The organism is Rhizobium sp. WYCCWR 11146 (genome assembly GCF_013591995.1).
GTDB classification, from domain to species: domain Bacteria; phylum Pseudomonadota; class Alphaproteobacteria; order Rhizobiales; family Rhizobiaceae; genus Rhizobium; species Rhizobium indicum.
Genome location: NZ_JACCEY010000043.1, coordinates 204,009 through 261,077 on the forward strand (window position 1 = coordinate 204,009; position 57,069 = coordinate 261,077).

At 60.3% G+C, this 57,069-nt stretch carries 54 protein-coding genes (1 of these 54 cut by a window edge); 28 read left to right on the plus strand and 26 right to left on the minus strand.

The features are described 5' to 3' along the window. Positions 1-800: cellulose biosynthesis protein BcsN (gene bcsN, locus HX899_RS34090; RefSeq protein WP_246697243.1), on the minus strand; the 800-nt coding region annotated here is incomplete at its 3' end. A 325-nt stretch (positions 801-1,125) separates the two neighbouring features. Between bcsN and HX899_RS34095 the strand changes: the two genes are divergently transcribed. Beyond that, entirely contained in the window at positions 1,126-1,440 is a 315-nt protein-coding gene (locus tag HX899_RS34095) for a DUF1236 domain-containing protein (RefSeq protein ID WP_138328298.1), read from the plus strand. A gap of 36 nt (positions 1,441-1,476) precedes the next feature. Here the strand turns inward: HX899_RS34095 and HX899_RS34100 are convergent, their stop codons facing one another. Next, on the minus strand, positions 1,477-3,123 hold the full coding sequence (locus HX899_RS34100) for a response regulator (protein WP_138328299.1): 1,647 nt from the start codon (positions 3,121-3,123) through the stop codon (positions 1,477-1,479). A gap of 377 nt (positions 3,124-3,500) precedes the next feature. On the opposite strand from HX899_RS34100, the gene HX899_RS34105 reads away from it, so the two are divergent. After that, entirely contained in the window at positions 3,501-3,848 is a 348-nt protein-coding gene (locus HX899_RS34105; protein ID WP_138328300.1) for a response regulator, read from the plus strand. Between the two features lie 9 nt (positions 3,849-3,857). Here the strand turns inward: HX899_RS34105 and HX899_RS34110 are convergent, their stop codons facing one another. The 6 genes from HX899_RS34110 to HX899_RS34135 form a co-directional block, all read right to left on the minus strand. Next, positions 3,858-4,397 (minus strand): MerR family transcriptional regulator, encoded by a 540-nt coding sequence (locus tag HX899_RS34110; protein WP_020049428.1) that lies wholly within the window; start codon positions 4,395-4,397, stop codon positions 3,858-3,860. A gap of 151 nt (positions 4,398-4,548) precedes the next feature. After that, positions 4,549-4,887 (minus strand): integration host factor subunit alpha, encoded by a 339-nt coding sequence (locus HX899_RS34115; RefSeq protein WP_003547228.1) that lies wholly within the window; start codon positions 4,885-4,887, stop codon positions 4,549-4,551. Positions 4,888-4,992: 105 nt separating this feature from the next. Beyond that, the gene (locus tag HX899_RS34120) at positions 4,993-5,964 is read right to left on the minus strand and encodes a beta-ketoacyl-ACP synthase III (protein ID WP_138328966.1); all 972 of its coding nucleotides are present in this window, start codon (positions 5,962-5,964) and stop codon (positions 4,993-4,995) included. Positions 5,965-5,984: 20 nt separating this feature from the next. Further along, positions 5,985-7,031 carry a phosphate acyltransferase PlsX gene (plsX, locus tag HX899_RS34125; protein WP_011651316.1) on the minus strand — a complete coding sequence of 349 codons (1,047 nt, stop codon included), beginning with the start codon at positions 7,029-7,031 and terminating at the stop codon, positions 5,985-5,987. Between the two features lie 98 nt (positions 7,032-7,129). After that, entirely contained in the window at positions 7,130-7,684 is a 555-nt protein-coding gene (locus HX899_RS34130) for a DUF177 domain-containing protein (protein ID WP_033180378.1), read from the minus strand. Positions 7,685-7,695: 11 nt separating this feature from the next. Next, positions 7,696-8,352, minus strand: a complete 657-nt coding sequence (locus HX899_RS34135; RefSeq protein ID WP_181294499.1) for a ubiquinol-cytochrome C chaperone family protein — start codon at positions 8,350-8,352, stop codon at positions 7,696-7,698. 137 nt (positions 8,353-8,489) lie between these two features. Here HX899_RS34135 and HX899_RS34140 point away from each other — a divergent pair, with 137 nt between their 5' ends. Then, complete coding sequence (locus HX899_RS34140) at positions 8,490-9,023, plus strand: outer membrane protein assembly factor BamE (RefSeq protein ID WP_020049423.1); 534 nt, start codon at positions 8,490-8,492, stop codon at positions 9,021-9,023. A gap of 97 nt (positions 9,024-9,120) precedes the next feature. Here HX899_RS34140 and HX899_RS34145 read toward each other — a convergent pair whose 3' ends face one another. The 3 genes from HX899_RS34145 to ribH all read right to left on the minus strand — a co-directional run bounded on the left by HX899_RS34145 (position 9,121) and on the right by ribH (position 12,399). Next, the gene (locus HX899_RS34145; protein ID WP_138328303.1) at positions 9,121-11,259 is read right to left on the minus strand and encodes a sodium-translocating pyrophosphatase; all 2,139 of its coding nucleotides are present in this window, start codon (positions 11,257-11,259) and stop codon (positions 9,121-9,123) included. 198 nt (positions 11,260-11,457) lie between these two features. Then, on the minus strand, positions 11,458-11,940 hold the full coding sequence (nusB, locus tag HX899_RS34150) for a transcription antitermination factor NusB (protein WP_003547217.1): 483 nt from the start codon (positions 11,938-11,940) through the stop codon (positions 11,458-11,460). Between the two features lie 3 nt (positions 11,941-11,943). Further along, a complete protein-coding gene (gene ribH, locus HX899_RS34155; protein ID WP_064653893.1) occupies positions 11,944-12,399 on the minus strand; it encodes a 6,7-dimethyl-8-ribityllumazine synthase in 456 nt (151 codons plus the stop codon). A gap of 347 nt (positions 12,400-12,746) precedes the next feature. Here ribH and HX899_RS34160 point away from each other — a divergent pair, with 347 nt between their 5' ends. The 6 genes from HX899_RS34160 (at position 12,747) to HX899_RS34185 (ending at position 17,315) form a co-directional block, all read left to right on the plus strand. Next, positions 12,747-13,106, plus strand: a complete 360-nt coding sequence (locus HX899_RS34160; RefSeq protein ID WP_072638854.1) for a hypothetical protein — start codon at positions 12,747-12,749, stop codon at positions 13,104-13,106. A 201-nt stretch (positions 13,107-13,307) separates the two neighbouring features. Further along, positions 13,308-13,811: a cupin domain-containing protein gene (locus tag HX899_RS34165; protein ID WP_062940701.1), complete on the plus strand. Its 504-nt coding sequence runs from the start codon at positions 13,308-13,310 to the stop codon at positions 13,809-13,811. A 27-nt stretch (positions 13,812-13,838) separates the two neighbouring features. Continuing rightward, positions 13,839-14,354, plus strand: a complete 516-nt coding sequence (locus HX899_RS34170; RefSeq protein ID WP_181294500.1) for a GNAT family N-acetyltransferase — start codon at positions 13,839-13,841, stop codon at positions 14,352-14,354. 291 nt (positions 14,355-14,645) lie between these two features. Further along, positions 14,646-15,518 carry a glycosyltransferase family 2 protein gene (locus HX899_RS34175; protein ID WP_138328305.1) on the plus strand — a complete coding sequence of 291 codons (873 nt, stop codon included), beginning with the start codon at positions 14,646-14,648 and terminating at the stop codon, positions 15,516-15,518. 67 nt (positions 15,519-15,585) lie between these two features. After that, complete coding sequence (locus HX899_RS34180; protein WP_171599429.1) at positions 15,586-16,323, plus strand: class I SAM-dependent methyltransferase; 738 nt, start codon at positions 15,586-15,588, stop codon at positions 16,321-16,323. Positions 16,324-16,325: 2 nt separating this feature from the next. Continuing rightward, entirely contained in the window at positions 16,326-17,315 is a 990-nt protein-coding gene (locus HX899_RS34185; protein WP_138328307.1) for a fatty acid desaturase, read from the plus strand. A gap of 41 nt (positions 17,316-17,356) precedes the next feature. On the opposite strand, the gene HX899_RS34190 is transcribed toward HX899_RS34185, so the two are convergent. Continuing rightward, positions 17,357-18,190: an FkbM family methyltransferase gene (locus HX899_RS34190; RefSeq protein WP_181294501.1), complete on the minus strand. Its 834-nt coding sequence runs from the start codon at positions 18,188-18,190 to the stop codon at positions 17,357-17,359. A gap of 328 nt (positions 18,191-18,518) precedes the next feature. Here HX899_RS34190 and HX899_RS34195 point away from each other — a divergent pair, with 328 nt between their 5' ends. Both HX899_RS34195 and HX899_RS34200 read left to right on the plus strand, forming a co-directional pair. Continuing rightward, positions 18,519-19,700 (plus strand): acetyl-CoA carboxylase biotin carboxylase subunit family protein, encoded by a 1,182-nt coding sequence (locus HX899_RS34195; RefSeq protein ID WP_246697244.1) that lies wholly within the window; start codon positions 18,519-18,521, stop codon positions 19,698-19,700. Further along, the gene (locus HX899_RS34200; RefSeq protein WP_138328310.1) at positions 19,697-20,911 is read left to right on the plus strand and encodes a Gfo/Idh/MocA family protein; all 1,215 of its coding nucleotides are present in this window, start codon (positions 19,697-19,699) and stop codon (positions 20,909-20,911) included. Before HX899_RS34195 ends, HX899_RS34200 begins: the two co-directional genes overlap by 4 nt. 276 nt (positions 20,912-21,187) lie before the next feature. On the opposite strand, the gene HX899_RS34205 is transcribed toward HX899_RS34200, so the two are convergent. Further along, entirely contained in the window at positions 21,188-22,297 is a 1,110-nt protein-coding gene (locus tag HX899_RS34205) for a DegT/DnrJ/EryC1/StrS aminotransferase family protein (RefSeq protein ID WP_138328311.1), read from the minus strand. A gap of 200 nt (positions 22,298-22,497) precedes the next feature. Between HX899_RS34205 and HX899_RS34210 the strand changes: the two genes are divergently transcribed. The 5 genes from HX899_RS34210 to rfbA are packed head-to-tail and all read left to right on the plus strand — an operon-like array spanning position 22,498 to position 27,902. Beyond that, positions 22,498-24,465 carry a glycosyltransferase family 1 protein gene (locus HX899_RS34210; protein ID WP_138328967.1) on the plus strand — a complete coding sequence of 656 codons (1,968 nt, stop codon included), beginning with the start codon at positions 22,498-22,500 and terminating at the stop codon, positions 24,463-24,465. A gap of 23 nt (positions 24,466-24,488) precedes the next feature. Then, positions 24,489-25,067, plus strand: coding sequence for a dTDP-4-dehydrorhamnose 3,5-epimerase (rfbC, locus tag HX899_RS34215; protein WP_138328312.1), 579 nt, complete (start codon positions 24,489-24,491; stop codon positions 25,065-25,067). Positions 25,068-25,073: 6 nt separating this feature from the next. After that, on the plus strand, positions 25,074-26,129 hold the full coding sequence (gene rfbB / locus HX899_RS34220; protein WP_181294520.1) for a dTDP-glucose 4,6-dehydratase: 1,056 nt from the start codon (positions 25,074-25,076) through the stop codon (positions 26,127-26,129). Between the two features lie 3 nt (positions 26,130-26,132). Then, positions 26,133-27,020 (plus strand): dTDP-4-dehydrorhamnose reductase, encoded by an 888-nt coding sequence (gene rfbD, locus HX899_RS34225; RefSeq protein WP_181294502.1) that lies wholly within the window; start codon positions 26,133-26,135, stop codon positions 27,018-27,020. Between the two features lie 12 nt (positions 27,021-27,032). Beyond that, complete coding sequence (gene rfbA / locus HX899_RS34230; protein WP_181294503.1) at positions 27,033-27,902, plus strand: glucose-1-phosphate thymidylyltransferase RfbA; 870 nt, start codon at positions 27,033-27,035, stop codon at positions 27,900-27,902. 120 nt (positions 27,903-28,022) lie between these two features. Here rfbA and HX899_RS34235 read toward each other — a convergent pair whose 3' ends face one another. The 7 genes from HX899_RS34235 to HX899_RS34265 all read right to left on the minus strand — a co-directional run bounded on the left by HX899_RS34235 (position 28,023) and on the right by HX899_RS34265 (position 34,791). After that, the gene (locus HX899_RS34235) at positions 28,023-28,634 is read right to left on the minus strand and encodes a riboflavin synthase (protein WP_181294504.1); all 612 of its coding nucleotides are present in this window, start codon (positions 28,632-28,634) and stop codon (positions 28,023-28,025) included. After that, positions 28,634-29,983, minus strand: a complete 1,350-nt coding sequence (ribD, locus tag HX899_RS34240) for a bifunctional diaminohydroxyphosphoribosylaminopyrimidine deaminase/5-amino-6-(5-phosphoribosylamino)uracil reductase RibD (protein ID WP_181294505.1) — start codon at positions 29,981-29,983, stop codon at positions 28,634-28,636. The genes HX899_RS34235 and ribD overlap by 1 nt, the downstream gene beginning before the upstream one ends. A 3-nt stretch (positions 29,984-29,986) precedes the next feature. Next, on the minus strand, positions 29,987-30,463 hold the full coding sequence (nrdR, locus tag HX899_RS34245; protein WP_003547190.1) for a transcriptional regulator NrdR: 477 nt from the start codon (positions 30,461-30,463) through the stop codon (positions 29,987-29,989). A 9-nt stretch (positions 30,464-30,472) separates the two neighbouring features. Continuing rightward, complete coding sequence (gene glyA / locus HX899_RS34250) at positions 30,473-31,771, minus strand: serine hydroxymethyltransferase (protein ID WP_020049415.1); 1,299 nt, start codon at positions 31,769-31,771, stop codon at positions 30,473-30,475. A 191-nt stretch (positions 31,772-31,962) separates the two neighbouring features. Beyond that, positions 31,963-33,264: a murein L,D-transpeptidase gene (locus HX899_RS34255; RefSeq protein ID WP_012756884.1), complete on the minus strand. Its 1,302-nt coding sequence runs from the start codon at positions 33,262-33,264 to the stop codon at positions 31,963-31,965. A gap of 445 nt (positions 33,265-33,709) precedes the next feature. Then, positions 33,710-34,225, minus strand: coding sequence for a transcriptional regulator LdtR (ldtR, locus tag HX899_RS34260; RefSeq protein WP_003547156.1), 516 nt, complete (start codon positions 34,223-34,225; stop codon positions 33,710-33,712). 128 nt (positions 34,226-34,353) lie between these two features. Further along, positions 34,354-34,791 (minus strand): DUF6163 family protein, encoded by a 438-nt coding sequence (locus HX899_RS34265; RefSeq protein ID WP_064653904.1) that lies wholly within the window; start codon positions 34,789-34,791, stop codon positions 34,354-34,356. Positions 34,792-35,019: 228 nt separating this feature from the next. Between HX899_RS34265 and hemB the strand changes: the two genes are divergently transcribed. The 6 genes from hemB to HX899_RS34295 all read left to right on the plus strand — a co-directional run bounded on the left by hemB (position 35,020) and on the right by HX899_RS34295 (position 39,323). After that, a complete protein-coding gene (gene hemB / locus HX899_RS34270; RefSeq protein WP_138328319.1) occupies positions 35,020-36,033 on the plus strand; it encodes a porphobilinogen synthase in 1,014 nt (337 codons plus the stop codon). A 281-nt stretch (positions 36,034-36,314) separates the two neighbouring features. Further along, positions 36,315-36,773: an RDD family protein gene (locus HX899_RS34275; protein WP_003547150.1), complete on the plus strand. Its 459-nt coding sequence runs from the start codon at positions 36,315-36,317 to the stop codon at positions 36,771-36,773. A 217-nt stretch (positions 36,774-36,990) separates the two neighbouring features. After that, positions 36,991-37,767, plus strand: a complete 777-nt coding sequence (locus HX899_RS34280) for an arginyltransferase (RefSeq protein WP_003558295.1) — start codon at positions 36,991-36,993, stop codon at positions 37,765-37,767. Continuing rightward, positions 37,768-38,655: a DMT family transporter gene (locus HX899_RS34285; protein WP_138328321.1), complete on the plus strand. Its 888-nt coding sequence runs from the start codon at positions 37,768-37,770 to the stop codon at positions 38,653-38,655. A 57-nt stretch (positions 38,656-38,712) separates the two neighbouring features. Beyond that, on the plus strand, positions 38,713-38,934 hold the full coding sequence (locus HX899_RS34290; RefSeq protein ID WP_018070513.1) for an AbrB/MazE/SpoVT family DNA-binding domain-containing protein: 222 nt from the start codon (positions 38,713-38,715) through the stop codon (positions 38,932-38,934). Continuing rightward, on the plus strand, positions 38,931-39,323 hold the full coding sequence (locus HX899_RS34295; RefSeq protein WP_181294506.1) for a type II toxin-antitoxin system death-on-curing family toxin: 393 nt from the start codon (positions 38,931-38,933) through the stop codon (positions 39,321-39,323). The genes HX899_RS34290 and HX899_RS34295 overlap by 4 nt, the downstream gene beginning before the upstream one ends. Here HX899_RS34295 and HX899_RS34300 read toward each other — a convergent pair. Then, on the minus strand, positions 39,313-39,771 hold the full coding sequence (locus HX899_RS34300) for an SRPBCC domain-containing protein (protein ID WP_138328323.1): 459 nt from the start codon (positions 39,769-39,771) through the stop codon (positions 39,313-39,315). The genes HX899_RS34295 and HX899_RS34300 overlap by 11 nt on opposite strands. 257 nt (positions 39,772-40,028) lie before the next feature. After that, the gene (gene parC / locus HX899_RS34305; RefSeq protein WP_181294507.1) at positions 40,029-42,284 is read right to left on the minus strand and encodes a DNA topoisomerase IV subunit A; all 2,256 of its coding nucleotides are present in this window, start codon (positions 42,282-42,284) and stop codon (positions 40,029-40,031) included. 235 nt (positions 42,285-42,519) lie between these two features. On the opposite strand from parC, the gene HX899_RS34310 reads away from it, so the two are divergent. Next, positions 42,520-43,707, plus strand: a complete 1,188-nt coding sequence (locus HX899_RS34310; protein WP_138387599.1) for a DUF945 domain-containing protein — start codon at positions 42,520-42,522, stop codon at positions 43,705-43,707. A 58-nt stretch (positions 43,708-43,765) separates the two neighbouring features. Here HX899_RS34310 and HX899_RS34315 read toward each other — a convergent pair whose 3' ends face one another. Further along, positions 43,766-44,407, minus strand: coding sequence for a TetR/AcrR family transcriptional regulator (locus tag HX899_RS34315; protein ID WP_138328326.1), 642 nt, complete (start codon positions 44,405-44,407; stop codon positions 43,766-43,768). 66 nt (positions 44,408-44,473) lie between these two features. Here HX899_RS34315 and HX899_RS34320 point away from each other — a divergent pair, with 66 nt between their 5' ends. Continuing rightward, positions 44,474-45,640, plus strand: a complete 1,167-nt coding sequence (locus HX899_RS34320) for a serine hydrolase (RefSeq protein ID WP_138387600.1) — start codon at positions 44,474-44,476, stop codon at positions 45,638-45,640. Between the two features lie 63 nt (positions 45,641-45,703). Here the strand turns inward: HX899_RS34320 and aspS are convergent, their stop codons facing one another. Continuing rightward, positions 45,704-47,494 carry an aspartate--tRNA ligase gene (gene aspS, locus HX899_RS34325; RefSeq protein ID WP_181294508.1) on the minus strand — a complete coding sequence of 597 codons (1,791 nt, stop codon included), beginning with the start codon at positions 47,492-47,494 and terminating at the stop codon, positions 45,704-45,706. Between the two features lie 254 nt (positions 47,495-47,748). Here aspS and HX899_RS34330 point away from each other — a divergent pair, with 254 nt between their 5' ends. The 4 genes from HX899_RS34330 to HX899_RS34345 all read left to right on the plus strand — a co-directional run bounded on the left by HX899_RS34330 (position 47,749) and on the right by HX899_RS34345 (position 53,154). Further along, positions 47,749-49,140, plus strand: coding sequence for a multicopper oxidase family protein (locus tag HX899_RS34330; protein WP_181294509.1), 1,392 nt, complete (start codon positions 47,749-47,751; stop codon positions 49,138-49,140). 164 nt (positions 49,141-49,304) lie between these two features. After that, positions 49,305-50,450, plus strand: a complete 1,146-nt coding sequence (rnd, locus tag HX899_RS34335) for a ribonuclease D (protein WP_003547127.1) — start codon at positions 49,305-49,307, stop codon at positions 50,448-50,450. A gap of 177 nt (positions 50,451-50,627) precedes the next feature. Further along, the gene (locus tag HX899_RS34340; protein WP_181294510.1) at positions 50,628-51,689 is read left to right on the plus strand and encodes an adenylate/guanylate cyclase domain-containing protein; all 1,062 of its coding nucleotides are present in this window, start codon (positions 50,628-50,630) and stop codon (positions 51,687-51,689) included. Between the two features lie 106 nt (positions 51,690-51,795). Next, positions 51,796-53,154 (plus strand): esterase-like activity of phytase family protein, encoded by a 1,359-nt coding sequence (locus tag HX899_RS34345; protein ID WP_181294511.1) that lies wholly within the window; start codon positions 51,796-51,798, stop codon positions 53,152-53,154. A 280-nt stretch (positions 53,155-53,434) separates the two neighbouring features. Here the strand turns inward: HX899_RS34345 and ppx are convergent, their stop codons facing one another. Then, positions 53,435-54,952 carry an exopolyphosphatase gene (gene ppx / locus HX899_RS34350; RefSeq protein WP_181294512.1) on the minus strand — a complete coding sequence of 506 codons (1,518 nt, stop codon included), beginning with the start codon at positions 54,950-54,952 and terminating at the stop codon, positions 53,435-53,437. A gap of 12 nt (positions 54,953-54,964) precedes the next feature. Continuing rightward, a protein-coding gene (locus HX899_RS34355) for an RNA degradosome polyphosphate kinase (protein WP_062940729.1) crosses the window boundary here: on the minus strand, positions 54,965-57,069 show its 3' portion. Its footprint extends 100 nt past the window's final position; only the last 2,105 of its 2,205 coding nucleotides appear in the window; its start codon lies beyond the right edge, outside the window; the stop codon is at positions 54,965-54,967.

Below are 57,069 nucleotides of genomic sequence, written 5' to 3' on the forward strand. Positions count from 1 at the left end.
ACACCTTGAGCCGGTTGCGCGGCCGAGGCGCTGCGAACGGCAGCGGCCCGCGGCCGGCTGACAATGGCAGGCGCCGGCTCGTAGCCGATCGGCATCGGGCTGGCGCGGTAACCGCCCTCGTCGGGATAGATCGGCACACCGGTGCGCCCGAGTGCAGCATCGGCGGGCGGCGGATTGCCGTAAGGGTTCCAGATCTCGCCGTCGAAGGTGCCGGTGACGGTGTAGCCATAGACGATGCCGAGCAGTTGGCGCTCGCTCGCTCTCGCATCGCAAAGGCGCAGGCGCAGCTGGATCATGCCGAAATTACGCGCCTGGGTATTGGCGTTGGTGCTCGAGCGGATCTGCTGCCAGGCATAGAGGCAGGTGTCGCCGGCACGGCTGCGGCCGGAGGCATAGCCGAAGGGGCCATAGGCGTTCTGCAGGAAGGTCGCCGAGGTCGCCATCGGCACGCCCGGGGCCGAACGGGCCACCTCGCGGGCAATACCGCTCTCGTTGATCATGCTGAAGCCGGCATTGCCGGCGCCGGGATTGGCTCCGGAACCGCCGAAGAACTGGACCTTCAGCGAATTCTGACCGGGCACGGAGGATGAGGTAAACAGCGAGATCGTCTGCTCGACGCCGTTGCCACGTTTGCGCTCGACGACGCTGACGATCGACGGGCCGCCCGGCGGCGGCAGGACCAGCGCCTTTTCAGGTGCCACGGTTTCCGGCGCGGAAGGCTGGCGCACACCGCCTGTCGATGTGCAGCCGGCCATCATGCCCGCCACGGCCACCAGCAATATCGTCTTTCGCAAGCGCATGTATCGAGCCGCCGCAATCGTCTTTCTAGAGATCCATTCGCAAGCCGAAACGCGACGGATCGTCGAATCAACGACCGGTTGGTCGTCCGTTCAGAATAAACGTCCAACATGGTTAGCGAAAAGTAAACAAGCGAGCTCTAACATCACCATCTGCACTCTTTTCGAACGCTGTTCAGACAGCTCAACCGTATGATGCAAAAATTAATTTAGTAACAACTTAAATGCTCTCATTGCGTCTGTTACTGCTGTCGCGAAAAGCCCGCGGGGAACTATGCCGCATGGCCAGCGTTGCCTTGATGTCTCAGGTAGGAAAAGGAGAAATCCCATGCGCAAAACCATGCTGGCTGCGGCCGCCATGCTGACCATCAGCTCCGCCGCCTTCGCGCAGAGCACTGTCATCATCACCGATCCCGCACCGACCGGCTCCGTCGTATTGCCGGGCGAGGTGCGCACCTATGTGATGGAGCAAACCACGCCTTCCATCGTCTATGACGGCGATATCGCAGTCGGCGCGACGCTGCCCGATACCGTCGAAGTGCATACCGTGCCTGATATCGACGGCTACGGTTATACCGTCGTCAATGAGCGACGCGTGATCGTCGAACCGAAAACCCATCGCATAATCCAGGTCCTGGAATAACCCGATCGTGAATGGACGTGCGGCCGTATTTCGGCTTCACGTCCTCTCATCTTCCATCCTCGCCGCGACATTCAGAAGTTCGCGGATCTTATGAGCAAGCTGCTCCAGGCTGAAGGGCTTGGCGAGCAGGGAAACGCCGTGATCGAGCACACCATTGTGGACGATGGCATTGCGGGTGTAGCCCGTCGTATAGAGGATTCGGATCGCCGGCCATTTTTCCTGGACGATATCGGCAAGCTGACGTCCGCTCATCTGCGGCATGACGATATCGGTGAAGATCAGGTCGACTGCCGCATTCTGCTCCAGAAGCATAAGCGCCTCCATGCCGCTAGCCGCCTGCAACACTGTGTAACCGAGTTCATGCAGGCTTTCGGCGGTCATGGTGCGGACGTTCTCATCGTCCTCCACTACCAGGATCGTATCTTTGACGCTGCCCTGAGGAAGCGGCTGGGCGCCGGCGACGTTCAACCGCGCGTCCGCCATGCCGACATGACGGGGGAGATAGATCTTCAACGTCGTGCCCCTGTCGATCTCTGAATAGATCTTGATGTGGCCGCCGCTCTGCTTGATGTAGCCGTAGACCTGGCTGAGGCCGAGACCTGTGCCTTTGCCGGGTCCCTTGGTCGTGTAGAACGGGTCGAAGGCGCGTTCGATCACCTCCGGCGACATGCCGGTGCCGGTGTCCGTCATGCTGATCATCACATATTGACCTGCCTCGACCTCCGAATGCATGCGCGAATATCGCTCGTCGAGTTCGGTATTGGCGGTCTCGATCGTCAGATTTCCGCCGCCCGGCATGGCATCGCGAGCGTTGACGGCAAGGTTCAGGATGGCATTCTCGAGCTGGCTCAAATCGGCAAAGCTCGGCCAGAGACCGCCGGCAAGCACGGTCTCGATCCGGATGTGCTCGCCGAGCGTGCGCCGCAGCAGCTCCGACATACCGCCGACCAGTTTGTTGAGGTCGACCACCTCCGGGGCGAGCGGCTGCTGGCGCGAGAAGGCGAGAAGACGCGCAGTCAGCACCGCCGCTCTCTGCGCACCATCTCTGGCGTTCTGGATGGAGTATAGCAGGCGAGGATCCTCGCTGCCGGTCAGGCGCCGCTGGGCGAGATCGAGATTGCCGATGATGATTGCCAGCATGTTGTTGAAATCATGGGCGACGCCGCCGGTCAGCTGGCCGATCGTCTCCATCTTTTGCAACTGGCGGACCTGCGCCTGAGCGGCGGCATTCTCTTCCATCTCGTGCCTGAGCTCGGCAGTGCGCTGGACCACTGTCTGTTCGAGGCGCGTGTTGAAGCTGTTCAGCTCGCTGCGAAGGCGGCTCTGTCTGCCATGGGCGATGATGATCATCTCCATCAGGCCGACGATGATCACGGCATTGATAACATAGGTGGAAAGGCCGACCCATTGGCCGGCGCTGGCCGGCCAGAAAACATTGTGCGGCTCGACAAAAAACTGCTGGACAATGAAACCGGCAACCAAGGTCGCGACAAATCCCGGCCCGGCGCCGCCTATGAAACTCGCGAGCAATATCGCCGGAAGGAAGCTCAGGAAGGGAAATCCGGAGAGAGTGTCGCTGGCGGCAAGCCTCAGAAGAAACGTCAGGCCAACGAAGGCAATGGCCAGCGGATATGTATAACCCGGCCTGTGACGCAGCCAATCCGTGGCACTCAGCAAATCCATTCGACACCCCTTCTGACAGCGCCGCGCGTCTTTCGAGAGCCGCAAAAGACGCTGCAACACTTTGAATTGCTGCATAATTTTTTCCATAAATCGATTCCGATTTAAGGAATTATCCAGGAGCCGTTGCAAAGACGGCATTCCAGCTTTTGCACATCGAATTTCAACCGGCAATATGCTGTTTCTCGCACTGCCGACCACGACGTCTTGACGAGCCGTGCAAGCAGTCCACATAAACCTCCATGCCTAAAGCGTATCGCAATCTTTCAGATTCGCTCCTTGCGCTTTAGGTCTTTGTTTTTACGCATGTCGTTATCGCAAAACCGCGGCACATTTTTGCGCGACGTGCTTTAGCAAGGGGGCAATGGGTGAACCGGATCATGAAAGACATATTCATCGTCGAAGACGACGCGCTGATTGCCATGCTGCTCGAGGACATGCTCGCCGATCTGGGCTACCGGGTCTGCGCCAGCGCGCCCGACCTGGAACGGGCGCTGAAAGCCGCCAGGGATACGGAGTTCGATGCTGCCATACTCGATGTCTCGCTTGCCGGGCAGAGTTCGCTGCCGGTCGCAAAGCTGCTCGACGAACGCGGAAAACCCTATCTCTATGCGACGGGATACGGTACCGCACCTGATGGCAGCAGCCCAAGCACGCTGCCCGTGCTGCAAAAACCCTTCCAGCTCAGTGAACTTGAACAGGCGATGAAGCGGCTTACCGAAGCCTGATTTTCTTATTCAGCGCACCTGATCGAGCAGACGCTTGCATTCCAGGAGGTCGTAGAGCGCCTCCTGCAGCAGCGCCCTGTCTTCCTTGCCAACGCTCGATTTGCCGATCGAGACTTCCTGCTCGTCGTCTCCGGCGACAAAATTGAAGAACCGGCGGGTGATCGGCGGCTTGGCGCGGCCGACGATCTGGTCTTCATCGGCCATGCCGACGCGCGGTTCCCCGGCACCCATGTCCTGCACGCCCGACGCAAGCGCCTCGACGCTGGCGAGATCGCCATGACCGACCGATATGACGAACTTGTTGCCGTTGGTCTTCAGAAGCTTCTGCACACCCTTGATCGTATAGCCATGATCATAGAGCAAATGCCGGATTCCCTTGAGGAGATCCACATCCTCCGGCCGATAGTAGCGACGGCCGCCGCCGCGCTTCATCGGCTTTATCTGGGGAAAACGCGTCTCCCAGAAGCGCAGCACATGCTGCGGCAGATCAAGATCGTCTGCGACTTCGCTGATGGTGCGAAAGGCATCGGGGCTCTTGTCCAACGTCATACTGCTACGCGACCTCGCGGCTCGATCCTACGGCGACTCATCATATTTCAACGGTTTGGCGCCGACAATTCAAGTCATGTCTTGACGTTGCGCACAAGGATGGAGAGCGCGAGGGAGAAAAAAAGCCGTTTCCGAAACGGGAAGCCGATTATCAGGGAGCCGGATTCAGCGGCTTCAGCTTGATCTTGCGAGCGACATGCGACTTGAGGATGCGTGTCTTCAACACGTTCGACGCCTTGAAGGTCATGACCCGGCGGGGGGAAATCGGAACCTCCTCGCCGGTCTTCGGGTTGCGGCCGATCCGCTCGTTCTTGTCGCGCACCTGGAAGGTGGCGAAGGAGGAAAGCTTGACGGTTTCGCCACGCACGATGGCGTTGCAGATCTCGTCGATGACGGTTTCGACCAGTTCCGCAGATTCGGTCCGGGAAAGCCCAACCTTTCGGAAAACGGATTCCGCCAGGTCTGCTCGCGTCACTGTTTTTCCGGTCATGGTTTCCCCGCCCATACAAAATATTTTGTGAAATCGCACGAAGAGTATTTGTCTTGCGCCTTACGGTCAAGCTCTTGTTCGCCGCCAGTTTTTTAGGATTCGTGCCTACCAGCGCAGCAGAACCGCACCCCAGGTAAAGCCGCCGCCCATCGCTTCGAGCATCACTAGGTCGCCCTTCTTGATGCGGCCGTCACCGGCAGCGGTCGCAAGTGCCAACGGGATCGAGGCAGCCGACGTATTGCCGTGCAGGTCGACGGTGATGACGACTTTCGCGGCATCGATGTTCAGCTTCTTCGCCGAACCGTCGATGATGCGGCGATTGGCCTGGTGCGGTACCAGCCAGTCGAGGTCATCGGCTGTAGTGCCGGTCGAATCGAAAGCCGCCTGAATGACATCGGTGATCATGCCGACGGCATATTTGAAGACCTCGCGGCCTTCCATGCGCAGCTTGCCGACAGTGCCCGTCGTCGACGGCCCGCCATCGACATAAAGCTTTTCCTTGTGCGAGCCGTCGGAACGCAGATGTGCGGTCAGCACGCCGCGATCGGCAGTGGTGCCCTCGCCTTCGGTCGCTTCGAGTATGATCGCGCCGGCGCCGTCGCCGAAAAGCACGCAGGTGGTGCGGTCGTTCCAGTCGAGAATGCGCGAAAAAGTTTCGGCGCCGATGACGAGAACGCGATTGGCAAGCCCGCCGCGGATATAGGCATCCGCGGTCGTCACCGCATAGACGAAACCGGTGCAGACAGCCTGGACGTCGAAGGCGAAGCCGTGGCTCATGCCGAGCCGGTTCTGGATGTTGACCGACGTCGCCGGAAACGTGTTGTCAGGCGTCGAGGTGGCACAGATGACAAGATCGATATCGGCAGGCGTCAGGCCGCCATTGGCAAGCGCTGCGCGCGCGGCCGCCTCGCCCAGCGACGCCGTCGTTTCATCATCACCGGCGACATAACGCTGGCGGATACCGGTGCGCTGGACGATCCATTCGTCTGATGTGTCGACGATGGCCTCCATGTCACGATTGGTCATCACGCGCTTCGGAAGTGCGGCTCCGAACCCGCGAACCACTGAACGGATCATCTTTGATTGAACCCCATCGCTCATGCTGCTTCCGGGCCCATCGGGGGCAGCCGCTTGGCATGATATTTCTTAAGATCGTTTTCTATTTTCTGATTGAGGCCGTTCTTGGCCATGTCGTAGCCGACCTCGATGGCGGCTGCGATGCCTTCGGCATTCGCCCCGCCATGGCTCTTGATGACGATGCCGTTCAGGCCGAGAAACACGCCGCCATTGACCTTGCTCGGATCGAGCTTCTCGCGAAGCATGTCGAAGGCGCTTTTGGCGAAGAGGTAGCCGATACGGGCGAGCAGCGTGCGCGACATGGCGGCACGCAGATATTCGCCGATCTGCTTGGCGGTGCCTTCGGCGGTCTTGAGCGCGATATTGCCGGAAAATCCCTCGGTGACGACGACGTCGACCGTGCCCTTGCCAAGGTCGTTGCCCTCGACGAAGCCGGAATATTCGAGCGAATCGATGTTCGCCTCGCGCAACAGACGGCCCGCCTCCTTGACCTCCTCCTGGCCTTTCATCTCCTCGACGCCGACGTTGAGAAGGCCGACCGTCGGACGTTCGACCTCGAAAAGCGCGCGCGCCATGGCGCCGCCCATCAGGGCAAAATCCATCAACTGCTGCGCATCGGCGCCGATCGTTGCCCCGACATCGAGCACGATGCTTTCACCCTTCAGCGTCGGCCAGATCGCGGCGATCGCCGGACGCTCGATATTGGCCATGGTCCGCAGACAGAATTTCGCCATCGCCATCAGCGCGCCGGTATTGCCGGCCGAGACCGCGACATCGGCGTCACCCGTCTTCACCGCCGCGATCGAGCGCCACATGGTGGAGATGTAGCGGCCACGGCGTAGCGCCTGGCTCGGCTTCTCATCCATGGCGACGGCAAGCTCGCAGTCGTGAAAGATCGATTTTTCCCTGAGCTTCGGAAACTTGGCGAGAACCGGATCGCACTGTTCCTTGAGACCGTAGAGAACGAAGGAAATATCCGGATGCCGATCCAACGCCTTGGCGGCGCCGGGGATGACAACCTGGGGACCAAAGTCGCCACCCATGAGGTCGAGAGATATTCTGATCACGCGTCCCTGATCCTTCTTTTCGCCGAGGGCGAAATTTCGGCCAAAATACCGGTTTTGGCGTCGCTTACAACTGAATTGTGTCAAATGCCAGAGGGGCTTCAGTCCTTTTTCCAGTCCTTGAGGGCTGCGAAAGCGGAGGGCTTTTTGTCGTCCTCGCCGCTGTCTTCGACATGGCCTGAGAATTCGATACCCTGCTTGCGCGGATAGGGATCGATCGCCAGAGCGGCGAATTCGGCAACCACCTCGCCGGCGTCGATCGTATCGCCGACAAAGTTCTCGGGCAGATCAGGACCGTCGGGATCGAGCAGCATCTCGCCGGCGTCGTTGCCGGCCTGGCGGGCAAGCTTGGAGCCTTCCGGCACGAAGATCTGCTCGAAGCTCTCGTCGATGGCGGATTCGACCGGTTCCAGCGTCACGACGCAGGACTGGACGATCTTCGCCTGCACGCGGCCCTTGATGCGCACGCCGTCGCGCTTCCAGCGGGCAATCTGCAGATCGGCGCTGAGATCATCGACGGAGACGACGTTCCAGGTCCGGGCCAACGCCTTCAGTTCGCTGGCGTCGGCCTCGACATGGACCTCGACGGGGTTGGCCGAGATGTGGCCGACCTTGACGTGATAGGAGAAGGGAACATCGTCCCGATCATTCTGCATCGTTTCCTCCTTCAGATGACCGGTGGGCAGGCGACCGGCGGGAGCGTTGCCGAACCGGTGGCGATTACCTCTTCGGCAACGGCGGATAGATGCGATTCTGCGGCCATCATCCATCCGGCGAGACCGGACATATCGGCCGGCGTCGCGGTTTCGGGGTAAATATTGCGCTGAAGGGCAAGAGCGAGGGCTTCGGCATCGCCCGTGTCCATCGCCTTCGAATAGGCTTCGAGCCGGCCGTAAAACATACCGGCGAGCTTTTTCATGCGCTTTGGCACGCTGTTGTCGCCGATGCCGAGTTCACGGATCGAATAGTCGATATCCTGGAAGAAAGCGTCGACGATCTCCTGGGCGATTTCCTGGCCGCTGGTGGCGGAAGCACGGGTGCGGCGAAAAAACAGAATCATGGCGATCGAGAGCATCTCGAAACGGCCCATGACCGTATCCGGCACATTGAGCCGCTCGTAGAGTTCCGGCATGCGCGCAGCCGCCGCCAACGCCGCATATTGCCTGTCGACGATCGCCTGATTGTTGTTTTTCTTGCGGAAGAGCCCGAGGATCATTGTTTTTTCCGGAAATGCCTCATTCTTCATGCCGGCTGGCGTATGGCCTTGTTGCATGATTTCGAAAGCTGGTTTACCGAAGCAGGCGCGAATTGCAATGCCGATCATGGCCAGTTTCGGGACGACGCCTTCGATGCGTCAGCGAAGCGAATTCGGGAAATTCGACCCGGAATGGCCACAATGGTTTTGCAGGAGGAAAGCGTGCAAGGCCCAGAATGGCTGCTATCGACACTCACAGGGAGTAGATGTCGTTGAAGAAACGGTATTTCAAGTCTGACATGAAATTCTTCAGCAGTGCGGCCATTGCCCTCATAATTGCCTCCACTACCGCTCTCTCCGGTTGCCAGACCAGCACCGTTCTCAACGGCGGCTACGTCGCCGACCAGCAGTCGCTGAACCTCGTTCCGGAAGGCTCCAGCCGCGAGCAGGTGCTGCTTTCGCTCGGCACCCCGTCGACGACGGCGACCTTCGACGGCGAAGTCTTCTATTACATCTCGCAGCGGCGCACGCGTGCCGTCGCCTTCCAGAAACTGAAGGTCGTCGATCAGAGCGTTCTGGCGATCTATTTCGACAAGGACGGCGTCGTCAGCCGCCGCGCCAACTATGCGCTGCAGGACGGCAAGGTGTTCGACACGATCGGACGCGTCACGCCGACCGGCGGCAAGGAACTCACCTTCCTGCAACAGATGCTTTCCGGCGGCAGCGCCGCGAGTGCTGCCCGCAGCCTGTTCGGCGGCGGCGCCGGCGGCACGCCGCAGAACCCAAGCAGCCTACGCTGATCGGACACGCCTTATACGAAGAACCCGCCGGATCGCTCCGGCGGGTTTTTTAATGGTCGCTGCGTCAGCTTGAAGTGTGCCAAGCCGGCGCCGTTGTTTATCCGGCGAGAACGGCCAGCAGCAGCAGCGCGACGATGTTGGTGATCTTGATCGCCGGGTTGACGGCGGGGCCGGCGGTATCCTTGTAGGGATCGCCGACGGTATCGCCGGTGACGGAGGCCTTGTGCGCATCCGAACCCTTCATGTGACGCACGCCGTCCTTGTCGACAAAACCGTCCTCGAAGCTCTTCTTGGCATTGTCCCATGCGCCACCGCCCGATGTCATCGAGATGGCGACGAAGAGGCCGTTGATGATGACGCCGAGCAGCGATGCGCCGAGGGCGGCAAAGGCGGAGGCCTTGGAGCCGGAGATGAGAAGCACGCCGAAATAGACGACGATCGGCGCCAGCACCGGCAGCAGCGACGGCACGATCATCTCGCGGATGGCGGCCTTGGTCAGAAGGTCGACCGCCCTGCCGTAATCCGGCTTTTCCGTGCCCTGCATGATGCCGGGCTTTTCCTTGAACTGACGGCGGACTTCCTCGACGATCGCGCCGGCCGCACGGCCGACGGCGGTCATCGCGATGCCGCCGAAGAGGTAGGGAATGAGACCTCCGAAGATCAATCCCGCCACTACGTAAGGGTTGGAAAGATCGAAGGAAATTTCGCCGATACCGGCGAAATAAGGGAACTTGTCGCCATTCGCCGCAAAATATTTGAGGTCGTAGGAGTAGGCAGCGAAGAGAACCAGTGCGCCGAGACCGGCAGAACCGATGGCGTAGCCCTTGGTCACGGCCTTGGTCGTATTGCCGACGGCATCGAGCGCATCGGTGGATTTGCGCACCTCCGGCGGCAGATGCGCCATTTCGGCGATACCGCCGGCATTGTCCGTCACCGGTCCGAACGCGTCGAGCGCGACGATCATTCCGGCGATGCCGAGCATGGCCGTGACCGCAATACCGGTGCCGAACAGGCCGCCGAGCTGGTAGGTGGCGAGAATGCCGCCAACGATGACGATCGCCGGCAGTGCCGTCGATTCCAGTGAAACGGCCAGGCCCTGGATGACGTTGGTGCCGTGACCGGTGACCGAGGCCTGAGCGATCGAGACGACCGGGCGCTTGCCCGTGCCGGTATAATATTCAGTGATCACGACGATCAGTGCGGTGACGACGAGGCCGATGATGCCGCAGAAGAAGAGGTTCGCGCCTGATATGTCGGCGCCTCCGACGGAGCCGATCGATCCCCAGCCGATGGTGAGCGAGGTGGCAGCGCCAAGACCGACGATCGACAGCAGGCCGGTGACGATGAGGCCCTTGTAGAGAGCGCCCATGATCGAGCCGTTCGAGCCGAGCTTGACGAAGAAGGTGCCGATGATCGAGGTGATGATGCAGGCACCGCAGATTGCCAGCGGATAGACCATCGCAGACTGGAGGATCGGCGCGCCGGCAAAGAAGATCGCGGCGAGAACCATGGTGGCGACGACCGAGACCGCATAGGTCTCGAAAAGGTCGGCCGCCATACCGGCGCAGTCGCCGACATTGTCGCCGACATTATCGGCGATCGTTGCCGGGTTGCGCGGATCGTCTTCGGGAATGCCGGCTTCCACCTTGCCGACGAGATCGCCGCCGACATCGGCGCCCTTGGTGAAGATGCCGCCGCCCAGACGGGCGAAGATCGAGATCAGCGAAGCGCCGAAGCCGAGCGCCACCAGCGCATCGATGACTTCGCGCGAGCCGCTCTCATGGCCGAGCCCGACGGTCAAGATCGTATAATAGATGGAGACGCCGAGCAGCGCCAGGCCAGCCACCAGCATGCCGGTGATCGCACCCGACTTGAAGGCGATGTCGAGGCCGGCGGAAAGGCTGACGGAAGCCGCCTGAGCGGTGCGCACATTGGCGCGGACGGAGACGTGCATGCCGATGAAACCAGCAGCACCGGAAAGCACGGCGCCAATCAGGAAGCCGATCGCGGCCTCGCCGGAAAGAAGCAGCCAGGCTAAAATGAAAACAACAACGCCGACAATGGCAATGGTTCTGTACTGGCGCGTCAGATAGGCTTGCGCACCCTCGCGGATATAGCCCGCGATCTCCTGCATGCGGCTGTTGCCCTGATCGGCGGCAAGCACCGACCGGGTTGCCCAGGCGGCATAAACCACCGAGAGCAGACCGCATGCGATTACGCATAAAAGAATCGTCATTTCGCTCTTTCCTCCCATAGGCCGGAGCTCACTCCTTCTCCGGCAGATATGCCGCCGAATCGCCTTCCTCTCCACAGAAATGCCACAGCTAAGCGGTGCGGAGATTGCTTGGTCGATCACGTGGCGTCAAGACCGCAACGGGCGAAAACCATTGCGGTACGAAGAAAGACGTAGGGGGATTGTTTGGCGGCTAAAGACTTATTTCTTCGCCTCGCCGCGAACCTGCTTTGCGATGCGGTCGAGCACGGCGTTGACGAGCTTCGGCTCGTCGTCATCGAAGAACGCCTGGGCGATCTCGACATATTCGGTGACGATGACCGCCACCGGGACGTCCTTGCGGTCGGTGATCTCGAAAACGCCGGCGCGCAGGATGGCGCGCACTGTGCTGTCGAGGCGCGACAAGGCCCAATCATCCTGCAGAGCTGCGGCAATCAGCGGATCGAGGCGGACCTGATCGCGCACGACACCGGAGACGATGGAACGGAACCAGGCGGCATCGGCTTTCAGATAAGTCTCGCCATCGATTTCCTGACCAAGACGGTGCGCCTCGTATTCAGCCACGATCTCCAGAACGCCCGTGCCGCCGACATCCATCTGATACAGTGCCTGAACGGCAGCAAGACGGGCAGCGCCCCGCTGGTTCGCAGTCTTGACCGGCCGTTCCGTCTTGTCGTCGTTCATTCGTTATGCACCCAGTTTCTGCTTCAGCTCGATCATGGTCAGAGCTGCACGAGCGGCAAATCCGCCCTTGTCCTTTTCCGAGCGGCGCACGCGCGCCCAAGCCTGCTCGTCGTTTTCGACGGTCAGGATGCCATTGCCGATGGCAAGGGACTCGCTGACCGCAAGATCCATCAAGGCACGCGAGGATTCGTTCGACACGATATCGAAGTGATAGGTCTCGCCGCGAATGACCATGCCAAGGGCGACATAGCCGTCATAATGCGTTCCGCCATTGTCGTCTCCATCGAGCGACATGGCAATCGCCGCCGGAATTTCCAGTGCGCCGGGAACGGTGACGACCTCGAAGGTGGCGCCGGCCTCCGTCAATGCGAAGGTCGCGCCTTCGAGCAGGGCGTCGGCCATGTCGTCGTAGAAGCGGGCCTCAACGATCAAAATATGGGGAGCGGTCTCTCTCGACATGGTTCACCTTCGGTTGGCGGGACATTTACCCGCTCGGCAGCCCGCGGTCAAAACATGCCTTCGTCCGAATGGCAAGCAATTTCGCCCGATGCCGCAATGGGAAAGAGGAAATATCTGCAAGGGGATAGCCGCGCCCTGTATGCACGGCTGGGCAGGCCTCTGAAATCAGCTTTCCCGGACGCCTGGAAAGCGGCAATTCGAAGGCAGTTTTCATGAACAATTCTTAATGGATTTTCAGTGGCTTAACCCATTGAATCGCGAATGGGAGAACGCCAATTCCATGTCGTGACGCAGACGATCCCCTGCAACGACAGCCGACCGTCTAAGCAGATGAAAGGATACAAATCATGCACCGCGTTCTCACCATCACTATCGCTGCAACCCTCTCCTCCCTCGCCTTTGCCGGCGTCAGCCGGGCCGAAAGCCTTGGGATGAACACCCCTCAAGGCATCGAGCAGACGCTCAGGAGCTACCAGGGCAATGACTTCAATGTCCAGGAGGTTTACAACTGGCGCAACTTCGACGACGAGACGAGCGGCCCACACTCCGCACCGCAACGCTCCGGCCAGGCTATCCGCGGCATCCAGGCCTCGATCGACGCCAACAAGTCGCTTGCCCACCGGCTCAACAATGAGGGTGTCAATATTCGCAATGTCGTCAATGCCGAGCAGGCGGCCGATGGGAGCTTCACCTTCTACGTTCGTTGACGGCTCCAGCGCATACCCCGAAAATCGGGTCGATTTTTGGGCTATGCGTGGGATTGGAAGCGATAGAGCGTCTTAGCGTATTGCACGCTCGGCGCTCAAAGCATGGGCGGCGGGCTCCTCTCCGCCCATGCCGGGGATTTCCGAGATAAGCATTGAATTTTCCGGCGCGATGATAGTTTCTCCTGCAACAGGAGGACCATCATGACGACGGAAGCAAAAGCGGTGATCAATACCGCCGATCTCAAGCTCGACCACTGGAAACAGGGCGAATTTTATGAAAGCGCCGACACCTCGTTCGGCAAGCTTCTAAGCCTTGCCGGCCTCGGCATCAGCTACAACGAAGTGCCATCAGGCAAATCGAGCTGCCCCTTCCACAATCACCATGTCGAAGACGAGCTTTTCTATGTGATCGCAGGCGCCGGCGAATACCGCTTCGGCGATGCGCGCCATGCGATCAAGGCGGGCGACGTGCTCGGCGCGCCGGCGGGCGGACCGGAAACGGCGCACCAGATCATCAACACCGGCACGGCCACACTCGTCTATCTCGGCATCTCGACCATGGCGAAGACCGAGATCGTCGAATATCCCGATTCCGGAAAGTTCCTTGCCAAGACGAATAGAGACGGTACAGAAGCCAGGCGCTTCCGCCACATCGGGCGACCGGAAGGCGACCTCGACTATTGGGACGGCGAGCCCGGCGCCTGAGGACGTGTTTTTTCACAAGGACCCATCGTGATCGACATTCCGACCCTCGAAACGGCGCGTCTGACGCTTCGCCCTCACCGCCTCGACGATTTCGACGCGCATGCAGCGCTGTGGGCGGACGAGGATGTCGTGCGCTTCATCACCGGCGCCCCATCGACGCGCGAGCAGAGCTGGAGCCGCATGCTGCGCGTTGCCGGCATGTGGCACCATATGGGCTTCGGCTTTCTGGCGATTGTGGAAAAGGAGAGCGGCCGGTTCATCGGTGAAGCGGGCTTCCTCGAAGCCCGCCGCGAGATGGAACCCTCGATCGAGGGGACGATGGAGGTCGGCTGGGCGCTGATACCTTCGGCGCACGGCCGCGGTTATGCCACCGAGGCGCTGACCGTCCTGATCGCCTGGGCGGAAACGCATTTCCCGGGAAAACCGATGAGCTGCATCATCAGCCCCGAGAACCAGGCCTCGCTGCGGGTCGCAGCCAAGCTCGGCTTCCGCGAGACGGCGCGCACGCAGTACAACGGCGAGATCATTCAGTTTTCGCGGTAGGGCCCCGTGCGTCCGACAGGTCGCGCCATCACTTTCAACCCACGCATAACCTTTTCCGAAATCGACCGCGATTCTCTGTGTTATGCGTTCGGGGATTCAGCCAGCCGGGAGCGTGCCACTTTTCTCCCAGAAATTCATCTATCTATCGGGCCAGATCAGCGGCCTTCTGCACAAGCCTCGCGTAACGTCCGCGCTCTATGATCATGGCAAGTAGTCTGCTTCGGTCGTTCGGAGCGCCGATCACCGCTCTCGCCGACGGAGGCTGGAGGGGCGTCTCAAGGGGAGAAACATTTGCCGCGCGTATCGATCTGTATACCGGCCTACAAGCCCGATTTCTTTGAGCTCGCCCTGAAGAGCGCAATCGCGCAAAGTTTCGATGACACGGAAATCATTGTCTCTGACGATTGCCCGACGGATGCAATCGAGAAAATCTGCGAGAGATACTCAGGCGTTATCCAGTACAGCCGCAATCCGGATCCTGCCGAGTATAAAAACGTCATACGGCTCGCCGGGCTCGCCAGCGGCGAGTACATCAAATATCTCTTCGACGACGACGTCCTTAATCCGTTCTGCATCCAGTACCTGCTCCAGGCGCTTGAAGCCACACAGAACAGAGGAACGAAACTCGCGTTTTCCCCGCGCTATTTCATCGACGAGCGGAACCAGGTTACAAATCTCGGCAACGGATTGATGGTCGAAGGCTCGCTGAAGGTGATCGAGGGCCGCGACTTCATACGCATCACCGCCGTCAAGCATCATAATCTGCTTGGCGAGTTCTCATCGGCGCTCTTGAGAACGGCCGATTGCTTTGATGAATCCGGCCGTTTCAGTCTTTTCAAGGTCGTGGACGGCATCATTTCCGGACCGCTCGATCTTTCATCTTGGGTTGGGCTCTCCCTCCGCGGAGCGATCGTCGGGCATCCCATGCCCCTCTCCTATTTCCGCCAGCATTCCAATTCGCAGTCCAATCCAGCGGCCAACCGCTATTTCATCTACTCGATCACCTACTACGAGGAAGTGCTCGATCTCGCGATCGAGAATGGCTACCTGCAGCCCTCCGATCTGCCCATCGCCTATCGGAACCTCATCAATCACTATTCCTACTGGAGAGGATCGTTCCCGGAACTGGATGAACGGATCGCCCGCATCAGCACACGTCTCTAAGTCCCATGCAGGCGCAATAGAAATCGCAAAGGATTAAATCACGATGGACGGAATCACGGGATCAGAGATGCAGAAGCTCATTGAAAGTGCCGCGGCGTTGCGCTCCGCGCGTGTCGCGAAATCGGGAATTTACGAACTGAAATTGCGAGCGCTTTTGGAACTCGCCGACGAATTGAAAATTGCGAAAGAGTACACTGCCAGTCTGCCGCCGATTGATATCGGCAGCATCACGCTTGTCGACCAGGTTGTCCTGGTGTTGCTCGCCAAGATCGTGAAGCCCCGAAAGATCATCGAGATCGGCACGTACAAAGGTTTCACCACACGCCTCTTCATCGAAAACACGCCGGAACACTGCGACGTGGTCTCCATCGACCTGCCGAAGGGGCTCACGGCGCATCTAGCCGAGACTGACGAGCGCAGCGCTTTGTCGTCCGCCGAGCAGAATGACGACTATCTCCGCAAGCGCCAGGAAATCGATGGCGAGGCCTATCTGGCGTCGATCACCGAGGCGCAAAGGAAGCGCCTCACACTCGTCAAGGAAGACTCGACGACGATCAATTTCAAGGAGGCCTTCCAATCGGCCGAGATGATCTTCATCGATGGCGGACATGAGCACCAGATCGTCCGGGCGGATACGGAAAACGCATTCGGCATCGTCAAGCGCGGCGTCATCGTCTGGCATGACTACAATTCCAAGATCCACGGGGACGTCACCGAGTATTTGGCGGAGTTCTCGAAATCGCAGGTAGTCTTCCATGTCGCAAACAGCCTTGTGGCCTTTGCGTTGGTTAACATAGAGCTCTGATCATGGGTGCTAGCGAGATCAGAATCGGCAGCCTGTTGACGAAGGACGAATTCCGGGAACTCACGGCATCGAACGACCGGATCGCTTACTCCCACCTCGTGCTCAGGATCGGCATCCACGCCGGCCTGCTTTTCGCTATGGTCCGCGCATGGGAAGGCGGCTATCCCGCGCTTGCTTTCGCAGCCTTTTATCTTAACGCCGTCCTATGGCAGTTCGCCGGCTATGCCGGCATCGGCCATGAGCTGTTTCACAAGAAGGTCTTCAGCAGGAAATGGCCGAACACTCTGTTCTTCAAGCTGTTTTCCTATGTGACCTGGAACAATCCGAGCTTTTTCGAAAAAAGCCATCAGTTCCACCACGCTTCCACTTTCCATGAGGATGACAGCGAAATCTATCGCGATTTTCCGCTCGACTTGCTGGGTGCAGCGCGTCTCGTCCTGCTTGATTATCAAAGCCTTTGCAGGCGGATCCTCTATGCGCTCTGCAATGCCTTCGGCTACGAAGCGTATTTCGGCAAGGGCATCCGATTGAAACTGATGCCCGCCGAACGACGCGCGGCCCAATCCGATGCGATCTTCATGCTTGCGCTGAACGCCATCTGCCTGGCGCTGTTTTTCCTTGCGACGCGGTCGCCTGTCCTGACGTTCATGTTTTTCATCACACCGTTCGTCGGATCGCTCCCAAATCGTGTTCTGGCGCTGGCGCAGCACGTCGGCCTCGAAGATCACAAGGACGAAAGCGCGCTTCTTTTTTCAAGAACGGTCAATCTGCCGACACCGATTGCATTCTTCTATGCCAACATGAATTATCACGCCGAGCACCACCTGCTGCCGTCGGTTCCCTATTACAATTTGCCGAAGCTGCACGATATCTTGAATGCCAAACTCAAGGTGGAGCGCGAGGAAAAGGAATTCGGCTACCTCTTCACCCGGGACTTCTGGAGCTCGGTGGGAATATCGGCAAGATTGGAAGGCAATGCCGTGCCTGAATGACAGGCTGGAGCGCTTGTGTGCACACCAACCTGTCGACGCAATCAGCCTTTGGGCGTCAAGAGCATGAAGCGCATAATATTTGGCCGACCCTCGGAGCAAATGAGGTAGCGGTTGTCGTCGGTGAAATCGTTCAATTCCGGAAATTGCGTCAGATCTCTGATGGCGGGCGCAATGAATTCGACATTGAATAACGCTGAAGCCGAGGTGAGGAGACGGGTGTACTTGTCCCAGAAACCCTCGACCCAGTTGTGAATCTCGATGACAATCGTCGCCTGTTTCAATGCCGATAAGGAGCCATCGTCAAGGATTTCGAACTCCGCACCCTCGGCGTCAACGAGGACGACTGTTTTCGCCAGATCAAGATGGCTGAGCTTTTCATAAAACAGCCTGTCTGCGGCGCCGAATATTTCGATCCTGTCCGACGCGGAATTCGCCTCGGCGTTCGATGCAATGGTGCGCTGCCCTTCCTCGCTCAGTTCAAAGCAGACGGCGTTTTTCGCCCGACCCGACCGAACCATGCCGATCGCGTAATATCCGTCGGCGGCGCCGACATCGACGAAGCTCTCAACGGCATCCAATCTTTCGGAGAACAGGAAATCCAGTACTTCCTTCTCATAGAGGCCCAAGAACATCGACCCGAAGTCGCCACCGCCCCACCAATTGTTCTTCGCAAGCGACAGCCCCTTGAACGGACCGTATTTCACGACCCCACCAAGCAGATCGTAGATCTCAGACGACACGCGTCTTCTGCGCTGAAGAATCGTTTCCGCGCGCCATTGCTCCCGCATCTCCATTGTCGCGCGGGACTGCCGTTCGAACACCTTTTGGAAGAAAATACGCTCGCCTTCAATCAGATCAGGCAGTTTTTCGTTCATTGCGCGGTGTCTCTTTTTGCAGCTGCAGTCTGCATCTTTGTCCGATGCCGACGTTGGAATCACAGCCGAAAGCGTATGAGATGGTACTCGGCTTAACAAGGCGGCCGGTCTGCTTCCCACAAGCAAGGCAGCGGCGCGGGGATGAACACAGACGCCGCCCAGACCTCCAGGCGGCAAGCCTCGGGTAACGCCCGCATCCTATGACTCTCGCTATCGCGTCCGTTTCGGTCTTTCGCATATCGAAAACGGACGAAGTGGGACTGCACACCCTGTTTCGGGCTGTGCCGTTCCAACAGGCCAGCCCGGGATGCATGGAATGGACTTGAGAATGACCAAGAGAGCATTGCTCGTCGGCAGTAACTTCAGCGCAGTTCCCCTTCTATTCGCTTTGAAAAGGCGCGGCCTGCAAATTTCCGTTTGCGGAAACCGGCCGGATGAACCCTGCCATGCGCATGCGGATCAATCGCATTTCATTGACTACAGCGATCCGAACGCGCTGCTTGCCCTCGTCGAGAACGGTGATTTCGATTTCATCGTGCCGACGGGCAATGATGTTGCCTATATGTCGACCAGCTTCGTTGCCGAAAAACTCGGATTCCCACGCTTCGATTCGATGGAAACTGCGACCATCATTCACACGAAGCAGGCATTCCGTCGCTTTACCGAGCAGCACGATATCCCTGCCCCGCGTTCGGTGCGCCTGCATGGCGACTCGCCGGTCGAGACCGGGGCGCTGCGTTATCCGCTGTTGGTGAAGCCGAGCGACAGTTTCAGCGGCCGCGGCGTCACGAAGGTTTTCGACCGGACTGAACTTGCCGGCGCCATAGCCGATGCCCGGCGAAACTCGCGCGCGGTGGAGATCGTTATCGAGGAATTCATCGAAGGCAGCCTGCACAGCCATTCCGCCTTCATCAAGGACCAGGAGATCGTCTTCGACGTCTTCGTCGACGAATATTGCACGGTCTATCCATACCAGGTCGATTCATCGAACCATCCCTCGCGCCTTTCCGAAACTGTCCGCTCGAAGACGCGGGCCATTATGGCGCGCGTCGTCAAGCTGCTCGGACTGCAGGACGGTCTCATTCACACGCAGTTCCTGTCGAATGGCGACGATGTCTGGATCGTCGAATGCATGCGGCGCTGCCCGGGCGATCTTTACGGCTCACTTGTCGATCAGTCTCTCGGCATCGATTATGCCGACCTCGTCATAACGCTGCTGCTGGGTGAGGAATTTTCGGCCAAACCGCGCTTCGATCCGCCGCTGTTCTTCGGGCGGCACACCATCACCTCCGACACGCCCTCGACGCCGTTTTCCTTCTCGCATTCCATTCCATCATCCGATGTCCGCATCGCGCAGCTCAAGACCACCGGCAAACCAATGAATGCGGCACCGCTCGACAAGCTCGCCATCCTCTACGCCCGTTTCGAGTCGCGGGAGGAGATGCTGCAGGTGGCGCCGGATTTCAAAACGTTCATTTCGCTCCAAACGATGCAAGGAGATCTCGCATGATCCGCTCAAGCCAGGAAGTACCGGAGAAGCTGCGCCTCGCCTTTCTAGGCGGTGCCGTCAATTCCGCTGTGGGTCGCGCTCATCGCGATGCAATCGAGCTTGATCAGAAATTCGATCTTGTCGCCGGCTGCTTCAGCCGCCATGACGACATCAATCGCGAAACTGCGGGGCAGTACCGCATTTTGCCGGAGCGCTGCCACGCCGACTTCGATACCTTGCTCTCGAAAGAGGCCGGCAACATCGACGCTCTCGTCGTGCTGACGCCGACGCAGCAGCATACGAAACAGGTTGTCGCCGCACTCGAGGCAGGTGTTTCGGTGATCTCGGAAAAGGCGCTCGCCGGTTCGAGCGCCGAGACGCGCATGATCGGCAATGCGCGCAGTAGCGGGGCCTTTTTGGCCGTAACCTACAACTACACGGGATATCCCATGCTTCGCGAAATCCGCAGCATGGTCGAGCATGGTGTTTTTGGCGAATTGCAGCAGATCCATATTGAGATGCCGCAGGAGACCTTCCTCCGTTTCCGCCGTGACGGAACGCCGATGACGCCGCAGGACTGGCGCCTACACGACGGCGCCGTGCCGACAGTTTCGCTCGATCTCGGCGTTCATGTGCACTCGCTGCTTCATTTCCTCACGCAGCGGGAACCGGAAGAAGTCTGCGCAACCAGCCAGAGTTTCGGTCACTTTCCGCAGGTGCTCGACAATGTGCAGGCGCTCGTGCGCTGCGCCGGCGGCCTGCATTGCAGCATGTGGTATGGCAAGACCGCGCTTGGGCAACGCAATGGCCTGCGTGTGCGGCTCTATGGCTCCAAGGCATCGATCGAATGGCTTCAGGAAACCCCCGAGCTTGCCTATTTCTATGACTGCAACGGCCGCAAGCAGATCCTCGATCGCGCCAGCCCGGATATCATGATCGCTAACAATACCCGCTACGAGCGGTTCAAGGCAGGCCATCCGTCGGGCTTCATCGAAGCCTTCGCGAATTATTATGCCGACCTTGCCGACGCCCTGCTGCAACGCAAGATCAATACCGCACGCCTGCCCCATCCCTACGTGCTTGGGCTCGAGGAGGCGGAGGAAGGACTACGGCTGCTGGAAGCGATCGAATGCTCGCGGCTTGAAAACCGCTGGGTCGAGATTGAGCCGCGAGGCGTACAGCGCCCGGTGACGGAGCGGCTCGAAATCCGACCTCCGCAACTGGCGCTTTAAATCTGGCGTCTATGAGATGACGAAAGCGGCGTGATCGATGGTCACGCGGCTTTCGTATGAGCAGCCAGCTGCAACGCGCCGGCTCGCGATTTCTTATCTGGCAGGCAGAGCTCGCGCTTCAAGTCTTTGCTGACAAGTGAGGCGGCTAGAACAGGATGTCGCCCGAAAACCGCTTATACTTTTCGGCATCATGCTCTGACCGGCCTATTGGCGCACGATCTCGTACCGCAGATACTTTCGATCTGCGGTGCGAGATGACGGTCGAAATACCTTTTTTTAAGCCGACTCGATCAGCGCGCAGACCTTGTCGACGATCTCCATCTCCATGTCCGGATAGATGGGAAGGCAGAGCACCTGTTGTGCGGCTTCGGTTGCGACCGGCAGATTCGAGGGCTGCGAGGAAGGCAGGCTGCGGTACATCGAGAAGCTTGAAATCAGCGGATAAAAATAGCGGCGCGGATGAATGCTGTTTTCCTTCAGCCGTTCATAGAGCCCATCGCGTGAAATGGGATAGCCAGGGCGTACGAGGATCGGGAAATAAGAGAAGTTGGAGACGGTCTCGCCGGAACGGTCCAGGCATTCTATGCCCGCAACGCCGCGGAGCCGCTCACGGTATGCACCGTCGATGAATTCACGCCTTTCGATCGCGAACTTGATGTATTTCAGCTGCAACAGGCCGAGCGCAGCGTTGAACTCGCTCATCTTGCCATTCGTGCCTGGCGCCACCACGGTCACTTCGTCGACGTAACCGAAGTTCTTCAGCTGGTCGATGCGGGCCTTCGTCTTAACATCCGGGCAGATGATGGCCCCGCCTTCGAATGTGTTGAAAACCTTCGTCGCATGGAAGCTCAGGATGGAAAGGTCGCCGTGATTGAGAACGCTTCCCCGCTCGTCTTCCACGCCGAAGGCATGGGCAGCGTCATAAATAACCTTGAGATTGTAGAGATCGGCGATCTTCTGGATCGCATCGACGTCGCAAGGGTGGCCGTAGCAATGCACCGGCATGATCGCCGTCGTCTGCTGCGTGATCGCCGCCTCGATCTTCGCTGGATCGAGATTGAGCGTCACCGGGTCGACGTCGACGAAGACGGGCTTTAAGCCGTTCCAGAGAAGCGAATGAGAAGTGGCCACGAAGGAATAAGGCGTGGTGATGACTTCGCCCGTGATGCGGAGCGCCTGAAGCGCCGTCAGCAGCGCGACGGTGGCGTTGGAAAAGAGGCTGATGTGCTTCACGCCGAGATGGTTGCAGAGCTCCTGCTCCAGCTGCTGGTGGAATGGCCCGCCATTGGTCAGGATGCGATTGTTCCAGATTGCTTCCAGCGAAGGAATGAATTCTTCGAGCGGCGGCAGGCTGGGCTTCGTTACATAGATCTTTTCGTTTTTCATGACGCCGTCCGGAGGTTGGGCACTATCGCGCAATTAGGCCTGGTGCGAACATCCCGGCTTAACCTGTTCCCAGGCTGACCAGCGAAACTCCCGCCAACAGTGTGGCGCAAGCTTCACGTCCAATAGTCGGCACCCAAACAAGCCCGAATGCCGTTTCGTGAATCACGGAGTCGGCGACCATGTGCACGAAGGACGATGCCTTGACGATCAATCAGCTCATTTCCGCTCTGCCGGCCGGTCTTCCTGATCTGGCGCTTCTCACGGAGAAAGCTGCCGGCACGGGGTCCGTCATCATCTATCAGCCTTATCTCGATCCTTCGCAGCGCAGCCAGCTCGACGCGGCTGCCGTGCCGCTCGACATCTCGTTCAACACGCAGGCTGCGACCCGCGAATACGAGCTCTTCCGCATCCTGCATGCGCATCACGAGGCGATCGGCCTCGGCGAGGACGTGTTCTGGGGGCTGCTCTCCAGCAAATTCGAGATGAAGTCGGTGACGAGTTTTCCGTCTTTTGTCACGGAGGCGGAAAAGGCCAGGGCAGAAGGTGCGGACGCCTATCTTTACAACCCGCTGATCGGCCACGCGGCGATCTACAGCAACGTCTGGGAACATTCGCTGCTTGGCGGTCATCCCGGCATGGACCCGATCTTCCTGCATATCCAGGAGCTCGGCTATCCGATCGCGCCGCCGCAAGACAAAACCGCCTTCGCGTTCTGCAACTATTTCTGCGGCAACAGGAAGTTCTGGTCCGGATATTTCGCCTTCTGCGAACGCATTCTGGAATCGCTGGAAACTGAAGCGCGCATCGGGACGCCGGCGGGCATTGCCTATGCCGGTGCGGCGCAGTATTCACGCGACGCCAACGCGACGATGCGCCCCTTCGTGATCGAGCGTCTGCTTGGGCTCTATGTCCAGCAGGCTGCTGCCAACGGATTGAAGATCGCCGCCTTCGTGCCTGCGCCTGCCGATTTCGAGTGGAAGTTCGGCGTCCGCCTCGGCCGGATGCTGCATGGTCTTTTCGCCGCCAAGGAGGCTTTTCTTCAGAGCCGCGACCAGGCCCACTTGACCTCCTGGCAGGAGGGCCGTCAACCACTGATCAAGCAGCCGCACCTTATCTGGGGCACCGATGACCCGCCGGCCTGGATGCCGCGCGGCCAGTTCACGGGTGGCCGCGAACTGATGCGTGCCTATGCTCCGCAGGCTTTCGGCGCCTCCCCGGCGCCGCAGCAGGCTGTACGTACCGAGATACCCGCCGCCCAGAAGGTCGAGCAGCCGCTTCGCAACGCATTGCAGCCCTTTGCCGGCGGATGGCAGGCCCACAAGGATCGCCATTGCATCTGGATCGTGACGCCCGACAACTACAATCACAGCCACGCCTTCGACGAAGTCGCGCTTGGCCTACAGGGTGCCTTCGAGGAACTCGGCGGCTCGGCACCGATCACCCGGGACATTGACGCATTCGCCGGCCGTGCGCCGATCATCTATGGCGGCAATCTTCTGGCCCCGGAAGTCCTCCGTCATCTGCCGAAGGATAGCGTCGTCATCAATCTCGAGCAGGTGTCCGAAGAAAGCGTCTGGATCAATTCGCGCTACACCTCGATCCTGAAGTCGCTTCCGGTTCTCGACTACAGCCCGCGCAACCGCGAAAACCTTGCCGCCAAGGGTATCGATCACGCCGGTGTGCTCGAAATCGGTTATAACAGTTGCCTGAGCCAGATCCAGCATGCCGTCGTCAAGGATATAGACGTGCTCTTCTATGGCTCGTTGCCCGAACGCCGCCACCATATCCTGAATACGCTTGAACAGGGCGGGCTCAAGGTCGTGCATCTCTTCAACGTTTATGGTGCGGAACGCGACGCGGTGATTGCCCGCGCCAAGATCGTCATAAACATCCATCATTATGCGAGCGGCGTCTTCGAAATCGTCCGCATTTCCTATCTGCTTGCCAATCGCGTTTGCGTGCTGACGGAAGGCGACATCCGCGATCCGGACCTCCAGCCCTTCATCGGCGGCTTGGCAATTGAGCCCTATGACGACATGATCGAGCGCTGCTACAAGCTGATCGCAGATGCCGACGAGCGCGATGCCATTGCCGCGAAGGGCCTTGCGGCCATGCAGAGCCGCTCGCAGGCGGACATGCTGATGAGCGTCATGAGGGCGGGCGCTTGATAAAAGCCGCAAAAAGGTAAGTCATGCGTATTGAGACCACGGCCATCGAGGGCATCGTTGCGATCACGCCGCCACGCTTCGGCGATCACCGCGGCTACTTCTCCGAGGTATTCAAGGATGCCTGGTTCCGGGAAAATGTGGCCGACGTCACGTTCATCCAGGACAATGAATCGCTTTCGGCGCAGACCGGCACCGTCCGGGGGCTGCATTTCCAGATACCACCCTTTGCACAGGGCAAGCTGGTGCGCTGCCTTGCCGGCCGGATCATGGATGTCGTCGTCGATATCCGCGAGGAATCACCGAGCTTCGGCAAATGGCTCTCTCAGGAGCTCTCGCCGGAAAACGGCATGCAGCTCTGGGTACCGGCCGGTTTCGCACACGGATTCGCAACGCTCGAGCCGAACAGCGTCATCAGCTACAAGGTAACCGCACCCTACAGCCCGCAGCATGATCGGGGCATCGCGTGGAACGATCCGACGATCGGTATCCGCTGGCCCTTCTATGAGAGAGACATGGTATTGTCCGACAAGGACAAGACGCTGCCGCGGCTCGCCGATCTGCCAGGCCATTTTTCCTGTTCAGCACAGCAACCCAGGGATTGATCGATGATGCGCATACTGGTCACGGGCGGAGCGGGCTTCATCGGATCTGCATTGGTGCGCCATCTCGTCAGCGAGATCGGCGCCGAGGTGCTGAATGTCGACACGCTGACCTATGCAGGCAATCTGGCATCGCTGAAATCCGTCGAATCGGCGCCGAACTATCAATTCCTGCAGGCCGACATCTGCGACCGCGCCAGGATGCAGGAAGCATTCGCGTCCTTCCGCCCTGATATCGTCATGCATCTCGCGGCAGAGAGCCATGTCGACCGCTCGATCTTGGGCGCGGCCGATTTCATTCAGACCAACATCGTCGGCACATTCAGCCTGCTGGATACCGCACGGCACTATTGGGATGAGCTTGACGCTCGCCGCAAGAGCGCCTTCCGCTTTCTGCATGTCTCGACGGACGAGGTCTACGGCTCGCTCGGCGACGAGGGCCTCTTCGAGGAGACGACGCCTTACGATCCGTCCTCGCCCTACTCTGCCTCCAAGGCCGCCAGCGACCATCTGGCGATCGCCTGGCACCGAACCTACGGCCTGCCCGTCGTCGTCTCCAATTGCTCCAACAACTACGGCCCGTTCCATTTCCCCGAAAAGCTCATTCCGCTAATGATCCTGAACGCACTGGAGGGCAAGCCTCTTCCGGTTTACGGCAATGGCGCGAATGTCCGCGACTGGCTCTATGTCGAAGACCACGCCCGCGCGCTCTTCACGATCGCATCCAGTGGGCGCCCCGGCGAAAAATACAATGTGGGCGGCCGCAATGAGCGCAGGAACATCGATGTCGTTCATCGCATCTGCGCTATTCTCGACGGCGTCTACAGTGACAAGGGACCGCATGCACGTCTGATCACCAACGTCACGGACCGCCCTGGACACGACGCACGCTATGCGATCGATGCCTCCAAACTCGAAAGCGAACTCGGCTGGAAGGCGCAAGAGACCTTCGAAACCGGCATCGAGAAGACAGTGCACTGGTACTTGAAAAACGAATGGTGGTGGAGGCCGCTGCGCGAAAACGTCTACTCCGGCGAACGCCTCGGCGTTTTCAAGGGACGATAAACGATGCGCATTGCCGTCACCGGCAAACAGGGCCAGGTCGTTCAGTCGTTGCTCAGACGTGGCACCGAAATGGGCGTCGAAATCAGCGCGGTCGGGCGCCCGGAAATGGACCTCGCGGATCCTGCAAGCATCGCAGCCGCCTTCTCGGCTCTGCGGCCGGATGTGATCGTCTCGGCGGCTGCCTATACGGCGGTCGACAAGGCCGAGAGCGAATCCGAGCTTGCTTTTTCCGTCAACGCAGCAGGCGCCGGGGCAGTTGCCGAGGCTGCTGCGCGGATCGGGGCCCCGGTCATCCACATTTCGACCGACTACGTCTTCAGCGGCGACAAGGCCTCCGCCTATTCCGAAGAGGATGCGACGGCGCCGATCTCCGTCTATGGGCGTTCGAAGCTCGCGGGCGAGAAGGCCGTTGCGGCGGCGAACCCGAACCATGTCATCTTACGCACCGCCTGGGTCTATTCGCCCTTTGGCACCAATTTCCTGAAAACGATGCTGCGGCTTTCCGAGACGCGCGATCATCTTCGCGTTGTCGCCGATCAGACAGGATGCCCGACCTCGGCACTCGACATCGCCGACGCGATTCTTGCGATCGCATCCCGTATCGTAGCGGACCCTGCGCCATCGCTGCGCGGGACCTTTCACCTGACCGGCAGCGGCGAAGCAAGCTGGGCGGACTTCGCCGAAGAGATATTCGCGGAGCTTGCTAAATCCGGCGGCAAAACCGTCGGCGTCGAGCGCATCCTGACGGCGGACTATCCGACATCGGCGAAGCGTCCCGCCAATTCACGTCTCAACGGCGACAAGCTCGCCAGAACATATGGAATCCGGCTGCCGGAGTGGAAGAAGTCGATGAAGATTGTCATGCAAGACCTTTTGAATAAGGGTCTTTAGGGAGAGATGGGCATGAAGGGGATTATTCTCGCCGGCGGCACGGGCACGCGTCTGCATCCGATCACGCAGGCCGTCTCGAAACAGTTGATGCCGGTCTACGACAAGCCGATGATCTACTATCCGCTGACGACGCTCATGCTCGCCGGCATCAGGGAGTTGCTGATCATCACCACGCCTCACGACGTCGAAGCCTTCAAACGCCTTCTCGGCGACGGCTCGCAATGGGGAATTTCGCTGACCTATGCCGTGCAGCCGAGCCCAGACGGCCTCGCCCAGGCCTTCATCATCGGCGCCGAGTTCCTGCACGGCGACAGCTCAGCACTCGTTCTCGGCGACAACATTTTCTACGGGCACGGACTGCCTGAAATCATGAAATCCGGCACGAGTCGGCGGGAAGGCGCGACAGTATTCGCCTATCACGTCACCGATCCGGAACGCTATGGCGTTGTCGGCTTTGACAAAAAGATGAACGCGCTGTCGATCGAGGAGAAGCCGAAGAAGCCAAAATCGAACTGGGCGGTGACCGGCCTCTATTTCTACGACCAGCAGGTGGTCGATATCGCCGCCAACCTGAAGCCGTCGCCGCGCGGTGAATTGGAAATCACCGATGTCAACCGCACCTATCTCGAGCGCGGCCAGCTTTTCGTGGAGCTGATGGGCCGGGGCTATGCCTGGCTCGACACCGGCACGCCGGACAGCCTGCTCGATGCAGCAGGTTTCGTCAGCACGCTGGAGAAACGCCAGGGCTTCAAGATTGCCTGCCCCGAAGAGGTCGCCTGGCGCATGGGTTACATCTCGCAGGACGACCTCGCCAAGCTCGCGGAGAAGCTCGGCAAGAGCGCCTACGGCCAGTATCTGACGAAGCTGTCCCCGGATTGGTGAGCTATTGGGCCGCGCCGCGTCACAGACGTGCAGTTGGATGCGTCGACGAGCGCCTGATGTTGTTCCGCGCCCAGCATGCCAGTCGTGGTGTGCCCCTGGAAACCGTTACAGATTTTTGATTCAGGTGCTCGGGAATTCAGCCAGCCGGGCGGCGTAACGCGCCATGGTGTCGACTTCGAAATTGACGAAATCGCCGGTCTTGCGATCGCCCCAGGTGGTGACCTCGAGCGTGTGGCGGATGAGCAGCACGTCGAAATCCGTGCCATCGACGGCATTGACCGTCAGCGAGGTGCCGTCGAGTGCGATCGAACCCTTGGGGGCGACGAATTTCGCCAGATGTTCGGGCGCGCGCAGGCGGTAGCGCGTGGCGTCGCCCTCTGCCGTCACAGAGAGAATTTCCGCCTTGCCGTCGACATGGCCGGAAACGATGTGGCCGCCGAGTTCATCACCGATCTTCAGCGACCGTTCGAGATTGATGCGGCTGCCCTCCTGCCAGGCGCCGATCGTCGTCAGCCGCAGCGCCTCTTCCCAGGCCTCGACCTCGAACCAGCGGCCATTGCTGCCTTCCTGCGGCAGGCCGGTGACGGTGAGGCAGATGCCGGAGTGAGAGATGGATGCGCCCATATCGATGGTCGCCGGGTCGTAACTCGTCGCAACGCGGAGCTTGACGCCCTCCTTCAGCGGCGAAACGGATTCAATCGTACCGATATCGGTGACTATTCCGGTGAACATCAAAGCCTTCTTTCGTATTCGTCCAGGCGATCTTCGCCGAACATCCGCGTGCCCGTATGGGCAAAACCCGATGGTATGTCGGTTTTCTGCAGCGGGGATTCAATACCGCGCTCGCCGATGACAACAGGCGCCTGATAAAGCTGGATGCGGTCGACGAGGCCAGCCTCGAGGAAAAGCCGCGCCGTCTTTGCACCGCCCTCGACCAGGAGCGAGGAAATACCGCGCGTCGCGAGTGCCGGCAACAGGACTTCCGGATGATAGGGATTGCAATGGACGACCTCGACGCCGGCGGCTTCGAGGGCTGCGCGGCGGGAGTCCATGTCGGTGGCGTCGGCGGGTAGGTTACCCCCCTCTGCCCTGCCGGGCATCTCCCCCACAAGGGGGGAGATTGGATCGGAGCCAGCGCCCTGCGCTGCATTTACCGAAGGCGATTTATTGCTAACAGAAACGGGGGAATTCGGACCGCGCTCCTTGCCCATCTCCCCCCTTGTGGGGGGTCCGAAGGACGGGTCGAGACCCGTGGCTCGACCCCGGTAGTCCGACAGGGCAGAGGGGGGCAACCCCTCCGCATCCGCCGACAAAGGCCACACTTCCTCACTCGCCACCACGATGATCGGCACTTGCCGCGCCGTCTCGACGAGCTTGCTGGTCAATGGCAAAGCCAGCGAGGGATCAAGTACGATGCGGATCGGCGATTGCGATTCAAGACCTGGCGAACGCACAGTCAGCAGCGGATCATCCGCAATCGCGGTACCGATGCCGACCAGAATCGCATCGGTTTCGGCGCGCAACGCCTGCACCTGGGCGCGGGCGAGCGGGCCGGTGATGGCCACCTGCCCCTCCCCTTGACGGCCGATCATGCCATCGGCGGAAACGGCAAGCTTGAGAGTCACATAGGGCCGGTTCTTCGTCTGGCGGGTGAGATAGGCGGCAAGCGAATGCCGGCCTTCCGCCTCCAGCACGCCGGCATCCACCTCTATGCCGGCTTCGCGCAGCATCGCGATGCCGCGGCCGGAGACACGCGGATCGGGATCGGTGACGCTGATCACGACGCGGGCAACGCCATAGGCGATCAGCGCCTCGGAACAGGGCGGCGTCCTGCCGTGGTGCGAGCAGGGTTCGAGCGTCACATAGGCGGTGGCGCCGCGGGCGAGCGCGCCGGCTTCAGCGAGTGCCTGCGTCTCGGCATGCGGGCGGCCACTGAGCGCCGTCACCGCACGGCCGACGATGACGCCGTCCCTGACGATCAGGCAGCCGACGGAGGGGTTGGTGGCGGTGCGGCCAAGATGCCAGCGCGACAGGCGGATCGCCGCCGCCATGAAACGTTCGTCATGCGGCGTGATGCTCATGGCTCACCTGTCCAGCGGGTCGCGGGCGATCTTGGCGTTGATTTCGGAAATGACCTTCTCGAAATCCTCGGCAAGCGAGAAATCCCGATAGACCGAGGCGTAGCGCACGAAGCCGACATCATCGAGGCTCTTCATGGCTTCCAGCACCTGCAGGCCGATCTGTTCGGAGGAGATCTCGGTCTCGCCGGAACTTTCAAGCCGGCGGACGATACCGGAGACGGCGCGCTCGATGCGATCGCGCTCGACCGGGCGTTTACGCAGCGCCACCTCGAAAGAGCGCACCAACTTGTCGCGGTCGAAGGGCACCTTGCGGCCGGTCTTCTTGATGACCATCAGCTCGCGCAGCTGCACACGCTCGAACGTGGTGAAGCGGCCGCCGCAATCCGGGCAGATGCGCCGCCGGCGGATGGACGTGTTGTCCTCCGCCGGGCGCGAATCCTTGACCTGGGTATCTTCCGAACCGCAATAGGGGCAGCGCATCCCTACTCCTTATCCCATGTAGCCGTACATGGGGAAGCGGTCGGTGAGGCTGACCACCTTGCCGCGCACAGCGGCTTCGACGGCGGCGTTGCCTTCATCGGAATTGGCGACCTTCAGACCGTCGAGGACCTCGACGATCAGATTGCCGATCTCGCGGAATTCCGCTTCCTTGAAGCCGCGGGTCGTGCCGGCCGGCGCGCCGAGGCGCACACCCGACGTGACGAAGGGCTTTTCCGGATCGAAGGGAATGCCGTTCTTGTTGCAGGTGACGTAGGCGCGGCCGAGAGCTGCCTCGGCGCGCTTGCCGGTGGCATTCTTCTTGCGCAGGTCGACCAGCATCAGGTGGTTGTCGGTGCCGCCGGAGACGACGTCGAGGCCGCCGGCGACAAGCGTTTCAGCCAGTGCCTTGGCATTCTTGACGACCTGTGCGGCATAATCCTTGAATTCCGGCTGCAGCGCCTCGCCGAAGGCAACGGCCTTGGCGGCGATGATGTGCATCAGCGGGCCACCCTGCAGACCGGGGAAAACGGCCGAATTGAACTTCTTCGCCAGATCCTCGTCATTGGTGAGGATGACGCCGCCGCGCGGGCCGCGCAGCGACTTGTGGGTCGTCGTCGTCGCGACATGGCAATGCGGGAATGGCGACGGATGAACCCCACCGGCAACGAGGCCGGCAATATGGGCCATGTCGACCATCAGGTAGGCGCCAACCGAGTCGGCGATCTCGCGGAAGCGCTTCCAGTCCCAGATGCGGGAATAAGCAGTGCCGCCGGCGATGATGAGCTTCGGCTTGGTTTCCTCGGCCTTGCGGGCGACCTCATCCATGTCGAGCAGGTTGTCGCCTTCGCGCACGCCGTAGGAGACGACGTTGAACCATTTGCCGGACATGTTGACCGGCGAACCATGCGTGAGGTGGCCGCCCGAATTCAGGTCGAGCCCCATGAAGGTATCACCCGGCTGCAGCAGCGCCAGGAACACGGCCTGGTTCATCTGCGAGCCGGAATTCGGCTGAACGTTGGCGAAATTGACGCCGAACAGCTTCTTGGCGCGCTCGATCGCCAGTTCCTCAGCGATATCGACGAATTGGCAGCCGCCGTAATAACGCTTGCCGGGATAACCCTCGGCATATTTGTTGGTCATGATGGAGCCCTGGGCTTCCAGCACGGCGCGGGAGACGATGTTCTCAGAAGCGATCAGTTCGATCTCGTGCCGTTGGCGACCGAGTTCCTTTCCGATCGCGCCGAAAATGTCCGGATCGACGTCCGCAAGCGAGCGATTGAAGAAGGATTCGGTGGAAGCATTGGTCATGGGCGGGCTCCTCAACTGGAATGCGCTGAGGTATTAGCCTTCCGCCGTGGCGAGGGCAATACGAAGAACGACATTTGCTGAGCAAAGCGCGCGCTCACGCTCTTTTGCGGTCGCGCCGCGCAGCATCTCCGACATAAAAAAACCGCGCCGGAAAAAGCGCGGTTTTCAAATAGCAATGCAGAGGTCGCCGCTTACTGGACCGGCTGTTCCATTCCCGCCGTGGTGTCGAGCGCCAGCTCCGCATTGCCGTCCATCTGATAGATGTCGTCGCGGAACTGGACGATGCCGTCGGGCATGCCCCAGGCGGAGATGTAGACGAAATAGACCGGAACTTCCGTGGCGAGCTTGACCGGCGTGTTGACGCCGGTTGCGATCACCTGCTCCATCTGCTGGCGGTTCCAGCCGGGTGTCTCGCGCAAGAGCCAGTTCGACAAGTCGCGCACGTTCTGAACGCGGACGCAGCCCGACGATTCAAAGCGCATCAGCTTGTTGAACAGGCCCTGCTGCGGCGTGTCGTGCATATATTCGCCGTTCTTGTTGTAGAAGTTGATCTTCGTCGACGCCATGGCGTTGGTCTTGCCGGGGTCCTGACGGAACATCAGGTTCGGCGCCTCGCCGTTCCAGTCGATGGTCTCGGGGGCGACTTCGTTGCCCTTTCCGTCGAGCAGACGAATGGCATTCTTTTCGAGATAAGTCGGATCCTTGCGCATCAACGGCATGATGTCCTTCTCGACGATCGAGCGCGGCGCAGTCCAATAAGGATTGAGGATGACCTCGTAAATCTTCGAATTGACGAGATGCGTCGGGCGGCTCAAGCGGCCGACAACCGCTGTGTGGCGCGTCGCGACGCTGCCGTCTTCAACAGCCTCCACATAGGCAGCCGGGATGTTGACCATCAGGTGACGGCGGCCCAAGTCTTCAGGGAAGGTCTGCAGACGGACGACATTGGTGTTCAGCTGCTGCAGGCGGACATCGGCGGGGATGTTCATCGCCTTCAGCGTGAATTCGCCGAGAACGCCATCGGCCGGCAGGCCGTGACGCGCCTGGAAGCGCTTGACGGCGCCGTCGACATAGGAATCGAAGGCGTTGGACAGGCCGGCCTCGCGCGGCAGATCGCCGGTGATCGCGAGACGCTGGCGCAGCGCCTGAACGGCGGGAGAGCTGACGCCGAGCTGCAGACGCTGGTCACCGGGATTGACCTCAGGCCAGCCACCGGCTGCGGCGATCTGCTGATACTGCATGATTGCCTGCTGGGCGCTTGCGACCGATTGGGGCCCAAGGATCGGCGTGTTGGAAACCATGGCGGTCGCCGTGCGCGACGCCGCCTTGGCGTCGAACTGGTCGTCCCAGTTGCCGCGGCGCGGCGCGTTGATCAGCGTATCGAGCGCCGATTGCGCGAATGCCGGCGCGGCAAGCGCGCTGGCGCCAACCGTTGCCGCGGACGCAAGGAAGGCGCGGCGCGAGAGAGCTTCAATTCCGTTTTTCTTCGACATAGTCCCAACCACTGAATGCCGCTATAAAGAGAACCTGCGGCCTTTTGCGATATCACTGCGCTTTAACGCAGATCCCAGTCCATTCGTTGTCCGGCGCATCAAAAAATTCCGCTTGCCCCATCACAAGATTGCGATGCGGCAGCCTGAACATTCCTGATCGGTCTATTGAAAGCGCCGGTTGTTAAGCCTTCCGCTGCCACACCAATATGGCCAATTCGTGTTGCCGGGCCGGAAGACGGACTTGCCGACTGCGGGAAACAGGACACAACGAACCATATGACGGGGTAAAGCGTGCCGGTTAATAACGGCTAAAAAACGGCTTGAATACCGGGCTTTGCGCTTGCCTGCCATGCGTTGCAAAGATGCCACGCGAGAGCAAACGGCAAAAACCGGACGCGCAGGGACGCATCCGGTTTTGATCAACCCTGAAATGAGGTCAGGGGTCTCAGAGGCGATACAGGATCTGGTCGTTCCAGAAACGGTCCAGGCGCTGGAGCAGTTTGTTCATCTGCGTGAACTCGTCGGTGCCGATGCCGCCGACCTTGTCGATCGAGGCGATGTGGCGTTCGTAGAGCTTGGCCACCGTTTCGGCGATGTCCTGGCCGGTTTCGGTCAGGCTGATGCGGACCGAGCGGCGGTCGATGCGCGAGCGCTGGTGGTTGATGAAGCCGAGATCGACCAACTTCTTGACGTTGTAGGAGACGTTGGAGCCGAGATAGTAGCCACGCGAGCGCAGCTCGCCGGCGGTCAGCTCGGAATTGCCGATGTTGAAAAGGAGCAGCGCCTGGATGGCGTTGACATCGCTGCGACCCTGGCGGTCGAATTCGTCCTTGATGACGTCGAGAAGACGACGGTGCAGACGTTCAACGAGATGAAGGGATTCCATGTAAAGATCACGGATGTCGTGGTCCTGCTGGTCACGGAAGGTCGATACCGCCTGCGGCTTGATTTTCGTGTTCATGTTAACTGCCTCACTGTTTGTTTGGCGGTGTGTTTTCTTCCCGCCTTGAGTGAGACCCTATCGAATACATATAAAATTCGACTTAAACCGCAGGCTTAACGGAGCCTTACCGGTAACTCCACGTTGTCTCAGGGTAAATCAACACTTACCTGGCGGCGATGCCGGCGCTTTTCCAGCCAGAGCAGCAGGCGGAAAATCAAGTAGACCACGGCGACAATGACATGCAGCAGGATGATCAACTGGTTGGGGCCGAAAATATTCGGCAGCAGGCCATACATGAGGATTTGTCCGCCGGCGGCCAGCACCCAGATGACCGGTCCCCAGGAGACGGTGAGCCAGAGGCCGAGGGAGGCGACGGGGAAGAGCACGGCGAGGCTGGTGCTCGCCACTTTCCATGGCAGGCTCAAAAGATCGAAGCGGCCGGCGCCGACCAGCGAATAGCCGACGAGCATGGCCCAATATTGCAGGCCGAACCAGAAGCAGGATAAGGCAACCAGTCTCAAGAAGAGAATGAAGAGGATATCCGCCAGTGTGCGTTTCGGTATCGTCGGGGATTCGGTTTCCATAGCGCAGACATCGGTTTGGGGTTGCATCTTCGCAAAAGCGCTGCGCGTCGGACAAGACGCGCTAAGGACGCTCTATAACATTGCGTTTGCGCATTACCTCGAAAATCGATTCCAGATTCGGGATTATGCGCCACCGGTTTTCCGCCGCGGCCAATCGTCCGGTTTGGATTTTCCAGGCGCCATGATAATGAGCGCTCCGATAAATGGAATGGGCCAGGGACAGATATCATGCAGGACAGGACTCATCTCGTCGACGAGATCACCGGCCATCGCCGCATGCGGCGCAACCGCAAGGCGGATTGGACACGCCGGCTGGTGCAGGAGAACCGGCTGACGGTCGACGACCTGATCTGGCCGATCTTCATCGTGCCAGGTTCCGGCATCATCGATCCGATCCCGGCCATGCCGGGCGTCAACCGGATGAGCATAGACAAGGCCGTCGAAGCCGCGCGGGAAGCGGCCGGCCTCGGCATTCCGGCCCTTGCCACCTTTCCGAATATCGAGATGGAGCTGCGCGACGAGACCGGCTCCAACAGCCTCGAAGCCAACAACCTGATCAATCAGGCGACGGCGGCGATCAAGAAGGCGGTGCCTAATATCGGTATCATTACCGATGTCGCGCTCGATCCCTTCACCAGCCACGGCCATGACGGCATTCTCAGAGGCGGCGAGATCGTCAATGACGAGACGGTCGACCAGGTGGCACGCGCCGCCGTGATGCAGGCAGATGCCGGCGCCGATATCATCGCGCCGTCTGAGATGATGGATGGACGCATCGGCGCGATCCGCATGGCGCTCGATGCGGCCGGCCACCAGAGCGTCGGCATCATGAGCTATGCGACGAAATTCGCCTCCGCCTTCTACGGTCCCTATCGCGAGGCGATCTCGACGGGCGGGCTGCTGAAAGGCGACAAGAAGACCTATTATATCGACCCCGCCAACGGCACCGAAGCAATCCGCGACGCGGCCCTCGACGTCGAGGAAGGCGCCGACATGCTGATGGTCAAGCCCGGCCTGCCCTATCTCGATATCTGCTGGCGGATGAAGGAGGCCTTTGGCCTGCCGACCTTCGCCTACCAGGTGTCCGGCGAATATACGCAGATCAAGGCGGCGGCGATGAATGGCTGGATCGATGGCGAACGGGCGATGCTCGAAACGCTGCTGTCGTTCAAGCGGGCGGGATGCGACGGTGTCCTCACCTATTTTGCGGTCGAAGTGGCGAAAATTCTCGCAAAGCGGTGACTGCATAATTCCTTAAATCGGAATCGATTTAAGGATAAAATTATGCAGCGATTCAAAGTGCTACAGCGTCCTTTGCGCATCTCAAAAGACGCGCGGCGCTGTAGTGCATGATGCCGAAAAGTGTCCGCGGTTTTCGGACGACATCATGCTCCATTTCTTTGATTTAGATGCGGGTGGCTTTAGGCCGATCCGGCCTAAAACCACCCGCATCTGGGGCTGATTATTGCATTTTGCCCTGCCGATACCATATCAGCGGCATCGCTTTTCCTGAGGAGATTGAGATGAGCTACAACCCCAATCCGCTTTATGCCGCACCGGAGGACTGGCGCGCCTATAGCGGCGTGTTGAGCCGCCGGGTCTTCGCCTTCATCCTCGATTACGTCATCGTGGCGCTGCTCTGCATTCCCGCGGCGATCGTGCTGTTCTTCCTGTCGATCGTTACGCTGGGGCTTGGCTTCTTTCTCTACCCTGCCCTCTTCGTCATCGTCGCCGGCATTTACTTCGGCCTGACGGTGGGCGGGCCGAGCCAGGCCTCGCTCGGCATGCGCGCCATGGGGATCGCAATCGTGCGCGTCGATGGACGGCCGATGGATTTCATGACAGCGATCGTGCATCTGGCACTGTTCTGGATCCTCAACTCGGTGCTGACGCCGCTCATTCTGCTCGCCGGCCTGTTTATCGAACGCAGCCGTCTCGTTCACGACCTGCTGGTCGGCACGGCGACGGTGCGCACGGCCTGAGACTTTGGCTGAGACCTTGGCTGAAATCCTAACTGCGATCCCGGGCGGAGACGAAATAAAGTCTCCGCCTTCTCTTTGCCGGCGGGCGCCAGCGCTCCATATCTAAAATTAGAAGACTGATATGAAGGGCGAAAAGCGCCCCGCTGTTGACGTTTTTTATTCTTAGGTCATGCTGTCAGGAAACGGCACGGTCTCGACAAGGAAATTTCCGCGACAAATGAATACGCAGACGACGCCATCACCGCAGTTTTATCTGACGGCCCCGGCTGCGTGTCCGTACCTGCCGCATGAGATGGAGCGCAAGGTGTTCACCCATCTGGTCGGCCCGCGCGCCGCCGAGATGAACGACATCCTGACGCAGGGCGGTTTCCGCCGCTCGCAGAACATCGCTTATCGCCCGGCCTGCGAATCCTGTCGCGCATGCGTTTCCGTGCGAATTCTCGCCCAGGAATTCGAGCCGACGAAATCAATGAAGCGGGTGCTTGCCGAGAATTCCGACGTCATCGCCACCGAATTCGCAGCCCAGCCTTCCAGCGAGCAATATTCGCTGTTCCGACGCTATCTCGATTTTCGCCACCAGCAGGGCGGCATGTCCGACATGACCGTGCTCGACTATGCAATCATGGTGGAAGACACACACGTGAATACGAGAATCATCGAATACCGCCGGCGCGAAGAAGGCTCCGGACTGGAGCAGCGTCCGAAGGGCGAGCTGCTTGCCGCCGCCCTCACCGATACGATGAGCGACGGGTTGTCGATGGTCTATTCCTATTTCAATCCGGCGCTTGAGCGGCGTTCGCTCGGCACCTTCATGATTCTCGATCATGTCCGGCGCACAAAAGCTCTGGGACTGCCGCATGTCTACCTCGGCTACTGGGTTCAAGGGTCGCGGAAAATGGACTACAAGACGCGCTTCCAGCCGCAGGAGCATCTGACCCCGCGCGGCTGGGAACGCTTCGATCCCTCGTCCATGCCCGAGAGCACCCACGACTGAATGTTCCCCACCGCACTTTCCGACCATCGGAAGGGCCTGCTGCTGACGGCGATCGGCGGGCTGGCGCTTTCCGTGGATATCCCCCTGATGAGGCTCGCTGACGGCGAGCTTTGGTCGATCCTTGCCGCGAGAAGCATCGCGACCCTTGGCGTGACGCTGCTGGTGGCAACGGCGCTCAGGATCGCCAAGGGGCGATGGCCAGTGCTCGTGCCGGGCTGGCCGGGCCTCGTCACCGGTCTGCTTTACGGCCTGACCACGGTGGTCTTCCTTCTCGCCGTTTTCAACACGTCGACAGCCAATGTCGTTTTTATCGTCGCCTTCAATCCGATGTTCGCCGCGCTTCTTTCCTGGATTTTCCTCAAGGAGCGGCCGGCGCTGGCAACGCTGATCGCCATGGCGGCGATGATCTTCGGCGTCGGCCTGATCGTCCGGGACGGGCTTTCGGGCGGCCATCTCTTCGGCGATACCATGGCGCTACTTACCGCCTTCATCATTGCCGCCGCCATCACCATCAGCCGCGCCTCTCGCCGGGAGATGGGCTTCGTCTCGCTGCTTTCGACGGTGCTGCCGGCGGCGGTCGGCCTGATCTCGGTCATGCCGGCAGGCGGTTTTTCGATCGAGCATCCGGCCTGGATCCTCTTCAACGGCGCGGTGATGATGCCACTTGCCTTCTGGTGCCTGGCGACCGGGCCGCGTTACCTCTCCGCGCCGGAGGTGGGCATGTTCTACCTGCTCGAAACCGTGCTCGCACCGATCTGGGTCTGGCTGATCTTTGCGGAAACACCGGCGCCGATGACGCTGGTCGGCGGCGGCATCCTGGTGGCGGCGATCGCAGCCCATTCCGTCTGGATCGTGCGGAGGAAAAGCATCGTTCAAATGGCAGGCTAGGACGTTGTCACCTGCTCGACCTCATGTTATAACTCCGTTACCACAGAGGACAAAACGATGAACGTCACAATCCGCAAGATCGGAAATTCCGAGGGTGTAATCATCCCTAAAGAGGTGCTGCAGCGGTTGGGCCTGAGCAGCGGCGACAGCCTGGAACTGCGAGAGATCGAGGGTAATATTCAGCTTGTACCGGAATCGGCCGATCTTGCCGAGCAAATGCGGGCAGCCCGCATCGGCATGGAAAAATATCGGGTGGCGCTCCGCGAACTCGCGAAATGATACGGCTTAAGTGGCTAAGCCGCCAAGCAATTGAAAATATGCACGATGAGCAAATTGCCGAGCATGGCGGTCTGGCTGGCCTGCGGGATGCCAATGCATTGGAAACCAGCTTGGCACGCCCGCTTAACAAGGCTGCATACGGCGAGACAGACATCTTCGTACTCGCCGCAGCCTATCTCTATGCCATTGTCAAAAACCACCCATTCGTGGATGAAAACAAGCGTACCGGCTATCTCGCGGCGTTTACCTTTCTCTACATCAACCGCTACGTCATCAATGCCGACAACGCGCAGGTCATTGCATTTGTACTAGACGTAGCCGCCGGCGAGATCGACGAAGAAGGTGCAACCCGCTTCCTGCGGGATTTCAGCATACCCCTCAGCCCGTAGCCTTGAACTGCTGCTGCTCCAATTCCCTGCCAAGACCTTCGACCACATGCGCCCAGCCTTGCCGGGTCTTTTCCTCGTGTTCGGCCCATTCGGCGCACATTTCATGGGTCAGCGTCAAACGGCTGCCTCCGCCGAGAGGCTCGATGTTGATTTCGACACGATCGCAATTGTGGTCATGCTCCTCGACGGAGAAACTGAAGACCATACGTTGCGGGCGCTTCAGTTCCAGGAAGACGCCCTGGTGAAAGGCGTCGCCGGTCGGGCGGCGGTCGACGACGAAGAAACGGCCGCCGACATGCGGATCGATTTCGGCGCGAATGACATGACCGTCATCGGTCGCAAACAGGAAGCGGCGGGCGATTTCGGGGTTGAGCCAGGCGTCGTACACGGCAGCGGGCGGCACCCTATAGGTGTGGCTGACATGCAGTTTGATGGTGCTGGCGGGCATCGATTTTCCTCCGTTAAGGGCGCGCGCACTTTCCCCAAGCACACGGGCCGCGGCCATTCCGTCCGCCTCGGAGCCGGCCTGTTCATATTTTTGGTAACAGGGAAGAGATAGAGGAGTTGTCGCGCCCGCCAAGAGTCGGGCGCGGAATTTACTGGATAATTCCTTCGAACAGAATCGATTGAAGGATAAATTATCCGGCAATTCAAAGTGTTACAGCGTCTTTGCGCGTCTGAAAGGACGCGGGACGCTGTTATGCTTTAGCCGGCGAATTTGCCGCTACGCGGGAAACCCTTCGGCACAGTGCGGCCGGCGGTGGCGCGATCGGCCAGCCACTCGGCAAGCTCGTCCTTGTTCTTCGTGAAGGTGCGGCCGGCGCTGTCTTCCCAGATGAGGCCGTCCGATATCGCGAAGCAGCGGACGTCGGAAATGCCGCCATCCTTGTAACGCTGCAGGCGTACGCCCTTGCCGCGCGACATTTCCGGCACCTGCGCCAGCGGGAAGACCAGCAGTTTGCGGTTTTCGCCGACGACGGCGACATGGTCGCCGCTGACGGGCACGAGCAGCTGTGTTTCCTCGGGCAGCCCGACGTTCATGATCTGCTTGCCCTTGCGGGTATTGGCGACCAGCTCGGCTTCGGGAACGACGAAGCCGTTGCCGGCGGTCGAGACGATCAGCTGCTTGCGCGAGGGATCATGGACGAAAGCGGTCAGCACCGCCTGGTCGTTATCCATATCGACGATGATGCGCAGCGGCTCGCCGTGACCGCGGCCGCCCGGCAGCTTGTCACCGCCGAGCGTAAAGGCCTTGCCGCCGGTGGTGACGATCAGGATCTTGTCCGTGGTCTGCGCCGGGAAGGCGATCTTCAAGCCGTCGCCCTCCTTGAAGGTCAGCGCCGCCGTATCGGCGATATGGCCCTTCAACGCGCGGATCCAGCCCTTTTCGGAAATGACGACGGTGATCGGTTCCTTCTCGATCATCGCCTGCTGGATTGCTTCCTCGTCGGTCTCGGGCGCGTCGGCAAACTGGGTGCGGCGCCGGCCGACCTCGGTCGCCTTGGCAAATTTCTTCTTCACTTCGCCGATTTCCCAGGCGACCATCTGCCACTGCTTGTCGTCGGAGGCAAGCAGCGCTTCGATCTCGCCCTTCTCCTTGGTGAGTTCGGCGAATTCCTTGCGGATCTCGAACTCTTCCAGCTTGCGCAAGGCGCGCAACCGCATATTGAGGATGGCCTCGACCTGATTATCGGTGAGATCCCAGCGCGCCATCATCACCGGCTTCGGCTCGTCCTCCTCGCGGATGATGCGGATGACCTCATCGATGTTGAGGTAGGCGACCAACAGGCCGCTGAGGATTTCGAGGCGTCTGTCGATCGCCGCCAGACGGAAGCGCGAACGGCGCTGCAGAACTTCACGGCGGTGGTCCAGCCACTCCTTCAACACCTCGTTCAGCGCCATGACCCGCGGGATGCGGCCCATGGAGAGCACGTTCATGTTGAGCGGGAAACGGCTTTCGAGTTCCGTCAGCTTGAACATCGATTCCATCAGGATCGTCGGATCGACGCTGCGGCTCTTCGGCACCAGCACGACACGAATGTCTTCGGCCGATTCGTCGCGAATATCCTCCAGCAGCGGCAGCTTGCGGGCGATGAGCAGCTCGGCGATTTTCTCGATCAGCCGCGATTTCTGCACCTGGAAGGGAATTTCGGTAATGACGATCTGGTAACCGCCGCGGCCGAGATCTTCCGTCTGCCATTTCGCCCGCACGCGGAAACCGCCGCGCCCGGTGCGGTAGCTCTCGATGATGCTGTCGCGGTTGTCGATGATGATGCCGCCGGTGGGGAAATCCGGGCCGGGAATGAATTCGACCAGCTTTTCGACGGTCGCATCGGGATGTTTGATCAGATGCAGGGCGGCGTCGCATAGCTCGTGGGCATTGTGCGACGGGATCGAGGTTGCCATGCCGACGGCGATGCCGGAGGAGCCGTTGGCGAGCAGGTTCGGGAAGGCGCCGGGAAGGACGACCGGCTCGGTATTCGATTCGTCATAAGTATCACGGAAATCGACGGCATCCTGATCGATGCCTTCGAGCAGCAGTTCCGAGACCGCCGTCATCTTCGATTCGGTGTAACGCATGGCGGCGGGGCTATCGCCGTCGATATTGCCGAAATTGCCCTGGCCGTTGACCAGCGTGTAGCGCTGCGAAAAATCCTGGGCGAGACGAGCAAGCGCATCGTAGATCGACTGGTCGCCGTGCGGATGGTAGTTACCCATCACTTCGCCGACGATCTTGGCGCATTTCCTGAAGGCTGTATTCGGCCTCAGCCCCATCTCGTTCATCGCATAGACGATGCGGCGGTGAACGGGCTTCAGCCCGTCGCGCACGTCAGGCAAAGCGCGGTGCATGATGGTCGACAGCGCATAGGCAAGGTAACGCTGCTCGAGCGCCGCCTTGAGGTCGACCGGCTGGATGTGATCGTCGTCTCCGCCTGAAGGCGGCAAAATCTCTTGTCCCATAGGTTCTGACTAGCTCAGAAGAGGCCGGCGGGCAAGGAATCGGGGCCATTGCAGCTGTGGATGAAGTCTTGGGACCGACATCAAAGGATGAGACAAACGCTCCGCCCCAATTTGGACTTCGTTTGCCGTTCCTCTCAACAAAAATTTAGAGGTCGGCAAATATAAAGCAGGCCCAATCCGTAGTAGCGTCACTGCAGATTTCCAACCGCCACCACGCCACCAGAGGAATCACCCCATGAATTTTTACCGGACAACGCGGCTGATGCTATCGAGCGCAGCCTTTTTATCGCTTGCCGGCTCGGCTTTCGCTCTCGACGGCGCCGATCTGCTGAAGAAGCTCAATGCCGCCTATGCCGCACAAGGCGGAACGATTTCGGCTGACAGCGTCGATATCGACGGCACGACCGCGACGCTGAAGAATGTCAGCGTCAAATCGGCCGGCGGCGAAAGCCTGGCCGTTGGCGAAGTCACCCTTTCCGGCGTCGAAGAAGACGAGGATGGCGGCTATTACATCGAAGAGGCCGCCTTCCCCGACATCAACACCACGAAAGACGGCGTCACGGTCACGGCGCAGGAGCTGACGCTCGGCGGCATCTCGATCCCGGCAACGCCGGGCGGCGACACGCTCGATACCATGATGCTCTACGAAACTGCCCATACCGGCCCACTGAAGGTGGTCAAGGATGGGGCGGAATTGTTCTCGGTGCTCGAAAGCGACGTCAACCTGACGCTGCGCGAAGACGAATCCGGCTTCGATTTCGACGGCGCCTTCAAAAGCATGAAGGCCGATCTCAGCAAGGCTGAGGATCCGCAGAGCAAGGACGCGATCGAGAAGCTGGCCCTGCAGCACATCCAGGGCGACATCACCATGAAGGGCGCCTGGGAACTGGCCCCCGGCACGATCGACATTTCGGAATTCGCCTTCGACTTCACCAACATCGGCAAGCTGAACCTTGGCTTCAAGATCTCGGGCTACACGATGGCCTTCGTGAAGTCGCTGCAGGATGCGATGAAGCAATCTGAAACCAGTGCGAACAAGGAAGAATCGCAGCAGGCGCTCGGTCTTGCCATGCTCGGCCTGATGCAGCAGCTGTCCTTCGAGGCCGCGCAGGTGCGCTTCGAAGATGCCTCGATCACCAAGCGCGCGCTCGATTATGCCGGTTCGCAGCAGAACATGTCGGGCAAGCAGATGGCGGATTCACTGAAGGCGATGACGCCGATCATGCTGGCGCAGCTCAATATCCCGGAACTGCAGAACGCCGTTTCGGCTGCCGTCAACACCTTCCTCGACGATCCGAAGAGCCTGACTGTCAAGGCAGCTCCTGAAAAGCCGGTACCGTTCCCGACGATCGTGGGCGCCGCCATGGGCGCTCCGAACACGCTGCCGCAGGTGCTCGGCGTCAAGGTTACCGCCAACGACTAATCGCTTCGATCTCGCGACGAAAGGCCCGGCAGTAGTGAACTGCCGGGCCTTTTCGTTTTCAGGCGCGATGACGGGCGACCTCGGCGATGGCGAGGACTGCGATATCAAGCAATTCCTCTAGAGATGCGCCGTCCCTCGCCTGCACCGACATGCCCTGGATGATGGCACCAAGGAACCGTGCAAGCGCGCGGGGGTTCGTCTCTGGCTTCATGTCGCCCTCGCGGATGCCACGCTCGATCCTCGCCGTGAAAGCGTCCAGCGACCGACGGCGCATCGCTGCGACATGATCGGCGATCACCTCGTTCTCGCTGGCGCAGTTCAGCACAGCCGTCGAGATCATGCAGCCTTTCGGATGCTCTGGAGCCGAGAAAATCGCCGCCGAACCCCGCAATATGCGCTCGAAGGCGGAGACGGTATCGATCGGCTCGCCGAGCGCGGAAAACGTATCGGAGCCCAGCCCTCGGTATTGCTCCAACGCGGCGCGGTAAAGATCGGCCTTCGAGTTGAAGGCGGCATAAAGGCTTTGCGGCGTGATGCCCATGGCGGCGGTGAGATCGGCGATCGAGGCGCCCTCGTATCCATGCGCCCAGAATGTCTCGCGCGCCGCCGACAGCACCGTCTCGCGGTCGAAGGCCGGCGGACGGCCGCGGCGGCGGGCGGTAGATTTTTCCACGTCTCGGCTATTTTTCACAATGATCACTCTAGAAATTTGAAGCGGCTTTCTATATTCAGGAACGGTCATTGTGATTATAGAAGGTTTAATCTGATGAGTCTTCCCCTTGAAATGGCAGACGCCGACAGGAATTCATCGCTTGCAGCTGCAGTCGATGCGGCCATCACAAGTGCTCTCGACGACAAACGGCTTGTGGGAGCGGTGGTGCTTATCGCCCGTGACGGAGAGATCGTCCATCGCCGCGCCGCCGGCCTTGCCGACCGCGAATATGGTCTAGCGATGCGCGAGAACACCATTTTCAGGCTTGCCTCCATCACCAAGCCGATCGTCACCATCGCCGCGATGCGGCTCGTCGAGCAGGGAAAAATCGGGCTGGACGACACGGTGACGAGGTGGCTGCCGGACTTCCGACCGAGGCTGCCTGACGGCAGCGAAGCGATCATTCGCATCCGCCACCTGCTGACCCATACGTCCGGCCTCAGCTACAGCTTCTTCGAAGGGGACGATGCTTATGCCCGCGCCGGCGTTTCCGACGGCCTCGACGAACCGGGACTGCCGCTGGCCGAGAACCTGCGGCGGATCGCCAGCGCGCCACTGCGCTTCGCGCCGGGCAGCGACTGGCAATATTCCGTTGCCATGGATGTTCTGGGCGGCGTCATCGAGGCGGAAACCGGCGTGCCGCTGGGCGAGGCCATCGCTGATCTGGTGACGAAACCGCTTGGACTTGCCGATACCGCGTTTTCGGTTCGCGACCGCAGCCGGCTGGCAGCGGCCTATATGGACGCTTCACCCGAACCGGCGCTGATGGGCGAGACTGCGCTGGTGATGTCGCTGATGGGTCCCATCCGCTTCGCGCCGAACCGCATCTTCGACCCCACCTCCTATCATTCTGGCGGCGCCGGCATGGCGGGAACGGCGGGTGATATCCTGGCCATACTCGAAACCATCCGTAGGGGCGGCGCACCGCTGCTCTCGACCGAAACCGTAGGGATGATGATGACGGACCAGGCCGACGGCCAGCGCCAGCAGCACGAACCCGGCTCCGGCTTTGGCTTCGGCTGGTCAGTCATCACCAATCCGGCCGAGGCAGGCGTCCCCTTCCCCGAGGGCACGCTGAAATGGGGCGGCGTCTACGGCCATAGCTGGTTCATCGATCCGGTCAACGGGCTGACCGTCGTTGCGCTGACCAACACGACGCTGGAAGGCATGTGGGGCAAGTTCACAGTCGATCTTCGCGAAGCAATCTACGCGGCATTGTGAGCGACCGAACCAACAGAAAAGCCCGGCGATTTGCCGGGCTTTTGCATTCGGGATCAGACGATCTCAGTCTTTCTTGACCGGCGGGATCGGCCGGATCGAGAGTTCGCGCAGCTGTGTCGGCGCTGCCGGGCTCGGCGCGCCCATCAGCAGGTCCTGGGCCTGCTGGTTCATCGGGAACAGCGAGATTTCGCGCAGGTTCTTCGCGCCGACGAGCAGCATGACGATACGGTCGATGCCGAAGGCGGCGCCACCATGCGGGGGCGCGCCGTACTGGAAGGCGCGGTAGAGGCCGCCGAAACGATCCTCGACATCCTGCTGGCTGAGGCCGACCTTCTCGAAGGCGGCGACCATGGTTTCCGGCGACTGGTTGCGGATCGAGCCCGAGGCGATTTCGAAGCCGTTGCAGACGGCGTCATACTGGAACGCCTTGATGGTCAGCAGATCCTGGTTCTGAAGCGCATCGAGGCCGCCCTGCGGCATGGAGAAGGGGTTGTGGGCGAAATCGACCTTCTTTTCTTCCTCGCTCCATTCGAAGAACGGGAAGTCGACGATCCAGCACAGTTCGAAACGGTCGCGATCGACAAGGTTCAGCTCTTCGCCGGCCTTGGTGCGGGCTTCACCGGCAAACTTGTAGAACTTCGCCGGATCGCCGGCAACGAAGAAGCAGGCGTCACCGTCATCGAGGCCGAGCTGGGTACGGATCGCGTCGGTGCGCTCCTCGCCGATGTTCTTTGCAAGCGGGCCGGCGCCCTCGAGCTTGTCACCTTCCTTGCGCCAGAAGATGTAGCCGAGGCCAGGCTGACCGGTCGACTGCGCCCAGGCATTCATGCGATCGCAGAACGCTCTTGAACCGCCGGTCTTGGCCGGAATAGCCCAGATCTCGACCTTCGGGTTGGAGGCGATCATGCCCGCGAAAACCTTGAAGCCCGAGCCGGCAAAATGCTCGGTCACGGCCTGCATGACGATCGGGTTGCGCAGATCGGGCTTGTCGGAGCCATATTTGCGAATCGCTTCGTCATAGGGGATGCGCGGCCATTCCTTGGTGACCGGCTTGCCTTCGGCGAATTCCTCGAAGATCGAGGTCATCAGCGGGCCCATCGTGTTCCAGACGTCTTCCTGGGTGACGAAGCTCATTTCGAGGTCGAGCTGGTAGAATTCGCCCGGCAGGCGATCGGCGCGCGGGTCTTCATCGCGGAAGCACGGCGCGATCTGGAAGTAACGGTCGAAGCCGGCAACCATCAGCAGCTGCTTGTACTGCTGCGGCGCCTGCGGCAGCGCGTAGAAAGTGCCGGGATGGATGCGCGACGGCACGAGGAAGTCGCGCGCGCCTTCCGGCGAGGAGGCCGTCAGGATCGGCGTCGTATATTCGGTGAAGCCGACATTGCTCATTTCGCGGCGCATGGCCGAGATGACCTGGGTGCGCTTGACGATGTTCCGGTGCAGCGTTTCGCGGCGAAGATCGAGGAAACGATACTTCAGGCGGACGTCTTCGGGATAGTCCGGCTCGCCGAAGACCGGCAGCGGCAATTCCTTGGCGGCGGAGAGGACTTCGATCTCCTGTGCGTAGAGCTCGATTTCGCCGGTCGCCATGGTCTTGTTGACCGTGTCTTCGGTACGGGCCTTGACGAGGCCGTCAATACGGATGACCCATTCGCCGCGCACGGTTTCCGCCATCTTGAAGGCCGGGCTGTCGGGATCGGCAACGACCTGGGTGATGCCGTAATGGTCGCGAAGATCGATGAAGAGAACGCCGCCATGGTCGCGAACGCGGTGAACCCAGCCGGAGATACGGACGGTCGAGCCGACATCCGACTTGCGGAGGGCGGCGCATGTGTGGCTGCGATAGCGATGCATGATCTCAAATCCTGGCATGTGGCTTAAGACGGCAGCAAGGGTTCCAAGACCCTCAAGCGCCGACAAGAAAATCGGGCGGAAAAGCGCATGGACGCTCCGATTTGTCAAGGCTTGGCGCACGCAGCCCGGCGTTTGACACGCGTTTATGGCGAGGCTGCGACCGGTATGCTGCGGCAGTTTGGCCGCGCTTCCTGTATTGATGAAGATGCCGGTCAACTTTAAAAGGATCGGCATTCTCACCGTGGAGCATCCGCATGCCTCTCCTTAGCCGCCGCAACCTTCTCAAGGCATCCGCTGTGGCGGGTGCCTATGGCGTCGGCATCGGCATTGCCGGTAAATTCGGATTTGCCGAGGCGGCTCCCGAGCCGCAGCTGCTGACGGCGGTGAAGACCGAGGCCATGCTGACCGAGGCGGGACCGACCAGGGATATCATGAGCTGGGGCCATGACAGCATGCCGCCGATTCTCAGGATGAGGAAGGGGCGACCCTATGCGGCGCGGCTGAAAAACGGGCTCGACGAGCCGACGACGATCCACTGGCACGGGCTTCGCATCGACAACCGCATGGACGGCGTGCCGTTCATGACGCAGCCCTACGTCTATACCGGCGACAGCTTCGACTATGCCTTCACACCGCCCGATGCCGGCACATTCTGGTATCATCCACATTGCAACACGCTGACGCAGATGGGGCATGGGATGACCGGCGTCATCGTCGTCGAAGATCCGGCCGATCCGGAATTCGATGCCGAGGTGGTGCTGAACCTGCGCGACTGGCGGCTCGGCGGTGACGGGCAGTTCATCGCCGCCTTCCGGCCACGCGACGCGGCCAAGACCGGCACCTACGGCACGGTGCGCACCGCCAACTGGCACCAAGAGCCGCGATATGACGCGCCGGCCGGCGGGCTGGTGCGGCTGCGCATTGCCGTGACCGATGTGACGCGGATCTTCTCGCTGAAGATGGAAGGCGCCGAGGCCACCGTGATTGCGATCGACGGCAATCCGGTGCCGAAGCGTTTTCCCCTCGACCTCCTGCAGATCGGACCGGGCCAACGGCTCGATCTTGCCGTGCGCATGCCGGATGATGAAGGCGCGGTCGCGACGCTCGAGGATATCCGCGGCACGACGCCGAAGACGATCGCCAGCCTGCGCGCGGTCGGATCATCGTTGAAGCGCGCCATCGGCGATCTCGGGCCGCTTATCGACAATCCCGTCCAGAAGGCCGATCTTTCCGTCGCCGAGCAGATACCCCTGGTGCTGAGCGCAACTGCCGAGAATGCCGCCGTCGAAAGCATCTGCGGCACGCTCGGCTACAGTTTCTGGGCCATCAACAAGGTGCCGTGGCCGGGCGACACGCCCGATCCGACGGCGCCGCTTGCGGAATTGAAGCTCGGCAAGAGCTATATCTTCAATCTGGAGAATACCACGCCGCATGCGCATCCGATCCATCTGCACGGGATGAGCTTCACGGTGATCTCCTCCTCGACGCGGGAGGTGATGCCGCTGGTCTCCGATACCTATCTGATTCAGCCGGACGAGAAGGTGCAGCTTGCCTTCGTCGCCGACAATCCCGGCGACTGGCTGCTGCATTGCCATATCATCGAGCATCAGAAGACGGGGATGACAAGTTATCTTAGGGTCAGCTGAGGCCGCCTGCACTTTCACCGCGATTGCGGCCATGCATCGTGCCTTGCCTCAGTTTGGACGTGATTCTTAGCCAGCAATGCTCGAAGCGTATGCTGTTGTATTGACATATCGAACCGAAAGGAGAAGGAAGGTTTAACCGACCTTTTCCTTGCGAATGAAATGATATGATCGAAACCACCGCCGATTTGGCGGCCGCCTGCAAAGAGCTGGCCAAGTCCGACTTCATCACCATCGACACCGAATTCCTGCGCGAAACGACCTTCTGGCCGGAGCTCTGCCTGATCCAGATGGCAAGCCCGACGACGGAAGTTCTCGTCGATCCGCTGGCCAAGGGCATCGATCTCGCCCCCTTCTTCGAGCTGATGGCCGATACGAAGGTGCTGAAGGTCTTTCATGCGGCCCGCCAGGACATCGAAATCATCTTCAATCGCGGCAATCTCATTCCGCATCCGATCTTCGACACGCAGGTCGCCGCCATGGTCTGCGGCTTTGGCGACAGCGTCTCCTATGACCAGTTGGTCAGCCGCATCAAGAACGTCCATATCGACAAGTCGTCGCGCTTCACCGACTGGAGCCGCCGGCCGCTTTCGGACAAACAGCTGGATTATGCGCTGGCCGACGTCACCCACCTGCGCGACGTCTACCTGTCGCTGAAGGCGGAACTTGATCGCGAAGGCCGCACCTCCTGGCTCTCCGAGGAAATGGACATTCTCGAGTCGCGCGAAACCTACGACATGCATCCAGACGATGCCTGGCAGCGGCTGAAGATGCGCCTGCGCAAACCGCAGGAGCTGGCGATCCTGAAATATGTCGCCGCCTGGCGCGAACGCGAGGCGCGCGCCCGCAACGTGCCGCGTTCACGGGTGCTGAAGGATGATGCGATCTACGAGATCGCCCAGCAGCAGCCCAAGGATACCGAGGCGCTCGGCCGTCTGCGCACCATTCCGAAGGGTTGGGAGCGCTCGACTTCCGGCGCCGCGGTCATCGAGGCTGTCAACACCGCTCTTGCTCTTCCGAAGGCCGATATGCCGCATGTGCCACGCCAGGCGCAGGCGCCCGAAGGGGCCGCTGCTGCCGTCGAATTGCTGAAGGTTCTGCTGAAGCTGATTTCGGAAAAACACGGCGTGGCGCCGAAGGTGATCGCCAACAGCGAGGATCTCGACAAGATCGCCGCCGAGGGCGAGAAGGCCGAAGTCGCCGCCCTGCACGGCTGGCGGCGCGATCTTTTCGGCGAGCCGGCACTGCAACTGATCCAGGGCGCGATCGCTCTGCGCTTCGTCGACCGGAAGGTCGAAACCGTCAGCCTCTAAGGCGACTGCATCACGCCTTAAATCGGCATCGATTTAAGGATAGATTATGCAGTCATTCAAAGTGCTGCAGCGCCGCGCGTCTGAAAAAGCCGCGCAGCGCTGTAATTTCGAATTCGCTTGACGGTTTTTTCCGGCCTGAAACAATGGCGGGAAGAAACATCACGGCGCAGAGGCGGCATGCGGGAAATAACTCCGACACAGAATTGGATCCTGATCACGATCGTCCTTGCGGCCAGCGGCGTCGTCTATGATCTGATGTTCTACTCCAATCAGACGCCGATCATCGGGGCGATCTTCGCGCTCTTCATCGGCATGCCGATCCTCGCCTTCGAGCGCAAGGTGCTGTTTCGGACGCTTTATAGACGCATCCAGAAGCTGCCGACCTTCGCCTTCATCATCACCGAGCTGCTGATCTACGAAATCCTGATGAGCATCGGCTTTGCCTGCGCCGGCCTGCTGCTCTGGTCGCTCGGCATGGTGAAGCCGGTGTCGCTCCTCGACCTCGTCATCATGCCGTTCGAAGTCTTCCTCTATGCCCTGGCGGTCTGCACGATGCTGATCTTCGTCTTGCGCGTGCGAGAACTGCTTGGTCGTGAAGTTTTCCTCAGCATGCTCATCAGCCGCTACCGCAATCCGGTCAAGGAAGAGCGCGTCTTCCTGTTCATCGACCTCGTCGATTCGACGGCTTTTGCCGAAAAGCACGGCGACCTCAGGGCGCAACAGCTGCTGAGTTCACTGTTTGCGACCTTCGCCGAGCCCGTCAGGCGCCACAAGGGCATGATCAACGACTATGTCGGCGATGCGGCGATCATCACCTGGCCACTTGCCCGCGGCGTCAAGAATGCGCGTTGTGTGCGCTGCATCTTCGATATCCTTGCCGATATCGACGCCAATGCCGCCGGCTGGCGGAAAAATTACGGGCAGGTGCCGAAGCTCCGTGCCGCCCTTCACGGCGGCGAGATCATCACCGCCGAAATCGGTGTCGATCATCATAAGATCAGCTATTTCGGCGATACGGTGAACACCACCGCCCGGTTGGAGACGCTCTGCCGCAGTCTGAACAGATCGATTCTGATTTCCAGCGAGCTTGCCCGGCGCATGAAATTTCCCGACGACATATCCTGCGAGGATCTCGGCACCCATGCCGTGAAGGGACGCGGCCAGGCGCTCGGCGTCATGGCGCTCTCCTCGCGCGCGGTCACCGTGCTGAACACGCAGGCGGTCATACTGCACGGCTGAGCAACGACTACACCGGACGTCACCAAAGCTTCACCCAACCGTCAATTCGCTGACACGGAAGCCCTGCTAAGCGGAAGGCCTTTGCAATCCGTTCCACGGGGATATTATGAAGAACGTCCTTTTTGCTTCCGTATCGCTTTTCATCCTGGTCGCGGGCGCCGCTTCGGCCGACCAGCAGCAGTTCCCGGCCAAACTCGCGGGCCAGGCGATCCTGCCTGCCAACACCATGGTTCCGGCGCCGGCCGATGCCCCCGAATTCCTCAAGCATTCCGGCAAGTTTACGACGCCGGACCGCAAGCGCACCGAAGCGCTCGGCACCGTTCCCGGCAAGGACGGAGCCCGCATCACCGATCTGAAGCTTCCCTTCGACGGCCAGCCGATCCAGGGTTTCTCGGGGGTCAAGACGATGGCCGACGGCACCTTCTGGACGCTCTCCGACAACGGCTTCGGCTCGAAGTCCAATTCGTCGGACTCCATGCTCTTCCTGCACCAGATGAAGTTCGACTGGGCCGGCAACAAGGCCGAAGTCGTCAAGAACCTCTTCCTCTCCGATCCGAACAAGATCGCTCCGTTCCCGATCGTTCTCGAAGGCACCGATACGCGTTATCTTACCGGCGCCGACTTCGACATCGAATCGATCCAGCCGGTTGCCGACGGCTTCTGGATCGGCGACGAATTCGGTCCCTACATCCTGAAGTTCGACACGTCAGGCCGCCTCACCGACGTCATCCCGACGACGCTCGACGGCAAACCGGTGCTTTCGCCCGACAATCCGCTTCTCTCGGTTCCGGCCAACCCGGCTGCGAAAATGCCGGTCTTCAATCTGAAGCGCTCCGGCGGCTTCGAAGGCTTCGCCATGTCGAAGGACGGCGCCAAGCTCTACGGCCTGCTCGAAGGCGCCATCTACAAGGATGACGGCACGGTGGAAACGGTCGACGGCCACACCGCCATCCGCGTCATCGAATTCGATGTCGCTTCGAAGAAGTGGACCGGCCGCAGCTGGCTCTATCCGTTCGAAGACAAGGGTGTGTCGATCGGCGACTTCAACATGCTCGACGAAACGACCGCTCTCGTCATCGAGCGCGACAACGGCGCCGGCACGACGGACAAGGCCTGCGCCGACCCGAAGCAGCCGAAGCCGGATTGCTTCGAAGCTCCGGCCGTGCTGAAGCGCGTCTACAAGATCGAGTTCAACGACGCCAATGTCGGCAAGGCCGTCCGCAAGATCGGCTATATCGATCTCCTGAACATCCAGGACCCCGACAACAAGAAGAAGGCCGGCAGCAAGGACGGCGTTTACGACATGCCCTTCGTGACGATCGAAAACGTCGATCGCGTCGACGCCACGCACATCATCATCGGCAACGACAACAACCTGCCCTTCTCGGCCGGCCGCGCCGTCGACAAGGCCGACAATAACGAGTTCAGCCTGCTTGAGGTTGGCGAGTTTTTGAACGCGAAGTAAGTTCGGAATTCTCGGGTTGAAAATGCAGAGGGCGGCGCGAAGGCGGCCCTTTTTCGTTGACGCTGTGCCGTGTGTGCCCCCTCTGCCCTGCCGGGCATCTCCCCCACAGGTGGGGAGATTGGCTGGGCGCAGGGGCTTCCCCAAACAATCAGCGATTCAACTCGGCTTGACGTTCAAGATGCGGGAAGGTCATGCCACTTGTAATCTCCCCACCTGTGGGGGAGATGGCCGGCAGGCCAGAGGGGGGCCTCCTCGGCACAAGTCTGGTTGTAAATCAGACCTACTCGAACCGAAACGCCAACCGCTTGTTCGTCAACTTCGAAAGCTGCTGCAGGCGGCCGTCCAGGCGTTCGCCGGCGAAATCGCGATATTCGGGAGGCACGACGAATTCGAGGTCGAGGTCCGGGCTCGATGATTTGCGGAAGGTCAGGTTTTTGACGATGCCGGGCATCGAGGCCGAGAAGAGGTAGACGACGCGCAGCATGCCGCCGAGCAGCTTGGCGCGCTCGATGAGCTGCGGCGTGGCGATCTGCGCCAGTTGACCGGTGGCGCCGTCGTCATGCAGGCCTTCGAAACGGTAATAGTTGGAAAGCGCGATAAAGGCGCGGCCGGGATGACTGATGCCGACGAAGGAAGAGTGGGCGATGACGTTCAGCGCCTGCAGGCCGCGATAGTCCGGATGGGCGCGCCAGCTGATATCGGCCAGCAGACAGGCCGCCTGACGGTAGCGGCCTTCCTCTTGGGTTTCCTGGATGCCGAAGAGGGGCATCATGCGGCCGGTCCATTCCGCCAGCTCGCGGGCATGCTCCGGCGAACGGGCACGCAGGATCGCCAGTTCGCCGGCGGCGGCAAGCAGCGGATCCAGGCGGCGCTCGGACTCCGACAGCAGCGAATAGAGATATCCCTCGCGCACACCCTGCGCCGAGAAGGAAATCACCGACGGCTTCATCGCGCTCAGGACTTCCTTCATGGCGATAGCGCCGAAGGGCAGCAGCGAACGGCGGTGCTTGGAAACGGCCTGCAGCGCCGGCTCCCTGGAATCGCGCGCGGTCACCTGTTCGAGGAACAGCATCATCGCTTCGAGCGACACCTCATAGCCCTGCATCATATGCAGCGGATAATGGGTGATTTCCATGTGCAGCTTGGCAATGTTTCTCCAGGTGCCGCCGACGGCGTAGAAGGTGCGCCCCTCGCCTTTCGACAGCAGCTTTGCCGTCTTCAGCTGCTTTCGGGCAAAGGTCCGGGCCTTGGAAAGCGAGCCGCCGGCATATTCCGACAGGCGCAGGCCGCCGAGCGGCAGCGTGATGCCCTTGCCGAACTCCTTGCCCTTGATATCGATCAGTTCCAGCGAGCCGCCACCGAGGTCGCCGGCAATGCCATCAGGATTGTAGAAACCGCTGATGATGCCGAGCGAGGCGAATTTTGCCTCTTCCTCGCCCGAGAGCACGCGAACCTTGCGGTTAAGGATGGTTTCTGCCTGATGGATGAAATCAGGACCGTTGCTCGCCTCGCGCGCGGCCGCCGTCGCCAGCACATACATGGTGGCAGCGCGCGCCTGGTCGGACAGAGCCTTGAAACGGTGCAGCGCCGCCAAAGCCCGCGCGACGCTGTCTTCATCCATCTTGCCGGTAAGGGCGACGCCCTTGCCGAGGCCGCAGAGGACCTTTTCGTTGAAGAGGACGGTCGGCGAACGGGACATGCCTTCGTAGACGACAAGACGAATGGAATTCGATCCAATATCGACGACGGAGACCGGGGCGATCCCCGGAAGGCGCCCCTGGGCTTCAGATTCAACCATTTAGGTCCAGTATTACTTGTTGTTGCGGCCTTCGAGCAGGCCGGCGATCAGCTTCGGCGCACTGGACTTCAGAGCTTCACCACGGCCGGACAGGCTCGGATTGGTCATGAAATACTGCTGCGCGTTGAACGGTTCTTCGCCCCTGCGCACTTCCATGCGACGCGACGTACCGTCGGGCAATATCTCGTAGCTTTGTTGATTGTCAATCACGTTGCCAAGCATAATCTGTGACAAGACCTGCTCGTGAACGGTGGGATTCGTCAGCGGAACCATGGTTTCGACGCGGCGATCAAGGTTTCTCGGCATCATGTCGGCCGAGCCGATGTAAACCAGCGCCTTGTCGGACGGCAGGCCGTGGCCGTTGCCGAAGCAGAAGATGCGGCTGTGTTCGAGGAAGCGGCCGACGATCGACTTGACGCGGATCTTTTCCGAAAGGCCAGGCACCTGCGGACGCAGGCAGCAGATGCCGCGCACGACGAGATCGATCTCGACGCCGGCATGGCTGGCGCGATAGAGCGCGTCGATGATGTCGGGATCGACAAGCGAATTCATCTTCATCCAGATCGCCGCCGGTGCACCGTTCCTGGCGTGCTGGACCTCTTCCTCGATGTGACGCAGGATGCGCGAGCGCATCGTATAGGGCGAGATGGCGAGCTGCATGCCCTCTTCCGGCTCGCCGTAGCCGGTGATGAAGTTGAAGATGTTCGCCATGTCGTGGGCGATGACGGGATTGCAGGTGAAGTAGGAGAGATCGGTATAGATCTTCGCGGTGATCGGGTGATAGTTGCCGGTGCCGAGATGGCAATAGGTACGCAGTTTGCCATCCTCGCGACGGACGACCAGCGACATCTTGGCGTGGGTCTTGAGCTCGATGAAGCCGAAGACGACCTGGACGCCGGCACGCTCGAGGTCGCGCGCCCAGCGGATGTTCGCCTCTTCGTCGAAGCGGGCCTTGAGCTCGACCAGCGCCGTCACCGACTTGCCGGCTTCGGCGGCATCGATCAGCGCGCGAACGATCGGGCTGTCGTTGGAGGTGCGGTAAAGCGTCTGCTTTATCGCCAGGACGTCAGGATCGCGCGCAGCCTGGAGAAGAAACTGGACCACCACGTCGAAGGATTCGTAGGGGTGATGGACGACCATGTCCTTTTCGCGGATGGCGGCGAAGCAGTCGCCGGCATGTTCGCGGACGCGCTCGGGAAATCGCGCATTGTAGGAGGGAAAGCGCAGATCGTCGCGGGGCGCCTTGGTGATCTCAGACAGGGTGTTCAGCGCCAGAAGACCAGGCAGAACGGCGACGCGATTATCAGGGATATTGAGCGCCTGAACGACGAACTGACGCAGCGAGGCCGGCATTTCCGAGTCGGTCTCGATGCGGATGACCTTGCCGCGGCGGCGGCGTTTCAGCGCCGTTTCGAAGAAGCGGACGAGATCCTCGGCCTCTTCCTCGACTTCGATATCGCTGTCGCGGATGACGCGGAACGTACCGGAGCCCTGCACCTCGTAACCCGGGTAGAGCCGATGGATGAAGATATTGGCGACATCTTCCAGCGTGATGTAGCGGATTGTGTTTCCATCATCCGGCAGGCGGACGAAGCGGTCGAGCGCCACCGGCAGGCGCAGCAGCGCCGTCATCGGCTCGCGGCCGTTCTTGCTGACGAGCTGCAGACCGATGGAGAAGCCGAGATTCGGAATGAAGGGGAACGGATGGGCGGGATCGATCGACAGCGGCGTCAGCACGGGGAAGATCGCCTGTTCGAATTCGGCGGCCAGCCACTGGCGGTCGCCCTCGCTCAGGGCGCCGGGGCGCACGATCAGGATGTCTTCCTTGGCGAGATATTGCTGCAGCACGGCGAGCGAGGCCTGCTGCTCCATCTGCAGATGGTCGATCTCCTGCAGGATCGAGTCGAGCTGCTCGGCCGGCGTCTTGCCGTCCGGGCTGCGGATGGCGATATTCTGGCGTACCTGGCCCTCGAGGCCGGCGACACGCACCATGAAGAATTCATCGAGGTTGGCGGCCGAGATCGACAGGAAGCGGACACGCTCGAGCAACGGATGCTCGGTGTTCAGGGTTTCTTCCAGGACACGGCGATTGAACTGCAGCCAGGAGAATTCTCGGT

Bases quoted from the DNA above. Each gene is read 5' to 3' on its own strand.
- HX899_RS34095 (WP_138328298.1), top strand. From the start codon at position 1,126: ATGCGCAAAACCATGCTGGCTGCGGCCGCCATGCTGACCATCAGCTCC.
- HX899_RS34100 (WP_138328299.1), bottom strand. From the start codon at position 3,123: ATGGATTTGCTGAGTGCCACGGATTGGCTGCGTCACAGGCCGGGTTAT.
- HX899_RS34105 (WP_138328300.1), top strand. From the start codon at position 3,501: ATGAAAGACATATTCATCGTCGAAGACGACGCGCTGATTGCCATGCTG.
- HX899_RS34110 (WP_020049428.1), bottom strand. From the start codon at position 4,397: ATGACGTTGGACAAGAGCCCCGATGCCTTTCGCACCATCAGCGAAGTC.
- HX899_RS34115 (WP_003547228.1), bottom strand. From the start codon at position 4,887: ATGACCGGAAAAACAGTGACGCGAGCAGACCTGGCGGAATCCGTTTTC.
- HX899_RS34120 (WP_138328966.1), bottom strand. From the start codon at position 5,964: ATGATCCGTTCAGTGGTTCGCGGGTTCGGAGCCGCACTTCCGAAGCGC.
- HX899_RS34130 (WP_033180378.1), bottom strand. From the start codon at position 7,684: ATGCAGAATGATCGGGACGATGTTCCCTTCTCCTATCACGTCAAGGTC.
- HX899_RS34135 (WP_181294499.1), bottom strand. From the start codon at position 8,352: ATGATCGGCATTGCAATTCGCGCCTGCTTCGGTAAACCAGCTTTCGAA.
- HX899_RS34140 (WP_020049423.1), top strand. From the start codon at position 8,490: ATGTCGTTGAAGAAACGGTATTTCAAGTCTGACATGAAATTCTTCAGC.
- HX899_RS34145 (WP_138328303.1), bottom strand. From the start codon at position 11,259: ATGACGATTCTTTTATGCGTAATCGCATGCGGTCTGCTCTCGGTGGTT.
- nusB (WP_003547217.1), bottom strand. From the start codon at position 11,940: ATGAACGACGACAAGACGGAACGGCCGGTCAAGACTGCGAACCAGCGG.
- ribH (WP_064653893.1), bottom strand. From the start codon at position 12,399: ATGTCGAGAGAGACCGCTCCCCATATTTTGATCGTTGAGGCCCGCTTC.
- HX899_RS34160 (WP_072638854.1), top strand. From the start codon at position 12,747: ATGCACCGCGTTCTCACCATCACTATCGCTGCAACCCTCTCCTCCCTC.
- HX899_RS34165 (WP_062940701.1), top strand. From the start codon at position 13,308: ATGACGACGGAAGCAAAAGCGGTGATCAATACCGCCGATCTCAAGCTC.
- HX899_RS34180 (WP_171599429.1), top strand. From the start codon at position 15,586: ATGCAGAAGCTCATTGAAAGTGCCGCGGCGTTGCGCTCCGCGCGTGTC.
- HX899_RS34185 (WP_138328307.1), top strand. From the start codon at position 16,326: ATGGGTGCTAGCGAGATCAGAATCGGCAGCCTGTTGACGAAGGACGAA.
- HX899_RS34190 (WP_181294501.1), bottom strand. From the start codon at position 18,190: ATGAACGAAAAACTGCCTGATCTGATTGAAGGCGAGCGTATTTTCTTC.
- HX899_RS34195 (WP_246697244.1), top strand. From the start codon at position 18,519: ATGACCAAGAGAGCATTGCTCGTCGGCAGTAACTTCAGCGCAGTTCCC.
- HX899_RS34200 (WP_138328310.1), top strand. From the start codon at position 19,697: ATGATCCGCTCAAGCCAGGAAGTACCGGAGAAGCTGCGCCTCGCCTTT.
- HX899_RS34205 (WP_138328311.1), bottom strand. From the start codon at position 22,297: ATGAAAAACGAAAAGATCTATGTAACGAAGCCCAGCCTGCCGCCGCTC.
- rfbC (WP_138328312.1), top strand. From the start codon at position 24,489: ATGCGTATTGAGACCACGGCCATCGAGGGCATCGTTGCGATCACGCCG.
- rfbB (WP_181294520.1), top strand. From the start codon at position 25,074: ATGCGCATACTGGTCACGGGCGGAGCGGGCTTCATCGGATCTGCATTG.
- rfbD (WP_181294502.1), top strand. From the start codon at position 26,133: ATGCGCATTGCCGTCACCGGCAAACAGGGCCAGGTCGTTCAGTCGTTG.
- rfbA (WP_181294503.1), top strand. From the start codon at position 27,033: ATGAAGGGGATTATTCTCGCCGGCGGCACGGGCACGCGTCTGCATCCG.
- HX899_RS34235 (WP_181294504.1), bottom strand. From the start codon at position 28,634: ATGTTCACCGGAATAGTCACCGATATCGGTACGATTGAATCCGTTTCG.
- ribD (WP_181294505.1), bottom strand. From the start codon at position 29,983: ATGAGCATCACGCCGCATGACGAACGTTTCATGGCGGCGGCGATCCGC.
- nrdR (WP_003547190.1), bottom strand. From the start codon at position 30,463: ATGCGCTGCCCCTATTGCGGTTCGGAAGATACCCAGGTCAAGGATTCG.
- glyA (WP_020049415.1), bottom strand. From the start codon at position 31,771: ATGACCAATGCTTCCACCGAATCCTTCTTCAATCGCTCGCTTGCGGAC.
- HX899_RS34255 (WP_012756884.1), bottom strand. From the start codon at position 33,264: ATGTCGAAGAAAAACGGAATTGAAGCTCTCTCGCGCCGCGCCTTCCTT.
- ldtR (WP_003547156.1), bottom strand. From the start codon at position 34,225: ATGAACACGAAAATCAAGCCGCAGGCGGTATCGACCTTCCGTGACCAG.
- HX899_RS34265 (WP_064653904.1), bottom strand. From the start codon at position 34,791: ATGGAAACCGAATCCCCGACGATACCGAAACGCACACTGGCGGATATC.
- hemB (WP_138328319.1), top strand. From the start codon at position 35,020: ATGCAGGACAGGACTCATCTCGTCGACGAGATCACCGGCCATCGCCGC.
- HX899_RS34275 (WP_003547150.1), top strand. From the start codon at position 36,315: ATGAGCTACAACCCCAATCCGCTTTATGCCGCACCGGAGGACTGGCGC.
- HX899_RS34280 (WP_003558295.1), top strand. From the start codon at position 36,991: ATGAATACGCAGACGACGCCATCACCGCAGTTTTATCTGACGGCCCCG.
- HX899_RS34285 (WP_138328321.1), top strand. From the start codon at position 37,768: ATGTTCCCCACCGCACTTTCCGACCATCGGAAGGGCCTGCTGCTGACG.
- HX899_RS34290 (WP_018070513.1), top strand. From the start codon at position 38,713: ATGAACGTCACAATCCGCAAGATCGGAAATTCCGAGGGTGTAATCATC.
- HX899_RS34295 (WP_181294506.1), top strand. From the start codon at position 38,931: ATGATACGGCTTAAGTGGCTAAGCCGCCAAGCAATTGAAAATATGCAC.
- HX899_RS34300 (WP_138328323.1), bottom strand. From the start codon at position 39,771: ATGCCCGCCAGCACCATCAAACTGCATGTCAGCCACACCTATAGGGTG.
- parC (WP_181294507.1), bottom strand. From the start codon at position 42,284: ATGGGACAAGAGATTTTGCCGCCTTCAGGCGGAGACGACGATCACATC.
- HX899_RS34310 (WP_138387599.1), top strand. From the start codon at position 42,520: ATGAATTTTTACCGGACAACGCGGCTGATGCTATCGAGCGCAGCCTTT.
- HX899_RS34320 (WP_138387600.1), top strand. From the start codon at position 44,474: ATGAGTCTTCCCCTTGAAATGGCAGACGCCGACAGGAATTCATCGCTT.
- aspS (WP_181294508.1), bottom strand. From the start codon at position 47,494: ATGCATCGCTATCGCAGCCACACATGCGCCGCCCTCCGCAAGTCGGAT.
- HX899_RS34330 (WP_181294509.1), top strand. From the start codon at position 47,749: ATGCCTCTCCTTAGCCGCCGCAACCTTCTCAAGGCATCCGCTGTGGCG.
- rnd (WP_003547127.1), top strand. From the start codon at position 49,305: ATGATCGAAACCACCGCCGATTTGGCGGCCGCCTGCAAAGAGCTGGCC.
- HX899_RS34340 (WP_181294510.1), top strand. From the start codon at position 50,628: ATGCGGGAAATAACTCCGACACAGAATTGGATCCTGATCACGATCGTC.
- HX899_RS34345 (WP_181294511.1), top strand. From the start codon at position 51,796: ATGAAGAACGTCCTTTTTGCTTCCGTATCGCTTTTCATCCTGGTCGCG.
- ppx (WP_181294512.1), bottom strand. From the start codon at position 54,952: ATGGTTGAATCTGAAGCCCAGGGGCGCCTTCCGGGGATCGCCCCGGTC.